Genomic DNA, 57,671 nt, shown 5'->3' on the forward strand with positions numbered 1-57,671 from the left:
CCGTACAGTGCGGTTGCGGTATCATCTGCGATTTCGCGATAATCTTCGCGCATGCCGTTTTTGATCCAGTCCAGCATGATCCCTACAAAGCTGTATTTATACAGATCTGCGATAAAAATTTTCTGTTCATCCGTGATGGGGATATCTTTTGATTTTTCTGTTACCACGCCCATAAGAAGATCGCAGGTAAGCTGGAACAGATAATTCTCGATCTGTTCCCGCCCCACGCAGCGGTATACATTTAAGATAAACGGCTTGTTTTCCATCACGGCATCAAAGATCTGCAGAAGCCCTTCATGCCATGTGGAAGAGGTTTTTTTGCCCTGAAGGGCAATTCTGGCATCTTCCAGACAGCACCACTCCACAAGATCATAGATATCTTTGAAATGATAGTAAAAAGTCATGCGGCTGATCCCGCAGTCCGTAGTCAGGTCGTTGATGGTGATCTTATCTAAAGGCTTCTTAAGAAGCAGATGTTTCAGGGATTCTTCCAGGGCAAGCTTGGTTGCATTTGTCATGTTTTGCGGCCTCCTTTGGTAATGTTGTGGTTACTAATATAACATGAAAGTGCACAGAAAATCCATGCCAAACAGTGACTTTTCTGTGAAATTATGATAAACTGAAACCCGGAATGTTTTGTGAAACAGAATGGAGTGTATTATGAAAAAGAAATCAGCTTGCATCCTGCTGGTTTTTGCTGCCGTGATAGTACTTACTTATATGACAGGAGAATCCTATTATAGAGGAATCAGTGAAAAAGCAGGGTTGGATGAACAGGAAGAGAAAATATATAAATACCAGTACGACATGATCGTGGACAGCCCCGATTCCCAGTTCTGGCAGGCAGTATATGACAGTGCGAAGAAAAAAGCAGCTCAGAATAATGTACTGCTTGAGATCATGGGGCCGGACAGAGAAACATCCTATGATAAACTTGATTATATGAATATGAGCATTGCGGCCAAGGCGGATGGTATTATCCTGCAGTATAATGGAGAAGCCGGTCTGGAAGAAGCAATCAATACTGCAGTAAGAAACGGAATACCGGTGGTTACAGTCATGAGTGATGCGGTGCACAGCCGCCGCCAGAGCTTTGTGGGAGTCAGCGATTATCAGCTTGGCATGGCTTACGGGGAAATTGTTGCCAAATACGTGGATGAGAACACGAAGAAGATCCTGATTCTGCAGAAACGGGACATTGATGATATGAACGAAAGTCAGATATACACTCAGATCAGCAATGCGGTGAAGATGGCAGCTGGTTCTGAGGATATTGAGATCAAGGGAAGGAATCTTCTGTCAACAGGAACCTTTGAAACAGAGGAGGCAGTTACTGATATTTTTCAGCAGAAGCGGAATGTTCCGGATATCCTTGTGTGTATGGATGAGGAGACAACGGAGTGTGCAAGACAGGCAATTCTGGATTTCAACCTTGCAGGAAAAGTGAAGATCATTGGTTATTATACATCTGAGGATATTCTGGCGGCAGTTGAAAAAGGTGTTATTTCAGTTACCTGTGATGTGGACACGACCCAGCTGGGACAGTACAGTGTGGAGGCAGTTACCAGCTATATAGAAGATGGAAGAACCAATTCTTTCTACAACGTAGACATTAATTTTCTTGACAGAACAGCAGTGAAGAAGATGAGGAGGGAGGCAGTCACAGATGAAAAAGATCCGTTGGAGTGACTTTTCTCTTGTAAGCAAGATCATGATCGAGGTTGGCGTGCTGGCAGTTTTACTGTTCAGCATCAACATGCTGTTTTATGCGCGGATCAACAACTCCATGCAGGAGATGGATGATGTGTATGCCAGCAATGCCCAGATCACAGAGCTTGGGCAGGTTTTTGACGATGTGCAGGACAGTATGTACCAGTATCTGAAGGTAAAAAACTCTCAGGCACTGATGGATTATTATCAGAATGAGGCGAAATACAGGCAGGAGCTGGAGAAGTTAAATGAACGGAATATTGATGATTCCGTAAAACTTCTGGAGAAGAAGATACGTAAGATGTCAGAATCATATCTTTCCTGTACCGCAGGAACTGTAGCTGCCAAGAGAGGCAGGAATGTGGAGAAATATAAGCAGGAATATGATGAAAGTCTGGAGCTTTATAGTTATATCCAGAGTTCTATGGATGAGCTGAACAAGCAGCTTTTTAAAGAAAATTCCCAGACTTATGCAGCTCTCCGGGCGGTTATGAGATATCTGGAGATCAGTAATATGATGATCATGCTTCTGGTGGTGATCTGTGGGATGTTCCTTCTGATCATGGCAACAAGGGAGATGTTCCTGCCGCTGACTAATATGGCAGAAACTGCACAGCTGGTAGGTCAGGGGAATTTTAATGTAAAGATGCCCCCAGCAGATTCCAGGGATGAGCTTGGAACGGTAACAAGAGCCTTTAATACCATGGTGGATAATCTTGGTCTTTACATTGCCAGGACAAAGGCCAGCATGGAAAAAGAACAGCAGATGATAGAGAGGGAGCTTTTGATGGAAACACATCTCAAGGAGGCACAGCTTAAGTATCTCCAGTCTCAGATCAATCCGCATTTCCTTTTTAATTCCCTGAATGCAGGAGTACAGCTTGCAATGATGGAGGATGCAGAAAAAACCAGTATCTTTGTGGAAAAGATGGCAGATTTTTTTCGCTACAATGTAAAGAAGGGTGAGGAAGATGCCACACTGGAGGAAGAACTGGAGGCTGTGGACAATTACATTTATATTCTGAATGTACGGTTTGCCGGGGACATCCATTTTTCAAAAAAAGTGGAATGTGATGTGGAAAATGTACGTGTTCCCAGTATGATCCTGCAGCCGGTTGTGGAAAACGCAGTCAATCATGGAATCCGGAATATAGATTGGGAAGGACATATTGATCTCAGTGTGGAGAAATGGAACGACCATATTGAGATCAGTGTTCGGGATAACGGACTGGGCATGACCGGAGAACAGATACAAAGAGTACTGTCAAAAAAAGTCCACAGCAGTTCAGGCGAGGGTGATTCCACGGGAATTGGAATGAATAATGTGATCAGCCGTCTGGAACTGTATTATGAGCGGGACGGATTAATGGAAATATACAGTGAAGGTGAAGGAATGGGAACAGAGGTAGTGATCAATATTCCTCTGGAGAGGAGCGAAAAAAATGTACAGAATCCTGATTGCTGATGATGAGGGGATCATGCTGGAATCCCTGAAAAATATTATAAGTTCCAACTATGGAAATGAATGTGAGATCCATACAGCCAAGACAGGCCGTGTGGTTGTGGAGGAGGCGGAGAAATATCCGCCGGATATCTGCTTTATGGACATTCAGATGCCGGGCTTAAGTGGGATCCAGGCAATCCGGGAAATTCAGAAATTTAACAGATCTGTGGTCTTTGTGATCATTACAGCCTATGATAAATTTAATTATGCCAGGGAAGCGGTAAATCTTGGAGTTATGGAATTTCTTACCAAGCCGGTAAACAAAAAGGTGATTCTGGAAATATGCTCCAAAGCTATGGAAAAGGTAGATTCCACAAGACAGAAGCGAAGCGATGATCTCCGTATCCGTGAAAAGCTGGAGACAGTTGTACCCATGATCGAGAGCGGATATATCAATAATATTCTTCTGCAGGATGATTTTCAGACATATCAGGATAATTACAGGGAGCTTCTGGATATCCGGGAAGAATATGGATATATGATCGTGGCTGAATTCGGGGATTCTACGGAAAATGGTGTTCTTACCAATGCGGTGGGGGCCAGTGTGAAGGCAAACAAATTTTATTCCACATTCCGGGAAATCGCTCAGGGATTTTTTGAATGTCTGGTAGGACCCATTATGGGAAACCGTATTGTACTGCTTGTTCCGTACCGTAATTCCAGGGAGTCCTATGAGGAACGTGTGGAGGTTGTAACAAGAACCAGAAACATGGTACATAAGCTGGAAAGCAGGATCGACAGTAAATTTCGCTGTGGTATCGGCCGGGTGAAGGAGATGGGAAGCACCATGAAAGAATCCTTCAAGGAGGCCATGATCGCACTTCGGGAAAGCACCAGCCATGTGATACATATTGAGGATGTTCCAGCTGCACAGAAATATGACGGCGAATATCCAAGAGATCTGGAACGTCGCTATGAAAAGCGGGTGATGGATAAGGATGTGGCAGGAGCTTTAAGCTGTGCCGAGGAATTTATCAGGTGGATGGAGAAGCAGCCGGGAGTAGATCTGGAGGACATGCGCATTAAGATCCTGGAGCTTGTGATGGGAGTGGAAAAAAAGGCCTTTTTTGCAGGTACCGTGAAATATGCGATCAGCTGCCGCAGAAATTATATTCATGAGATCCAGGAATATACAGATATAGAAGGAATGAAAAAATGGTTCCTGGGCAAAACATCAGAAATCTGCAGTAACATGGAAAGTGCAAGGGAAAAAGAAGCGGTTTCTATTATCGAAAAAGCAAAGTCCTATATTCGGGACAATTACAAAAAAGATATTTCACTGGATGAGGTGTCACGGGAGGTGGATATCAGCCCTTATTATTTCAGCAAGCTTTTTAAGCAGGAGACCGGAGGAAATTTTATCGAGTATCTTACAGAAGTGCGGCTTCGGAATGCAAGAGAACTTCTCAAGGATTCAGGGCTTTCCATCAAGGAGATCTGTGCGGAATCCGGATACAGCGACCCCAATTATTTCAGCAGGATATTCAAGAAATACGAAGGCGTGACACCAAGTGAATTCAGAGAGAGGTTGAGGTAGACAATATGAGCGGGGGGAAAATGATCAGGAAGCTGTTGATCTTGCTGTGTCTGTTGACATTGATGCTGAATGGCTGCGCTTCCGAAAAAACAAAGCAGACAGCTGCACAGGAAAACGATACAGAAGAAGACAGTGGTGAAAAGAAAATTCAGATCGGTCTTACAGTGGATTCCTTTGTTATTGAGAGGTGGATTCGTGACAGGGATGCATTCGTGGCAACCGCAAGGGAATTGGGAGCGGAAGTGAATGTTCAGGATGCGGGAGCAGATACAAAAGAGCAGATCAGCCAAATCGACTATTTTATCAAGAAGCATATGGATGTGATCGTGATCATTGCCAGAGACTGCAAGGCATTATCTGAGGCTGTGGAGCGTGCCCATAATGTAGGAATCAGGGTGATCTCCTATGACCGTATGGTAAATGATGCGGATACAGACATGTATATTTCCTTTGATAACCGGAAAGTCGGAGAGGTTATGGCACAGTCCATGATGGAAGCGATCCCTGATGGCGGAAAGATTTTTATGATCCAGGGATCTGCTTCAGATAACAATGTGGACATGGTAAAAGAGGGATTTGAAGACACTCTGAAAAACAGTGATCTGAAGGTGGTTTACAAAGCCAACTGTGAAGGCTGGATCGCGGAGCTGGCAGCAGATTATGTGGAGGAAGCACTGGAAGAGTATCCTGATGTAAAGGGAATCATGTGCGGAAATGATGATATTGCCAGCCAGGTGATACAGATTCTTGCGGAAAACCAGCTTGCCGGACAGGTGATCGTGGTAGGCCAGGATGGTGATCTGGCTGCATGTCAGCGTATTGTGGAAGGAACCCAGTACATGACAGCATTTAAATCTATCGAAGATCTGGCACGCCAGGCAGCTGAATATGCGGTGAAGATGGCAGAAGAGGGAAAGATTTCGTCAGATGTGACAGATACCATGAACGATGGAAGCTACGATATCCCGGCGAAGGTGCTGGAACCGGTTGCCGTTACAAGGGATAATATTGATGAGGTGATCATTGACGGCGGTTTCCACAGACGAGATGAAGTATATCTCAATATAGATTACGATACAGAGTAATGCAGAACAGATTGCATACCGGCATATATGTGGCAGTGAAATTCTGCAAGTAATGTGGCAGTGTATCCATATGCGCAATAATACACAATTATGACAAAAATCAATAGCAGATTTTTGGTGCAAAAATGTCTTGCCTGATGCAGGGCATTTTTCTTTTGCAAAAAAATGTCTCTGTCCTTGCCAACTATGTCCAGACAGTCCTGTGCTATAGTAACATCATCAAAGGAAACGTGATTCCAAAAACAAATAATGAAACGGAGGATTTTACAATGAAAAGAAAAATGGTATCTGCACTTCTTTGCGCAACAATGGTAGCTGGTATGGTGGTAGTTCCGGCAGCAACAGCACAGGCAGCAGACAAGAAACTGATCGGTGTTACCATGCCGACCAAGGATCTCCAGAGATGGAACCAGGATGGCGATAACATGAAGAAAGAGCTGGAGGCAGCAGGATATGAGGTAGACCTTCAGTATGCATCCAATGATGTAAGCACACAGGTTTCCCAGCTTGAGAACCAGGTAGCAAACGGATGTGACCTTCTGGTTGTGGCATCCATCGATGGAAGCAGCCTTGGCGAGCCTCTGAAACAGGCCAAAGAAAAAGGAATTCCGGTTATCTCTTATGACCGTCTTCTTATGAATTCCGATGCAGTAACCTATTATGCAACATTTGATAACTACAAAGTAGGTCAGAAACAGGGCGAGTACCTGGTAGATGCACTGGATCTTGACAATCAGGACGGACCATTCAATATTGAGCTGTTCACAGGAGATCCTGGCGATAACAACTGTAACTTCTTCTTCGGTGGTGCAATGGATGTTCTCCAGAAATACATCGATGACGGTAAGCTGGTAGTAAAATCCGGTCAGACAGAGTTCGAGCAGGTTGCTACAGCTAACTGGGACAGTGCAAAAGCACAGGACAGAATGGATACTATCATCGCAGGTAACTACTCTGACGGAACAAACCTTGACGCAGTTCTCTGCTCCAACGATTCCACAGCCCTTGGTGTTGAGAATGCACTGGCAGCTTCCTACACAGGAGAATATCCGATCATTACTGGTCAGGACTGTGACACACCAAACGTTAAGAACCTTGTAGCAGGAAAACAGGCAATGTCTGTATTCAAAGATACAAGAGCTCTTGCATCTGCAGTAGTAAAAATGGTTGACTCCATCATGAAAGGTGAGGAGCCGGAAGTGAACGATACAAAATCCTATGATAACGGAACCGGTGTCATCCCGACATACCTTTGCGATCCGGTTGTTGTTACAACAGATAACTACAAAGAGATCCTGATCGACTCCGGATACTACACAGAGGATCAGATCAAATAATCAGAATTTTTAAGAAAGAAATTTATCACATGCAGGCGGGGAATATAACCGCCTGCATGAACAGTGGAAAGGGAGGGAAATTGAGTTGGCTAAGATACTTCTGGAAATGAAAAATATCACCAAAACTTTCCCAGGTGTAAAGGCACTGGATAATGTTAATCTCCAGGTCGAGGAAGGCGAGATCCACGCACTGGTAGGTGAAAACGGTGCCGGTAAATCTACATTGATGAATGTATTAAGTGGTATTTATCCGTACGGTTCGTATGAAGGAAATATTATTTATGATGGTGAGATCTGTAAGTTTAACACTATCAAAGACAGTGAACATAAAGGAATTGTAATCATCCACCAGGAACTTGCTCTGATCCCGTACATGACCATCGGGGAGAACATGTATCTGGGTAATGAAAGAGGCAAAAGCTTTTCCATCAACTGGAATGAAACTTATGGAGAAGCAGATAAATATTTGAAAATAGTAGGACTGGAGGAATCCTCCAGAACTTTGATCAAGGATATTGGTGTAGGTAAGCAGCAGCTGGTTGAGATCGCAAAGGCACTTGCAAAGAATGCAAAGCTGCTCATTCTGGATGAGCCTACCGCATCACTGAATGAAGATGACTCCAAAGCTCTTCTGGATCTTCTTCTGAAATTCAAGAAGCAGGGAATGACCTCTATCATCATTTCCCATAAATTAAATGAAATCTCCTATGTAGCAGATAAGATCACAGTTATCCGAGATGGATCTACCATTGAAACACTGGATAAAAATAAAGACGATTTTTCTGAGCAGAGGATCATTCAGGGAATGGTTGGACGTGAGATGACAGACAGGTTCCCGAAACGTCCAAATGTAAAGATCGGCGATGTTTCCATGGAGATTAAAAACTGGAATGTTTATCATCCGCTGTATACAGAACGTAAGGTGGTAAATAACGTATCCTTTAAAGTACATAAAGGAGAGGTTGTCGGTATTTCAGGACTGATGGGAGCAGGACGTACAGAACTGGCTATGAGTATTTTTGGCAAGAGCTATGGAACTAAAATTTCTGGACAGGTGTTCATGAACGGAAAAGAAGTGAAGCTGAATACAGTTCAGGAAGCCATCGACAACAAGCTTGCTTATGTTACAGAGGATCGAAAAGGAAACGGGCTGATCCTTTCCAAGTCCATAAAGATGAACACTACGCTTGCAAACATGTCCGGTATCAGTAATGGAAAAGTGATCGATACGGATAAAGAATACGCAGTTGCTGAGGAATACAGGAAGAAACTGAAAACCAAGTGTCCGACAGTTGAGCAGAATGTCGGAAACCTGAGCGGTGGTAATCAGCAGAAGGTCCTTCTTGCAAAATGGATGTTTGCAGAGCCGGATATTCTGATCTTGGATGAACCTACAAGAGGTATTGACGTAGGTGCCAAATATGAAATCTACTGTATCATCAATGACCTGGTCGCAGCAGGAAAATCTGTGATCATGATCTCTTCTGAGCTTCCGGAAGTGCTTGGAATGTCAGACAGAATCTATATCATGAACGAGGGCAGATTCGTAGGTGAGGTAAGTGGTGAGGAAGCTACATCTGAGCTGATCATGTCCAGGATCGTGAAGTCAGGTAAAGGAGAGTAAGAAGATGGAGAAAAAGATTAGTTTTTCAGAAATATTAAAAAAATATACCATGGTCATTGTTCTGGTATTTGTTGTGATCATGTTTTCTGTGAACACAAAGGGCGTTATGCTTCTTCCGCAGAATGTAAATAACCTGGTAGCCCAGAATGCATATGTATTTATTCTTGCAACCGGTATGCTGTTCTGTATTTTAACAGGTGGTAACATCGATCTGTCAGTTGGTTCTGTTGTATGCTTTGTTGCTGCTGTCGGTGGTAAGATGATGGTTCTCAACAGTATGAACCCGTATCTCACTATGATCGTGATGCTTCTTGTGGGTATTGCCATTGGTGCATGGCAGGGATTCTGGATCGCTTATGTACGAATTCCTCCATTTATTGTTACTCTGGCAGGTATGCTTGCTTTTCGTGGCCTTTCCAACGTAGTTCTGGAAGGACAGACCCTGGCTCCGATGCCGGATGCTTATCTGGCTTTGTTCAATAACTATATTCCGGACTTCCTTGGTGGAGGTGAAGGATTTAACAGAACATGTTTCGTAGTTGGCATTATTGTCTGCATCGTCTATGTTGCACTTGTTATGAAAAACCGTGCAGACCGTGCAAAGAAAGGCTACAGTGTTGAGTCTTTCGGTGGTGTTGCAGTGAAGATGGTTCTGATCTGTGTAGTTGTTCTTGCATTCATGTTCAGACTTGCTCAGTACAAAGGTATCCCGAATTCCCTTCTCTGGGTTGTAGTGATCATCGCAATCTATACATACATTGCTTCCAAGACTACAACAGGTCGTTATTTTTATGCAGTTGGCGGTAATGAGAAGGCAACAAAGCTTTCCGGTATTGACACAAACAAGGTTTATTTCCTTGCTTACTTGAACATGGGCCTTCTGGCAGCTATTGCAGGTATGGTGACAATGGCCAGACTGAACTCATCCAACCCACAGGCAGGTACAAACTTCGAGATGGATGCGATCGGTGCATGTTTCATCGGTGGTGCTTCTGCTTATGGTGGTACCGGTACAGTTCCCGGTGTTATCATTGGTGCCCTCCTTATGGGTGTTCTGAACCTTGGTATGAGTATCATGGGTATTGACCAGAATATCCAGAAGGTTGTCAAAGGTATGGTTCTTCTGGCAGCGGTTATCTTCGATGTTGTCAGCAAGAGAAAATCTTTTATCGTAAAATAATAATAGTCAGCGAATCAGGACAGCAGGTTTTCGGAGTGATCCGGAACCTGCTGTTTTTGGGTGTATATACTGTTGTTTTATGTAAGGTTATTTTGTTACTGTTCACTGGTCAATGTCATTTAGTTAATTTTCAAGGTTAGATCTTATACATGAGGTCTAACCTCTTTTTTAGTTTTTCCCTAAATAGGGGTTGACACTTCAACTCAAATGTGCGGCCGCTCTCACTACTGATTGGTTTTTAGAAGTAGTGAGAGCGGCCCTTGTAGTTAAAGAAGCATCTGCACGATGCAAATACAACTACAAGGAGATTTTTTTATGCTACAAAACCAAATCAAAACCATATTTAAAAGGGCACTGAAAAAGTCTGATTCTAAAAAAGAATTGGGCTTTTTTGTGAAAATTTCGGTCGCCCGGCAAAGGAACCAGAAATGATGTTTAAACTGCTTTTCCTGAAAAAACTGTACGATCTTTCTGACGAAGCCCTGATTAGCAGCGCCCAGACGGACATGGCATATAAATTTTTCCTTGACCTGGAACCAGAAGCAAAAATGATAGATCCCAGTCTTCTCACAAAATTCAGAAAAACTCGTATTACAGAAGATATTCTGGAAGAAATGTTAAAAGAAACCATTCAACAGGCTTTGGATAAAAATCTGATCAAATCGGGAACCATTATCGTTGATTCCACCCATACAATTGCTTCTGTCTGGGCAAAATCTCCAACGCAGATTCTGCGGGATATGAGCAAACAACTTCGGAAAGAGGTTTATAAAACAGCTTTTGAATTATCAGAGCGATTTCCTGAGAAACCCTCTTTGGAAGCAGGACTGGATGAAGAAATTGCCTATACTAGGGAACTACTCCAGGTTCTGGAGGAAGGAATAAAATCCTGTGGAAATAAAAAGATACAGAAACTTTCTCATGAAATGAAAGAACTACTAGAAGATGAGCGGCTCAAAGAGATCCGATCCAAAGATGATAAAGATGCACGGTTTGGACATAAAACGGCAACCAGTACGTTCTATGGATATAAGAATCATCTTGCGATGACTGAAGAACGTCTCATTGCGGGGATCACTGTAACAGATGGAGGAGCACCAGATGGGCAGGAATTACCAAAACTGATAGAAAACGCGAAGGAAAATGGAATAAAAGTTACAGAAGTTATAGGCGATATGGCATATGTCAGTGATGACAATCTGGAAGTCTGCGGAAAAGAGATTACATTGATTGCCAGAACCAATACAGCAGTAGCTGCTGCAGCAAACGGGAACCTTGAGGAAGGTTTCTGCTTTAATAAAGATGCTGGGATGCTGCAGTGTCCTGCCGGAGAGCTTTCCACGCGTGTAGAAAAAAGAACGGCAAAAAATGGGAATACTTATTTAAGATATATATTTAGCAAAGTAACGTGTCGGAAATGTCCCCAAAGAGAAAAATGCCGTGTAGGAAGATCAAACGCTAAAACAAGAAGCTACAGTATCACGCAAGCAAGCGAGAAAAATCTTGAAAGGCTTAAATTTGAAGAAAGCGAATATTTTCAGGAGCGAATGAAGATTCGGCACAGGATAGAAGAAAAGAATGGAGAACTAAAGGAAGCTCACGGTTTGCGTAAAGCAGATTCGAGAGGTTTATTTGCTATGCATCTGCAAATGTATTTTACGGCATTTACAGCAAATGTAAAACGAATAGTAAGATTAGATGAGCTGGCTATGGAGTAAACCATAGCTTTTTATGATTTTCCTAAGTAAAGATTTGAAAATAATATAAAAGAAAAACTTCCACTTAAGAAGAAATGGAAGTTTTTCAGTGCCCTTCAAATACAAGGGGTGTGGCACTTTTATCTGCATACACGAAACATAGTAATGTTTTATCTCCGCTTACTTTTTTTCTGAATTCCTTTCATTTTCCGTTTTGTTATGAATTGATAGTCTGTTCTGAATCCACAGGTTTCGTGGAGATCGTCAGTGATTTTCTGACGTTCATATACCGGCATGAAACCCTGTTTTTCTACATCTGCAAATTTTATGTCTTTTAAAATATGGAGCAATTGTTCTGTAGTATAAGTTCCTTTCAAAGCGCGGTTTAATAACCGGATTTGTATAGGACTGAGTGATATAAAAGGACTCGGAATTTTTTGATTTTGATGTTGTTATACGCACAATAATTACCGCTTCCACTGTTATAGTACATATCACTAAATATTACTATATAATAAAAATAAAAATTTGACAAAAAAATAAGCCTGTTTCAAGGCTTTGCGGTACTTTTTTGAATTTCAATGTGTCAAACTCCCGTGTAACAAGAAAATAAAAAAATATAAAGTTTTAGTTGTTGCCCGTTATCTTTTCTGATATAATAAGTCCAAATCTTAATACTCTGCCGTGATAAAATGTGAAACTGTCACGAAGGAGGCTAAAAGGAGAAACTACAAATGAAAGAAAAGAAAGAACGGGCCAAACGTCTGCCCACTTTTGCGGAATCGATCACACCGATCGTCGCAATGCTCCTGATCCTTACCATCGGAAAAGGCGTATTCGGCTACAGCACAGAGCCGCTTCTGATCATGGTAGCTGCAATCGCAGCATTTATCGCGTTCCGTGTAGGCATTACCTGGGATGAGATGATGGATGAGATCTGCACCAAGATTGCAAAGGGCATGCCTGCCATCCTGATTCTTGTATGTGTTGGCGCTATGGTTGGTACCTGGATGGCATCCGGTACCATTCCGATGATGATTTATTACGGCGTCCAGATCGTAAACCCGAAATTCATGCTGGTTACCGCGTTCCTGATCGAGGCAGTGGTTTCGGTTGTTACCGGTACCTCCTGGGGTTCCGTTGCAACCATGGGTGTTGCCCTGATGGGAATCGCAAGCGCCCTTGGCGTATCCCTTCCGGCTACTGCAGGCGCCTGCATCGCAGGTTCCTACTTTGGTGACAAGATGTCTCCGCTGTCCGATACCACAAACCTGGCTCCGATCGCGGCAGGCAGCACACTGTATGAGCATATCGGACATATGTTCTACACCACTGTCCCAGCAACCATCGTTTCCCTGGTGGTATATGCCATTGTTGGTATGAACGCAGATGTAAGCGCAGATATTACTTCTGACACCGTTACTACTTTATTAAGCCAGCTTTCTTCCATGTACAGCTGGAACCTGCTGATCATCATTCCGGTAGTGATCGTGCTGGGCGGCTCCCTGCTTCAGAAGCCAACCATTCCGGTTATGCTTCTTTCTACTTTTGTAGCAGGCTTGGAGAGTGTCTTCATTCAGCACGTAGCGTTAGGAGATGTGTTAAAGGCAACCGTAAACGGTTTTGATGTATCCATGATCCACCGTGCAGGATTTGACACCGAGACCTGTTCCGAGGCCGTAACCAAGCTGTTAAACCGCGGCGGTATGAACGGCATTATGAGCACCACACTTCTGGTATTCTGCGCATTCTGCTTCGCAGGTATCATGAGCCGGGCTGGCTGTCTGGATGTGGTACTCCAGAAGATCTTAAGCGTGGCAAAGAGTACCGGTGCGCTGATCACCGCAACCGTTGCAGCCTGCATTACCATGGCACTGACCACCGGTAACTCTTACCTTGCCATTCTGATTCCGGGCGAGATGTTCCGTGACGCTTACAAAGAGCGCGGGCTTGCGGCAAAGAACCTGTCCAGAACCCTTGAGGATGCCGGTACCGTAGTTGTACCGCTGATCCCGTGGTCCGCAGCAGGTGCTTACATGGCTTCCACCCTTGGCGTAGAGACTTTGGATTACCTTCCATGGGCAATCCTGTGCTACACCGGCTGGATTTTTGCAATCATCTGGGGCTTTACCGGATTTGGTATTGCCAAGCTCGATGATGAGAAGAAAAAGGAGAACTAAATACGATGTCCAGAGTGCTTTTGATTAAAAACGCGAATCTGTATGATCCGGATCCAAAAGGAATCCGTGATATCCTGATCGTAGATGAAAAAGTATTTTCTGTGGCAGAACACATCGATCCACCGGAACTTTCTGCTCCGGTGGAAGTTGTTTCTGCAGATGGAAAAATGGTAATTCCTGGTTATGTGGACCAGCATGTTCATGTGATTGGCGGGGGCGGCGCAAAGCTTCTGGTTACACGGCTTTCTTCCCTGCATGAGGAAGTGCGTGATGCTGTAAAGGCAGGGGTTCCGGTGGAAAAAGCCATCCGCATCTGCGGGGAGAACCCGGCCAGAGCCAACGGATTATTCCCGAAAAAGGGCTGCATCCGTCCGGGCAGCGACGCGGATCTTGTGATCCTGGATGAGGAATTTCTGGTAGATACGGTATTTGTCCGTGGACAGAAAATGGTGGAGTATGGAAAAGCACTGGTAAAAGGCACCTTTGAGACAGACTGACAGAAGCTTTGAAATAGAAAAGCGGAAAAGAAAGAGACAGGAGAATTGACATTATGATCAAGTTACTGAAAAACGCGAATGTGTACGCACCGGAGAAACTGGGAAAGAAAGATATCCTTATTGAGGGGGAAAAAATCCTTCTGATGCAGGATACTATTGAGGGATATGAGGGACTTCCGGGAGTGGAAACCTATGATCTGGAGGGAAAGACCGTTGTTCCGGCTTACATTGACATGCACGTGCATATCACAGGCGGCGGCGGAGAGCAGGGGCCGGCATCCCGTGTACCGGAATCCCAGCTCAGTGAATTCTTCAAAAATGGTATTACCACGGTAGTCGGACTTCTGGGAACCGATGGCGTAACCCGCAGTGTGGAAAATCTGGTCGCAAAAGCTCGCGCCCTGACCGAAGAGGGCATGACCGTGTACACTCTGACCAGTTCCTATGGTTACCCGCCGACCACCCTGACCGGAAGTGTAGAGCGCGATATCATCCTGGTTCCACCGATGATCGGTGTGAAGGTAGCGGTATCGGATCACAGAAGCTCCAACCCAGGCGGAGAAGAGCTGATCGCGCTGGCTACTGCAGCGCGCAGAGCCGGCTTACTCAGCAATACCCCTGGCCTGGTAACCATGCACATGGGTGACGGAGAGGGAAGACTGGATCCGATTTTCTATGTGCTGGATCATTCCGACGTTCCAGCCAAGAACCTGCTGCCGACCCACATCTTACGCAATCCTGGACTGATTGATGCCGGCGCGGATCTGGTGCGCCGTGGCGGCTACATTGACTGCACCGCCGGCGCCGATGATGTGGAGGTCGAATCCGATGCTCTGAAGCTCTATGAGCTGTTGCACCGCGAAGATGTGAGCCTGGATCATGTAACCATGTCCAGTGACGCGTTCGGAAGCCAGCCGCGCTTCAACGAAGAGGGCGAGTGCATTGGCCTGACCTACGCGTCCCCGAAGTATCTGCACCGTACCATCCAGATCCTGGTAAGAGAGGGCATGCCGCTGGAGGATGCCTTACAGCTTCTGACCAGCACTCCGGCCGTACTCCTTGGCAAAGAAGGAATCAAGGGCTGTGTAGCGGAAGGCGCAGACGCAGACCTTCTGGTACTGGATGAGAATCTCAACATCAACAGCCTGTTTGCCCGCGGCAAGGTCGCTGTGTGGGAGCAGGAAGTGAAGATGAAGGGCAGATTCGAGCAGTAAGGAAAAACATACAGGAGAAGGACTGTGATTGACTTATTGGTGGTGCTTCTGCTTATGGTGGTACCGGTACAGTTCCTGGTGTTATCATTGGTGCACTTCTGATGGGTGTTCTGAATCTTGGCATGAGTATCATGGGTATTGACCAGAATATCCAGAAGGTTGTTAAAGGTATGGTTCTTCTGGCAGCGGTTATCTTCGATGTTGTCAGCAAGAGAAAATCTTTTATCGTAAAATAATAATAGTCAGCGAATCAGGACAGCAGGTTTTCGGAGTGATCCGGAACCTGCTGTTTTTGGGTGTATATACTGTTGTTTTATGTGAGGTTATTTTGTCGGTTTTCGTGGTTTTATGGGGGATGTGCTTGTTTTTAGGAGAACGTTATATTATAATAAGGGCAAGTGACAGAAAATACGAAATTATGTTGTCGGGAGGCTGTAATGGGAAATACAGTAACGATCTGTTTTGCAAATAATAAGGGCGGCAGCGGAAAGTCCACCAGCTGTTCCAATGTGGGAGCGGCACTGGCCGGCATGGGTAAGAAGGTACTGATGGTAGACGGTGATATGCAGCTGAATCTTTCCCTTTCTTTTTTTTCGGAGGAAGAAGTGCTTGAGATGGCAGCAGGGGAAAAGAATCTCTACTATGCTATCGGTCATCAGTCGGATCTCAGCGATTTTATCGTGCATACGAAGTATGAGAATCTGGATCTGGTTCCGTCGTCTACGCTGATGAGCTCCGTGGAATATGAGCTTTTTACAAAATGGCAGAGAGAGTTTATCCTGCGGAAATGTCTGCAGAAGGTTAAAGATTCCGGAGTGTACGATTACATTCTCATTGATGCACCGCCTACTCTTGGCGGCTGGGTGATGAATATTTTATGTGCATCCGATTATGTTCTTGTTCCGGTAGAGGCAAGTCCGTGGGGTATGTTTGGTCTTGCAAATATGTTTGATTTCCTCAATGAAGTCAGGGAGATCGCTCCGGATTTAAAGGTTTTGGGAATCGTAGTAACCAAGGCAGATGCCAGAAAGAATTATTTCAAACAGACTATGGAAACACTGAAAGAAATGGAAGGAATCTATCTTTTCGAATCTTTTATCCGTGTAGACAGCTCCATCGAATGGTCCCAGGACAGCAGTGAACCAGTTGTGGAGTTCAAAAAAAGCAGCCGCAGCGCAAAAGAGTACATAGCATTGGCAGAGGAGGTAATGAATCGTGTCAGTAGGTAAAGCAAGCATCGCAAGAGCAGTAAATGCAGAAAAAGCATCCAAAACAGAAACAAAAACAGAGGTAAAAGAGGCTGAGGTTAAAGCAGCAGAGAAGCCGTCAGAGGTAAAAGCTGAAACAGCTGAAAAAGCGGCAGAAAAAACTACAGCAAAGAAAACAGCAGCCAAAGCTCCTGCAAAGAAGACCACAGCAAAGAAAGCAGCCGCAACAAAAACAACAGCAAAGAAAACCACTACCAGAAAAACAACAGCACGTAAAACCGCAGCAAAGAAAACAGCTGCAGCAGAAACAACAGGAACTGTAGCCCAGAACGTGATCAGCGGAGGAAACGCCGACGAACTCCAGGCCAAATTCCTCACCCCAAAGAAAGATGAGCCGGACAACAACCAGCCAGTAGGAATTAAAGACGAGCTTCCGGTTTATCTGCTGTAATCTTTGATTGAATTTTTTGAAAAGATAGTAATTGACAAATAAAAAGACTGCTATATATCTATATCACTATTGATAAGGTATACAGCAGCCTTTTATTTTGCCCTATAAAAATCTCAGTGGGACAGCGAAGCGCCTCCCTCGTATCTTTCTACATATTGTAATATGCAGCATACAATCCATTCTTCTCAAGCAGTTCAGCATGAGTGCCTCTTTCGGCGATACCCTCCTCCGTGATCACAATGATCTCATCCGCATCACGGATCGTAGAAAGCCGGTGCGCGATCGTAATGGTAGTACGATTTTTTGAAAGTTCCTCCAGACTCTTCTGAATCCAACGTTCGCTTTCGTTATCCAGAGCGCTGGTGGCCTCATCCAGGATCAGGATCGGAGGATTCTTAAGGAATACACGTGCAATGGAAATCCGCTGCTTCTGTCCGCCGGAAAGGCGTGTGCCACGTTCTCCGACATAAGTGTCGTATTTATCCGGAAGCTCCATGATAAAGTCATGGATACTCGCACATTTGGCGGCTTTGATGATCTCTTCATCGGAAGCTCCGGGCTTTCCGTAGGCAATATTATCCTTGATGGTTCCATCAAAAAGATAGACATCCTGCTGTACCATACCGATCTGGCTTCGAAGGCTCTTAAGAGTCAGCCCGCGGATATCCTTTCCGTCTACAGTAATGGAACCGCCGGTCACATCATAAAATCTGGGCAGGAGAGAGCAGATCGTGGTTTTTCCGCTTCCGGAAGGTCCCACCAGGGCAATGGATTTTCCTGCCGGGATATCAATAGAGATATCGGAAAGCACAGGAGTTTCATCATCGTTGTAATGAAAAGAAACATGGTCGTAACGCACATGTCCTTTCACGTCCGTAAGCTCCGCAGCGTTGTCTGCATCCCTGATCTCGGATTCTGTTTCCATCACATCCAGGAAACGGCGGAAACCGGAAAGACCCTTCTGCATCATTTCCACAAGTTCCACCAGGATCTGGATGGGGCTGATAAAGATTCCGATATACAGGGCATACATGGCAAGATCTGCAGTCTGCATTTCACCCTGAGCAATCAGATAGCCGCCGTAAACAAGAGTTACCAGGTACATCATGCCCTGGAAGAAAAGATTGGAACTCATGAAGCTTCCCATGCAGTGATAATTATCTCTTTTGGAAACAAGGAACGCTTCATTGCTTTTCTTAAATTTGACACGTTCGATGTCCTCGTTTGCGAAGGACTGCACCACGCGGATTCCGGAAAGCGTATCCTGAAGGCTGGCATTTACATCTCCGATCTTACGACGGTTTTCCATGAAGGTTTCCTGCATTTTTGCATTCTGGCGGAAGGAAAACACAAACATTACGATCACCAGGAGGATCAGCGGCAGTGCAAGTTTTTTGTTGATAAAGAACAGGAAGATAAAAGCACCGACGATCTTTACCAGAGAGATAAAAAGATTCTCAGGACCATGATGTGCAAACTCGGAAATGTCAAAAAGGTCACTGACCAGCTTGCTCATCATCTGACCGGAATTATTCCTGCTGTAATAGGAAAAAGACAGCTCCTGGTAATGGTCAAAAAGCTCCCGGCGCATATCACGTTCCATCTTTGCACCCATCATATGTCCCTGATAGGTTACATAATATTTGCAGAGACTCTGCACAATGTACATAACAAAAAGAGAAGCTGCAATCACAGGGAGGGCATGAAGAATAATATCCTTATCCTGTGTAAAGAGAGTTTTTGTCATAGTACGAAGAATCTGGGGATAAGCAAGATCTACCAGACTGATAACGGCTGCACAGATCAGGTCAATAAAAAAGACCGCTTTGTACGGGCCGTAGTAGTGGATGAATTTCTTGATGGTATTCATCGGAAAAGTACCTCCGTTTTTATGAAATGTATAGTGTTGTCTGAGCAAAAAATATTGCTGCCGGACATTCTATGTTCATCTTATCATAAGTGAGAATAAAGTCAAGATAAGTGAATTTCTGGCCTGTTTCGTTTCTGTATACTTTCTGAGAACAGGAACTATATGGCTGCTGTTCACAGGAAATATTCCGCAAGAGATTATTGGCAACGGAGCGGATAGTGATATGAGGAGATATTTTTTGGAAAAAATCAAATTACTCCTTGACACAGAAGAACAAAACCCGTATAGTGTATTTCAGATTTGGTGTGTAACTGATAAGCAGGCATTAACCAGTCATAAATGTTATTATTTTTATTTGACGTTTATGGGGGTTGGTGTCTTTTTTTGTTGCCCACTTAAAAGATTCCCGCTCCAAAACGTCGAAAGAAAAGGAGAGAGAACATGAAAGACAAAATTTTCGGAGTTTTGCAGCGTGTGGGACGTTCCTTTATGCTCCCCATCGCAATCCTTCCTGTGGCAGGCCTGCTTCTTGGATTCGGCAGTTCCTTCACAAATGAAACGACCATTGCAACCTATGGACTTCAGAAGATTCTGGGAGACGGAACCATCTTAAATGCACTCCTAGTCATCATGAACAAAGTCGGAAGTGCGGTATTTGATAACCTGCCTTTGATCTTTGCAGTAGGTGTGGCCATCGGTATGGCAAAAAAAGAGAAAGAGGTAGCAGCTCTTTCCGCACTGATCGCTTACTTCGTTATGAACGTAGCCATCAACGGTATGCTGGTAGTAAATGACAAGATCACAGCAGACGGACAGATCGCAAAAAGCGTTCTGGAAGGTACTGTAACTTCTGTCTGCGGCATTCAGTCTTTGCAGATGGGTGTGTTTGGCGGTATTATCGTCGGCCTTGGTGTTGCGGCTCTGCACAACCGTTTTCATAAGATCGTGCTTCCAAACGCACTTTCCTTCTTCGGTGGTTCCAGATTTGTGCCCATCATTTCCACCATTGTATATATGTTTGTGGGAATCCTGATGTATTTCGTATGGCCGGCAGTCCAGAACGGTATTTATGCTCTGGGCGGTCTTGTAACAGGCAGCGGCTATGTCGGAACCCTGATCTTCGGTATTATCAAACGCGCGCTGATCCCATTCGGACTTCATCACGTATTTTATATGCCATTCTGGCAGACAGCCGTTGGCGGGACTATGGAGGTTGCAGGCCAGATGGTACAGGGCGGACAGAACATCTTTTTCGCCCAGCTTGCAGATTCCGCAAATGTAGCGCATTTCAGTGCTGATGCAACAAGATATTTTTCCGGAGAGTTCATTTTCATGATCTTCGGTCTTCCGGGAGCTGCTCTTGCCATGTACCGCTGTGCAAAGCCTGAGAAGAAAAAAGCAGCAGGCGGACTTCTTCTTTCAGCAGCCCTTGCATGTATGCTTACAGGAATCACAGAGCCACTGGAGTTCTCCTTCCTGTTTGTAGCTCCTGCATTGTTTGCAGTACAGGTTGTTCTTGCAGGCGCGGCTTATATGATCGCACATATGCTGAACATTGCAGTAGGACTTACCTTCTCCGGCGGTTTCCTGGATCTGTTCCTGTTCGGAATCCTTCAGGGAAATGCAAAGACAAGCTGGTTCAGGATTATCCCGGTAGGTATCATTTACTTTATTCTCTATTATGTGATTTTCACCTTCCTGATCAAAAAGTTCAACTTTAAGACTCCGGGACGTGAGGATGACGACACAGAAACAAAGCTTTATACAAAAGCAGATGTAAACGCAAGAAAAGAAGCCGGAAAAGCCGGTGAAGCAGCAGGAAGTACATCTGCAGACCCGGTAAGCGAAGCCATCACAGCCGGCCTTGGAGGAAAGAAAAACATCAGTGATGTGGACTGCTGTGCAACAAGACTCCGTATCACCGTCCATGACGCAGCAAGAGTCAACGACGATATTTTGAAAACAACAGGTTCCAGAGGAATCGTGAAAAAAGGCCAGGGTGTCCAGATCATCTACGGTCCGCAGGTAACTGTGATCAAATCCAAGCTGGAGGATTATCTGGAGACAGCGCCGAATGAATATTTTGAAGGTGCAAATGAGAAAGAAACAGACAATGCGGAAAATCAGGCTCAGTCTGATACAGAGCGTACAGCAGAAAGTACAGGTGAGGCTACTCAGAACACAGCTCCGACATCCGAAGCCAGCACGCAGCCAGAGAAAAAGGTTCTCAGAACAGCGATTGTCTACAGCCCGGTAACCGGTATCGCCGCAGACCTTTCCACAGCGCCGGATGAAGGCTTTGCGGAAGGAATGATGGGAGAGGGTGCTGTAGTCACACCGAAGGACCCGGTGATCTGTGCTCCGGAAGACGGCGAGGTAGAGTTTATTTTTGACACAAAGCATGCCATCGGATTCCAGACAGATACAGATCTTCCTATGCTCCTCCATATCGGCATTGATACTGTAAAGCTGGAAGGAAAAGGCTTCGAGATCCTGGTAGAGCAGGGACAGCATGTAAAAAAAGGCGAGCCGTTGATGAAGATTGACATCCCGTATCTTATAGAAAACGCTCCGTCCTTATGTTCTCCGATCCTTTGCACAGAGATCGAGGATAATCAGAGAGTACGCCTTCTTGCCAATGGAGAGATCAAGGCAGGAGAGCCGCTGTTCGCAGTAGAGACTGTGGAAGAATAGGAAATTTTTCAGCAATAATATAGAAGATTGGTTTTGTGAAAAGCGCGCCTAATGCCCGGGCGCGCTTTTCCTGTGGCAAAGAAAATAACTGTCTGTCAGAAGGGCTTTACACAAAAGAAAGATTCTGTTACGATAAAGAAAATCAACAGCTGCAGACAAAAATGTCGACTGAAAATCCGGGGCAGACAGTGGTGGAATGTGGAAAAGCAGCAGGATATATAAAAATGGTGGGGAAAAAGATGTACAGAGTGAGCAAGGTATTGAACAATAACGGCATCATTGCCATAAATATGGAAGAAAACCAGGAATATGTACTTCTGGGAAAAGGTGTGGGATTTGGAAAGAAGGTCAGCCAGCGTTTTGAGGCTCCGGCAGACTGTACTATTTACAGGCTGGCTCAGGAGACAGAACGTGGCTCAGCAAAAGAACTGGCAAAGAGCATAGCACCGGAATTTCTGGAGATCGCAGATGAGATATTGAGAGAAGCTGAGAAGACCTTTGGGGATACCATAGACAGAAGGATCCTGTTTCCCCTTGCTGATCATATTTCCTTTGCAGTGGGACGTATCCGGAATCATGAGCAGATCAGCAATCCTCTGACGGATGATATCAAGGTGCTTTTTTACAGCGAATTCAAGGTGGCGGAGGTATTGAAGAAGATCCTGAAGGAGCGGATGGATATTGAAATCGACGAGCATGAGGTGGGATATGTGGCACTTCATATTCACTCAGCACTTGGAGATGAAAAGGTGTCTGTTGCCATGCAGACAGCAAGAACGGTACGGGAATGCATCGCCATGATCGAGATGGCCACAGGAAGAAAGATCGATGTGATCTCCCTGTCCTACAACCGTATGATGAACCATATCAAATATATGGTAGCCCGTGTCTCCACAGGGGAGACACTGAAGCTGGATATGAATGAATATATAGAAGAAAAATATCCGGAATCCTACAGGATCGCGGAGGATGTCTGTGAGAGCCTGGGCAAAAGCCTGGGTAAAGAGCTGGATCCTATTGAAATTGGTTATCTTGCCATGCATATTGAGCGGACAGTGGAACAATAAATGTAAATGGCTGATCCGCCTCAGGGATTTACACAATAAATTCAATAGCTTTTTTGACAGCAGTACTCATGGCAGTACTGCTGTTTGTGACTAAGCAGACCTCTCTCTGAGGGAGCGGCTCCTTAAGCTGAAGGGCAAAAATCTTCCCGTCATTGATCACTTCCCGGGCAAGGGGCTCGGGGTAAAAGCCGATTCCCAGATTGTGGACGATCATGGGAAGGACCTGGTCTGTAGTTGCTGCCTCGATGTCAGGATGAAAAGAAACACGGTTTTCCATAAAGTAATTCATATACATTTCTCTAGTGCTGGTCCCTTCCGCAAGACCTACAAAGGGCAGATCCTGAAGCTCATGGATGCTGATAGGGGCAGTGGTCAGATCCTTATATTTGCTTCCGCATACAAGAATTTCCCGGTAACGCAGGAGACTTTTTTTCTGTAAAGGCTTGCGGATGGAGATCGGAGTGGTGACAATAGCGAAATCCACCGCATAATTTTTCAGTGCCTGTACTGCCTGAGGAGTAGAATGGTTAAAGAGGCGCAGGCGAACATGGGGATATTGCTCGCGGAACAGCTCCAGCTTTTCCAGAAGGATCAGACGCAGGGCATTTTCGCTGGCGCCGATGGAAACCAGACCATGCTCCAGCTCTCCGTTCTGGCGGATTTCCTCCTCGCCGATGGACAGCTGCTCAAAAGCCAGGGCAACGTGTTCATAAAGCTGGCGGCCTTCCGGTGTAAGTGCGATTCCTTTGTTGGAGCGGAGAAAGAGCGTACATTTCAGCTCCTGCTCCAGGTTGTTCATACAGCGGGTGATATTTGGCTGGTTGTTGTGAAGAGCTCTTGCTGCCTTGGTAAAGCTCTTATACTGGGCTACATAATAAAAGATCCGGTAGTAGTCGTAAGTGATCATGTATTGTCTCCATCCTGTGATATGATTTTAATATGTTTACGATATTAATAATACTTTTTACATTTGCTTCTGAGCAAACTATAATACACCCGAGGAAAAAAATCAATGACAGGAGTGATTTAGAGTGGTTTCAGGAGGCGGAAAGCTGCAAAATGCGGACCGGCAGATGTCAGAAGCTTTTATCACAAGTGTATTTCTGGCAATGTCCGGCGGATTTCAGGATGCCTACACATACTTTACAAGAGATGAGGTGTTTTCCAACGCCCAGACAGGCAACGTGGTTCTGATGAGCCATAATTTTATGACAGGACAGTGGGGAGACGGTTTAAGGTACCTGTTCCCTGTTTTAGCCTTTGCCATTGGTGTTGTAGCGGCGGAGCGAATCCAGAATACCTTTAAATATGCAAAAAAACTTCACTGGAGGCAGATGATCCTGCTGATCGAGATCCTGATCCTTTTTGCGGTGGGATTTATGCCGGGAGAATTGGATATGCTGGCAACCGTACTGGTATCCTTTTCCTGCGCCATGCAGGTACAGACCTTCCGGAAGGTGGGCGGTTATTCCTATGCAAGCACTATGTGCATCGGAAATTTACGAAGCGGCACGGCGGCGTTGTCCGTGTATTGTCGTGAAAAACGTCCGGAACAGCTGAAGCAGGCTCTTTATTATTTCGGAATAATTTTCTTTTTTGCCATTGGAGCCGGTGGCGGAGGAAATCTGTCCATGAGGCTGGGGATCCCGGCAATCTGGGTATCGGATGTTTTGCTTCTGATCAGCTTTATTCTGATGTTTTCCAGTAAACATAGAGATTAGAAAGGGTGAGGAATTGTGGAAAACAGCACATTATTCCCAAGAGAGGAAAAGGCGGAGCTTTTATTTGAAAAGATCCTGAAGGATCCGGAGGCGTGCAGACGGCTGACGGAGACCTTCTATGAATCCATGGATGCGGATACAGACATAGAATGCGGATATCTTCCTCCGGAAAAATTCGCCTATGCATTGCTGGACGCATATAAAAACCGTGATCTGACAGCTCTCCTTATGGCGATCTGCCAGAACAGTATGTTTGATCTTCTGCGAAATTCTTTTCTGGCACCGTTCAGGTTCAATGCAGATGGACAGGAGAATCCGGTATTTCTCACAGATGAAAAAGGAAATTTTCTGCGGGAAAAGGGAATCCATGTAAGTGACAGGGATTACGACCGATTTCGCAGGATATACAGGGAGAAACCTGGTGTAAAGATGTATCTGGCGTATGGCTACCGGAAGCGCCATGCCTATGATGAAGATACCATGGAAGTAGAAGAGTACAAAATGGGCGAACATATCGGTGTGCTGCTGGTGTATGAGCTTCCGGACAGCGTAAAGGAAAAAGAAACGGAGGCACAGGCCTATGCGGCTGTATGGGATATCATGATGGCAATTCAGAAGAAGCTTCCAAGAGCTTTTGTGTATTATGGGCAGGATTCTGTGGAGGATGGTGGAAAACGTTATGACGGACTGGGCGTTTTTCTCCCCATCCATAAATTTGCGGACCGCCTGGAAAAAATGATCGGGATCGCTGATGAGATCGTAATGAAATAGAATGTACAAAAAAGGACTGCTTTTGTATTGCTCCGGTTATCAGAAGGATAGCTGATGACCGGAAGCTACAGAAAGCAGTCCTTTTTGTATGCCCATCAGGTGCAGTAGCGGAACATTTTGTCCGTAAGGATCCTGGCGAAAATAAGGCCCAGGGGAAGAGCAACGATGATCAGGATCGCAGCTGCAAACCAGGAGGCGGAAACATTCAGGGACATGATCCCCAGATTGTAGATCGCCCGGTAGAGATAAAGCCCCGGGACCATGATCACAATGGATGGTACGGTAATGGAAATTCTGGGATATCCCACTTTTGTTTTGATGAGGGAGGCCAGAAGTCCGGCGGTCAGTGCTCCGAGAAAAGCTGCGGCAGCAGGTGGAAAACCGGCAAGATCAACAAGTTCCAGCCGGAGTGTGTTGGACAGTGCACCGATGAAAGCGGCAGCTGCGGCTAGACGGACAGGGCTGTTGAACATGACCGAAAAGCCGAATACCCCGCAGAAGCTTGCCAGAAGCCGGAACAGGATCCTCTGAGCTGCCGAAAGCTCCAGAGGCAGGAAATCCACAGGTTTCAGATGAAGAAGCAGTGCCATTAGCCAGGCAGAGACAGCAGCCACCATTACAACAATAATGGCGTAGGCCAGTCGTTCCAGACCGGAACGCATATCCAGCTTGGCAAGGTCGATCCCGCTTGTGATAAACGGAAAGCCTGGAATGATAAACAGCATGGAACAGATGTATCCGGCCTCATGCTGGACGGAAATGTGGAACAGAAGCTCTGCCAGCTTCAGGAAGCCTGCATATACAAGACAGGCAGAGGAAACAGAAACTGCAATGCACATAAACAGAGTAAAATGATGCTTGCCAAGCTTGCAGCGGATGGCGTTTCCGATGCCTGCGCCTGCAAAAGCCAGGATCATTTCCAGCGGGCCACCGCCCAGAAGAAAAGTAAATGCACCACAGGCCAGTGCAGAAGCCAGTCCCAGGGATGCAGGGGAATAAAGCCCGTGGATCCGCTCGATCTCATCTAACTGACTGTGCAGTGCTTCACCGCTCATATGGATACCCTCCGCAGGAAAATCACTGACAAAATGTTCCAGCCTGTTCAGTCTGGAAGTATTTACGCCGGTGGTAGTCAGACTAAGTGCATGGGAAAAACTGCTCTCACCGTCAAAGCAGGTGTAGCTTATAGACATCAGTCCGATATCTGCGGAACAGGTGATACCAAGTGCTTCTGACAATGTATTCATGGAACTCCGTACCCGCCAGGCACCGGTCCCACAGGAGAGAAGCATCATGCCTGTACGGCCGATCAGGGAAGCTTTTTCGGAAAGAGAAGCTTCGGTGATGGGCTGGTTGTTCCTGGCGCTTACGTAGTTGTGCCAGGGGATTTCCATATGATTACGTTTGATTAGAATATCTGACATAGAAATCACTTCTTTCTATATATTAAAATCATATAGTTGCTATTATAAATATATATAATAACTATAATCAGATATATTGTAGCCATTATTCTGAAAAAGTCAAGTGTAGATGAAATAAAATCTGACAGTACTAAAACGTCACTGTTAAAGATTTATCATTTTTTTGCGGAAAATGAATTTTTTTGGTTGCTTTTACGTACAATTTATGTATAATTGTGGATAGGGATGTTGGAATGACCAATTCCTATGGCAGGATGACAAAAACCTGCAGCAGTAGGTGGCTATCATAATTACTATTAAAGAAGAGAGGTAAATGTTAAGATGGCAAAAATCGATTTAACAAAGTATGGTATTACCGGAACAACTGAGATCGTGTACAATCCTTCCTACGAGACATTATTTGAGGAAGAGACCAAACCGGAGCTTGAAGGATTTGAGAAGGGTCAGGTCAGTGAGCTTGGTGCTGTCAATGTAATGACAGGTATCTACACAGGACGTTCCCCTAAAGACAAATACATCGTTATGGATGAGAACTCCAAGGACACAGTTTGGTGGACATCCGATGAGTACAAGAACGATAACCATCCGGCAACTCAGGAAGCATGGAATGCAGTTAAAGATCTTGCCAAGAAGGAGCTTTCCAACAAGAAACTTTTCGTAGTAGATGCATTCTGCGGAGCTAACAAAGACACACGTATGGCTATCCGTTTCATCGTTGAGGTTGCATGGCAGGCACACTTCGTAACAAACATGTTCATTCAGCCGACAGCTGAGGAGCTTGAGAACTTTGAGCCGGATTTCGTTGTTTACAACGCATCCAAGGCTAAAGTTGAGAACTACAAAGAATTAGGACTTAACTCTGAGACAGCTGTAATGTTCAACATTACAAGCCGTGAGCAGGTTATCGTTAATACATGGTACGGCGGAGAGATGAAGAAAGGTATGTTCTCCATGATGAACTACTATCTGCCGCTTAAGGGCATCGCTTCCATGCACTGCTCTGCAAACACAGACCTTAACGGAGAGAACACAGCTATCTTCTTCGGTCTTTCCGGAACAGGTAAGACAACACTTTCCACAGATCCTAAGCGTCTTCTGATCGGTGATGACGAGCATGGCTGGGATGACAACGGAGTATTCAACTTCGAGGGTGGATGCTACGCTAAGGTTATCAACCTTGACAAAGAGTCTGAGCCGGACATCTACAATGCGATCAAGAGAAACGCTCTTCTTGAGAACGTAACACTTGATGCTGAGGGCAAGATCGACTTCGCTGACAAGAGCGTAACAGAGAACACACGTGTTTCTTACCCGATCAACCACATCGAGAACATTGTTCGCCCTGTATCTTCTGCACCGGCAGCGAAAGAGGTTATCTTCCTGTCCGCAGATGCATTCGGCGTACTTCCTCCAGTATCTATCCTGACACCGGAGCAGACACAGTACTACTTCCTTTCCGGATTCACAGCTAAACTTGCTGGTACAGAGCGTGGAATCACAGAGCCTACTCCTACATTCTCCGCATGCTTCGGACAGGCATTCCTTGAGCTTCATCCGACAAAATATGCTGAGGAGCTCGTTAAGAGAATGGAGAAGAGCGGTGCGAAAGCATACCTCGTTAACACAGGATGGAATGGAACTGGAAAACGTATCTCCATCAAAGATACTCGTGGTATCATCGATGCTATCCTTGACGGATCTATCCTTAAAGCTCCGACAAAGAAGATCCCATTCTTCAACTTCGAGGTTCCGACAGAGCTTCCGGGCGTAGATCCTGCAATCCTTGACCCACGTGACACATATGCAGATGCTGCAGAGTGGGAGACAAAGGCTAAAGATCTTGCTGCAAGATTCGTTAAGAACTTTGCTAAATATGAAGGAAATGCAGCTGGTAAAGCACTCGTTGCAGCCGGCCCGCAGGCATAATCAGTCATTCCAACTGAATACAGATCGTAGACTTAACCGGGAGCGGATTTATCCGCTCCCGGTTTTTTGACAAACAACTGAGGATCTATTGTTTGATATAGAACTGTGCAGTGCGAAGCATGTTTCCAGACATGGAATAAACAGAAAGTTGAAGATATCTACCTGTAAAATAAAAAACTTTGGCTTGACTAACATAAGGTTCATGGTGTATCCTTTCTGAGAAGTTGAGCGGGAGACCCGTAAGACTGTAAAAATTCTCTTTGCACTGCATTACATTCGAACAGGATGCGAGATCAACAGTACAAACTGAGCAGGCGATGCTTTTCGGAATCGAAAATATTTATCGAAGGCATGGGGCCGGGCCGCAGGAAGCGGCAGCGGATATGGATTTAAACGTAATTGCAAAGAACCTGCATTCACGGAATATGAGGTGAAGCAGAATGTGACTTTGCTTTCAGACATATCTGCGGGACAGTGTATGTTTCGCAGGTATGTCTTTTTTACTGCAAAATATGGATGGAACAGAAGGTAGAAGCTGGGATATCCCTATACAGAAAAGAAAGAACACCGGCGGAAAATCGCACTGCAGCGAGTAGTGAAGGAACCGCCGGTTTTTTCACGGAAAATGTTGTGCCATAAGAAGAACCTGATCATATATTTAAAAGGAGATTCTGTTTATGGAACACACAGAAAACAAAACAATTATACATGATACAGAAAAAACAGCTTCATGGGAACAGCAGACAGCAATGAAGGTATCCGGGATCAGTATTCTGGTAAACCTTTTATTATCTGTATTTAAACTGATCGCAGGTATTGTGGCACATTCAGGAGCGATGATTTCGGATGCCATTCATTCTGCATCAGATGTGGGAAGCACCTTCATCGTAATCATCGGTGTCCGTCTTTCAGCAAAGAAATCGGACAAAGAGCACCAGTACGGACATGAAAGAATGGAGTGTGTCTCTTCCATTGTCCTTGCAGGAATGCTGCTTGTCACTGGTCTTGGAATCGGAATTACCGGTGCCCGTGATATCGTAAAAAGCACATCCGGTGGAACCATTGCCATTCCGGGAACACTTGCACTGATTGCAGCAGTGGTATCCATTGTGGTAAAAGAGTGGATGTTCTGGTATACAAGAGGTGCTGCAAAGAAGATCAATTCAGGAGCCCTGATGGCAGATGCATGGCACCATCGTTCAGATGCACTTTCCTCTATCGGAGCGTTTGTCGGCATCTTCGGTGCAAGACTGGGATACCCGATTCTGGACCCGATCGCCAGTATCGTGATCTGCGTTATGATCGCCAAGGCATCGATCGACATTTTCAGGGATGCCATTGACAAGATGGTAGATCATTCCTGTGATGCAAAAACTGAGGAATTCATGAAGAGAGAGATCCTCAAGGTACCGGGCGTCAGAAGAGTAGACCTTCTTAAAACCCGTCTTTTCGGATCCAAGATGTATGTGGATATCGAGATCGCAGCAGATGGAAATATTTCCCTTTTTGATGCACATGATATTGCGGAAAATGTACATCATACGATCGAGAATAAATTCAAAGATGTAAAGCACTGTATGGTGCATGTAAATCCGATCAACGGATAAAAAAACAAGCTGCCGGAGCAACTGTGATCGTCATCCGGCGGCTTGTTTTTGTATAGAGAAACACCCGGTAGGGGAGCTACCGGGTGTTTCGAGGGGAGTATAAATAATTAAATAAGGGGTTATGTAAAAAAAATTTTTGAAGGGTAAATTCTTTTTACAAGAATGATTATAATATAAACTGGAAAAAAAAGCAATATGATTTTGGCGAATAATCTCCAAACTTTTTGGGATACTATTTCCTGTAATAAAAAGCGGCAGAAAGCTTCGGAAAGCCGTAAAATCAACTTCATCAGGAGGTAATTCAAATGGCGAAAAATTACGAAACAGACAGAAATGAGTCTAATTATGCAGGAAAAAATCACGGGGAAAGTGCTTCCAGAAATTGCGGAAAAAACAGCTCTAAGAACAATTCTGGAAATTCTTCCAGGAACAGTTCCAAAAGCAGCTACGGAAACAAAATTTCCGATGAATATGATTCTGAGAAGGACAGAGGCTCTGACAGATATTAAAGGATAAGAAAAGCGGGAAAAGTCAGAGATGGCTTTTCCCGCTTAAATACATATAAGGGAACATTCACCCGGAAGCTTCCATATAATATACCAAAAAGAGGAGATTTTTTCCATGTTTCAGATCGAAACTATCTCTGCAAAAATGCTGGATTATTATGTGGAGCGCAGCGACGCTGTTATCATAGATCTCCGGGATTCTGCCGCCTACAGAAGGGGACATGTCCGGAACGCGGTAAATATTCCATACAGAGAGCTGGAGGAATATCTTGAGAAAAAACAGGATCAGAAATATCGTTTTCCCAAAGATAAGCTGCTGATATTTTACTGCGACCGCGGCGGCGCCAGCATGCAGGCTGCCCGGAGCCTGGCAAGACAGGGCTGTCGTACCAGGTCCGTGATTGGTGGATTTGCAGCCTACAGAGGGAGAAATCTTGTGCGCGGATAAAAAAAGCGGACAATATCAAATCAGATTGCGAATGCATATCTGTAACAAATCTTGTATTTTAAAGGAAATCATGATAATGTAAAGAACAGAGATAAAAACCAACACAAATTACAAGGAGAAAAGATTATGAAATATATGTTTGCGTCCGATGTACATGGTTCGGCATATTACTGCCGGAAAATGCTGGAAGCATATGACAAGGAGAAGGCGGAGAGACTGGTGCTTCTGGGAGATCTGCTTTATCACGGACCAAGAAATGACCTTCCGAAGGAATACGCACCAAAGGAAGTCATCCGCCTTTTAAATGGGAGAAAAAACCAGATCTATGCAGTACGCGGAAACTGTGAGGCAGAAGTGGATCAGATGGTCCTGGACTTCCCGGTTATGGCAGATTACTGTATCCTTGCCATCGAAGGAAAAACGATGTACGCCACACATGGTCATATCTATAATAAGGATAATCTTCCGCCGATGATGGACGGAGACATTCTGATCCACGGTCATACACATGTGCTGAAGGCAGAAAATATGGGGAATTATATCCTTCTGAACCCAGGTTCCGTATCCATTCCAAAGGAAGGTAACCCGCCGACCTATGCAATCCTTGAGAACGGAATTTTTACCATTAAAGATTTTGAAGGAAATACAGTACGGGAGATCACTTTATGAATCTGTGGGAATTAACGGCGCCCTGTCATTTTGGAACAGAGGCGGTGCTGAAGCGTGAAATACTGGATCTTGGCTATGAAGTGACCAGGGTGGAAGACGGAAGAGTAACCTTTGAGGCTGATGCCCAGGGTGTGGCAGACGCCAATCTGTTCCTTCGTACCACAGAACGTGTGCTTCTGAAAGTAGGCGAAGTAAAGGCCGAGACTTTTGATGAGCTTTTTGAAAAGACCAAGGCCCTCCCATGGGAGAATTACATACCGAAAAACGGTAAATTCTGGGTAGCCAAGGCAAACTCCATCAAAAGTAAGCTTTTCAGTCCATCTGATATCCAGTCCATTATGAAAAAAGCCATTGTAGAGCGTCTCAAAGGCATCTACGGGATTTCCTGGTTTCCGGAAGATGGTCCGGAATTTCCTATCCGTGTGGCCTTTATGAAAGACGTAGCTCTGATCGGAATCGACACTTCAGGAGTATCCCTCCATAAGAGAGGGTATCGCCAGATGACTGTCAAGGCACCTATCACCGAGACGCTTGCCAGCGCTCTTTTGATGCTCACCCCCTGGAAAAAGGACCGTATTCTTGTCGATCCGTTCTGCGGAAGCGGCACCTTTCCTATTGAGGCGGCAATGATGGCAGCGGATATGGCGCCGGGACTGAACCGTCATTTTCTGGCCGAGAGCTGGGAGCATCTGATCCCGAAGGAATGCTGGGAGGATGCAAGAGAAGAAGCCAGAGAACGTGTAAATCTTGATATTGAAACCGATATCCAGGGCTTTGATATCGATGCAGCTGCCATCAAGGCAGCACGCGCCAACGCAAAAATGGCAGGAGTGGACAGACTGATCCATTTCCAGCAGCGCCCGGTCAGTGAACTCCGCCATTCCAAACCCTTTGGTTTTATCGTGACAAATCCGCCATATGGTGAGCGGATCGAAGAAAAATCCAATCTCCCTGCATTGTACCGTGAGATCGGTGAAAGCTATAAGGGGCTGGATCGCTGGTCCATGTATCTGATCACTGCCTATGACAAGGCAGAGAATGACATCGGCCGAAAGGCAGATAAAAACCGTAAGATCTATAACGGAATGATGAAAACCTATTATTACCAGTTTCTTGGACCACGTCCGCCGAAGAAAGGAAGTATTAAAGAATGAAAAAGATCATTTTTGCTACCGGAAATGAGGATAAAATGAAGGAGATCCGAAGGATACTTGCGGATCCTTCTCTGGAGATCCTTTCCCTGAAGGATGCCGGGATCCATGCGGATATTGATGAAAATGGAAAAAGCTTTGAAGAAAATGCCATGATCAAGGCAGAAGCAATCAGTAAAATGACTGGCGAGATCGTTCTGGCAGATGATTCCGGTCTGGAGATCGACTATCTGAACAAAGAGCCGGGAATCTATTCCGCACGCTATATGGGTGAGGATACTTCTTATCATATTAAAAACGCAAACCTGATCCAGCGTCTGGAAGGTGTACCTGATGAGAAACGTACTGCACGTTTTGTATGTGCTATTGCGGCAGTTTTCCCGGATGGCAGAAGAAAGACAGTCCGTGCTGCCATGGAAGGCCGCATCGGCTACGAGGAAAAAGGGGAGAATGGCTTTGGCTATGACCCGATCTTTTATCTTCCGGAATATGGCTGTACTTCCGCAGAGCTTTCCATGGAAGAAAAGAACAGGATCAGCCATCGTGGAAAAGCTCTTTGCCTTATAAAGGAAGAGCTTGTATGAAGGTGCTGATCGTAAGCGATACTCACGGAAGAGATGAAAACCTGGAGATCGCGATAAATCGGGAGGCTCCTTTTGACATGCTGGTACATTGCGGAGATGTGGAAGGCAGAGAATTTTATATCGAAGCCCTTGCAGAATGTCCCTGCAGTATTGTGTCCGGAAATAATGATTTTTTCTCGGATCTTCCGAGAGAAGATGTGATCGAGGTCGAGGAAAATAAGATTCTGGTAACTCACGGTCATTACTACGGTGTATCCATGGCCTTTGATCAGCTGGCAGAAGCTGCCCGCTCAAGGGGATGCAATGCGGCTTTTTTCGGACATATCCACGTACCGGTTGTTGAAAAGGAAGCAGGTGTGCTTCTGGTAAATCCCGGAAGTCTGGCTTATCCCAGACAACGGGGACGCCGTCCAAGCTATGCAGTAATGGAGACAGATGGAAAGGGCGAAATGCACGTAGAGATCCGTTACCTCTGATTCCGGCAGAAAAAACAAATAAACTGTCATAATTGATAAAATTTGTGCCAATATTCAGCATATATTAGTCAAAAACGATTGCGAAAGTCAGCTATGTGCTATATAATGAACAAGTAGTTGTTTTCTAGTAATATAGAGCATTCTTTAGGGTACTGACCATGAAGGGGTCTCGTTCCTGAGAATGCAGCAGAGCGGAATGAGAAGGTCCGCTTTACATAAATGAAGGGGGAAAATACGCATGACTGCGGTTATTATAGGGAGTATTGGGTTTTTATGCTGCTTCCTGTATGATCATAACAGTATCCGACTGAAAAAAAGCTTTCTCCACCCGTTTTTTAGCATAGGATGTTTCCTGATCGCAGTGTCAACAGGTCTGGTGATCCGGAACTGCTGGCCGCGGCGGGGAAGTTCTTTTTTTATTTCTGCTGTTTTTCTGGCAGCAGCGCTCCTGTTTCTGGGACTGTTGATCTATACATTGTTTTTTGCGCTGCCCTTTGATGAGACATATGTCAAAGAAAATCATGAAAGGCTGGCTTATACAGAGGGTGTTTATGCACTCTGCCGACATCCTGGCGTTCTGTGGTTCGCCGGATTTTATTTTTGCCTGGCCGGATTTCTGGGATCCGGGAAGGCGCTGGGGGATTTTGTGGTCCTTATCGTGTGGAACATATTGTACATTTTTTACCAGGACAGGATCGTGTTTCCGGAAACATTCAGTAATTACGGAGCGTATCAGCAGACAACTCCCTTTCTGATCCCAGACCGAAACAGTACAGCTGCCTGCATAAAAACATGGCGAAAAGGGGGGAAAAGGCGGTGAGTCTTGGCGAAAAGCTTCGAAAACAGCAGTATGATGCTATCTGGAAAGAATATTGCGGATTTCTTGATCTGACAATGCAGGATTACATGAAGATCCAGAATCGCCTGATGGAAGAGCAGATCCAGCTCTGGTCAGACTGTGAACTGGGCAAAAGCATTCTGAAGGGCAGGAGGCCATCCGGGATCGACGAGTTCCGTCGGCTGGTACCTCTTACCACTTATGAGGATTATGCCGACATGCTTTTGAAGAAGAGAAGCGAAACACTTCCGGGTAATCCGATCATCTGGATACAGACGACCTGGGAAGGCGGGCGCCATCCGATAAAAGTAGCACCATACACGAGAAGTATGCTGGATACCTACAGGAACAATGTAGTTGCCTGCCTCATATTGGCTACAAGCCACGAAAAGGGCAAATTTGATGTGGAGGAAACGGACAAGATCCTTTACGGACTGGCACCGCTGCCTTTTGCTACCGGTCTTTTTCCACTGGCGCTGAAAGAGGATATCGACATCCGTTTTCTTCCGGAAGTGGAAGATGCGGTAAATATGAGCTTTGGTGAGCGGAACAAAGAGGGATTCAAGATGGCCATGAAACAGGACGTGGAATTTTTCTTCGGACTTGGAAGTGTGGCCTATGCAGTAAGCCAGAGCCTCACTGGAAGCGTATCATCAGGAAAGAGCAAAACATCCTTTTCGGAACTTCTGCAGTATAAACCAAAGATGCTGAAAAGGATCCTGAATGCCAAAAAGATCTGTAAGAAGGAGAAACGGGAGCTTCTTCCGAAAGATCTTTTTCACCTGAAGGGATTTATGGTGGCAGGAACCGACAACCAGTGCTATAAGGATGATCTGGAGGAAATGTGGGGAGTTCGGCCCATGGAGCTTTTTGCAGGAACGGAACCTTCCATTATAGGAACCGAGACCTGGACCAGGAACGGAATGTACTTTTTCCCGGATACCTGCTTTTATGAATTTATCACCGAAAAGGATATGCTCCATAATTATGAGGATCCCACGTTCACTCCTCCGACCTATCTTATGGATGAGGTTGTTCCCGGGGAGAAATATGAGCTTGTGATCACTGTGCTGAAGGGCGGAGCCTTTGCCAGGTACCGTGTGGGAGATATGTATCGGTGCGTGGGTCTTACCAACCAGGAGGATCGGACACAGATCCCAAGATTTGAGTACATAGACCGGGTTCCATGGATCATTGATATCGCAGGCTTTACCAGGATTTCGGAAAATGGTATCAAAAGTGTGATCCAGCTGTCCGGGCAGCCGGTTACGGATTGGATCGCAGTGAAAGAATATAATGAGAAAAAACGTCCATATCTGCATCTTTATATAGAAGTAAAAAAAGAAGCGCTGATGTATCAGGCTATGAGCACGGATATTCTGAAAGAACTTCTGACCACGTATTTCAAATATATCGATCAGGATTACCGGGATCTGAAGAAAATCCTGGGAATGGATCCCCTTGTGGTGACCATCCTGCGCTGTGGTACCTTTCATCTGTATGAGTCCAGAAACGGACGGAAACCACGGCATATGAGCACTCCTTATTATGAGGTGGCGGAACTTTTGAGACTGCAGGATGAGATCGGATTCGGGAATATGAGGAAGTAACTATGGAAAGCTATATATCATTTTCAATCATTTCAGTTTTTTTCTATACATTTATGATACTGACTCTTCTGGCTGGTAAGCGCAGCCGGATCATCAACAGTTTCATGTGTGTGCTGGGAGGAATGCTCTGCTGGACGCTGGGCTCTTTTCTGATGCGTATGGAAGCAGGCCCCTCTTACATCCTGTGGTATTATGTGTCTCTGGCAGGAATCCTGTTTCTGCCATATTTTTACTATGTGTTCATCAGCGAATTCATGGGAGTGCGTATGGGCAGAAAAAGCAAGATCCCATTGCTTTTGATGCTGCTGCTTTTTGTGATCAACATCCCGGGCGGGATCATCCTGCGCTGGCCAGATCTGATCCGTAAAAACGGTGGTGCGCATTTTGTTTATAAGATCACACCCTGGTTCCTTCTATTCTTTGTGGTGGCAGGGATCACCATTATCCAGATCTTTATCACCATGTACCGCGGATGCCGGAGACATCCCGGATACCGCAAACAGATCGAACCGATCCTTGTGGGGATACTGATCATTTTTGTGGGAAACCTTGCGCTGGCAGTGCCGGCATTTTCCGGATTCCCCATCGATATTGTCAGCGGCCTGATCAATGCTGTCCTGATGCTTTATGCACTGACCAGAAGACGGCTGTTCCAGATGCGCCGTCTTGCGTCAGATGGGGTTTGCTTTGGTGTGGGCGTGGTCCTGACTGTAGTACTGTTTATCAATCTTTCACCGTACCTGATGAGCTATATCCGAATGCTGCTTCCTTCAGCCAGTGAGTATCATGTGCTGATCTTTTCTTTTGTTTTTCTCATATCTGCATGGCTGGTCACCGTGCTGTGGAAATGTCTGATGAACAATGTTTTTATCAAAAAAGAGATCCAGCAGTCTCAGGAGCTGAAAGATTTCAGCCAGTCGGTTTCCAGGACACTCCGGGTAGGAGAGATCCTGCGCAATACGGTAAATGTGCTGAAGGAAACTACCAATGCAGGACGGATCTATATTTGTCTGAAGGACAAAAAATCAGGGGAATATCAGGCAGTTTACAGTGACCGTCCATTAAATGATCTGACCTTTTCACTGAAAGCAGATAATCCGGTGGTCACCTGGCTTACCAGAAATGAGGACTGTGTGGTGATCCGGGATTTTCGTTCCTCCACAGCCTACAAATCCATGTGGGAGTCGGAAAAACATATGTTTTCGGAGCTGGGTATTGAATACTGTGCTGGTCTTCGCCAGAATGATGATCTGGCCGGGATCATTGCGATTTCCGGTGACGGACACAGAAATCTGAACCATAATGATCTGGCCATGCTGTCTTCGGTCAGTTCGGTAGCTTCCATTGCCATCAAAAATGCCAGACTTTATGAGGCGGCATGGACAGAGGCAAGGACCGATGAACTGACAGGCCTTCTGAACCGGAAATATTTTTATGAGATCCTGGATGAGGAATACGAAAAAAATAAAGATGGTTCGCTTGCACTGATCCTGTTCAATATCGATGATTTCAAGTTGTACAATCAGCTGTACGGAAATCAGCAGGGAGATGTTGCACTCCGAAAGGTGGCAGATATCATCCAGGCAAGTGTGGGAGAACGGGGATATGTGGCACGGCATAGTGCCAAGGAATTTGCGGTCCTGATGCCAAATTACGATATTTTTTCCGCCAGAAATCTGGCAGAATCCATACAGAAGCAGATCCTGCATATGCGCAACGATTCTGCAGACTACAAGCTGAAGATCCTTACGGTAAGCGTGGGGATCAGTGCGGCGCCTTATGCGGCCCGCTCAGCAAAGGAGCTTCTGGATAATGCGGACCTGGCAGTATATCATGTAAAGCGCAGCGGTAAAAACGGCATCGAGATTTTTGACACCATGCTGAAGGAAAGCCTGGATGAAGAAAATGCGGGTAAGAAATCCGATCATGAACATATTTATCAGTCCTATGAATCCACGATCTATGCGCTGACTGCAGCCATTGATACCAAAGATCATTATACCTTCGGACATTCCAACAATGTGGCTTATTACGCAACAAGTCTTGCGAAGGCGCTGAACTATACAACGGAAATGGTGGAGATCATCCGTCAGGCGGCGCTTCTTCATGATGTTGGAAAGATCGGGATCCCGGAGCATATCCTGAATAAAGAAGGCAAGCTTACGGATGAAGAGTATGAGATCATGAAAGGTCATGTGGAAGCGTCCATCGGGATCATCCGTCACCTTCCGTCGCTGGATTATGTTATCCCTGCGGTTATCGGTCATCACGAACGTTATGACGGAAACGGCTATCCAAGGAGGATCGCGGGAGAAGATATCCCGGCATCTGCAAGGATCCTCTGCATCGCAGATTCCTTTGATGCCATGACATCCAAACGTTGTTATAAAGAACTGATGCCAGTGGAAAAAGCTCTTCGGATTATAAGAGAAGAGGAAGGAAAACAGTTCGATCCGGATATGGCGGAGGTATTTATCCACATATTTCGGGAAGGAAAGATCCATCTGGCAGAACCGGCGGAGCTGAAACGGGAAGAAAAAGCATAAAGAATATTAAGATTACGGGTCTGACAAGCTATGTCAGACCCGTTTTTGTGAAGAATAGGAAGAAAGTTTTATTTATCATCTCCGGTAAGGCGAAGTACATCCCGGATCTCATCCACATTCATATCCAGGATCACGGCAAGCTCATCAATGGTGAATTTGGTGGCGTCATCATCGTCTGTGAGTTCTTTAACCGCAGCCTCCAGGTTTTCTACCTTGGATACCAGATAGTCGTCACGGAATTTCTGTTGTGTCTGTTCCTCAATGGCATGAAGGATCCCACTGCGGATACGACCACGCATCCAGGTATCGTTTTTCTCCTGTGGGTCTGTCTCTTTGAGAGACGCCAGAAGGGCCAGATTTGCCTCCTGAATGAGATCGGCCAGGTGGATTTCCTCACAGTTCAGTTCAGCGGCCATCTGGGCTGCCTGAGCCATGTAGAACTGTGTCAGTGCACCTTCGGCAGCAGTGTCTCCCTTTGCAAAGGCCTGAAAGAGGGACGCAAGATCATCCGGATCAAGTCCTTCCGGGGAAAAGCTTTCCATATAGTCATTGAGATAAGCCTGTTCCTCGGCAGTAAGAGCAGCACGGGTACCCGGAAGCTCTTCCTTGTCGCTGGATTCGGATGAAACAGCATCTGCTCTGGCAGCGCTGGCAGCTTCATCGGCGCCTTCGATGGTGATCCCTTTTAATTTGAGATACTGCAGGATCTTTACAAGCTGTGAAGTGCTCAGATCCGATTCATCGAAATGGTCACGGATCTGTTGCTGGGAGAGCTGCTTATTGTTTTCCTCAGCGATGGCACAGATGTCATTAAGCTTCTGCTGAAATAATTTTATATCCATGTAAAAACATCTCCTTATTATTTGTTTTTTTTCTTGACTTTAATTATGGTTTCATGATACCATAAGCCAGTCGCAAATGACAAGAAAACCTTTAAATAGGCGGAAAAAACGTGAAAAAAAGTTTTTTTTAAAAAATTCAAAAAAGGTGTTGACATTTGTAGATTGCTATAATATAATATCACTTGTCGTCAGGCAGGAAACGAAAACGAAACACAAACGAAGACGACAACAACTTAATAAAAACCATAAGTAAATGGTACATCGGGGTGTGGCTCAGTTTGGCTAGAGCGCCTGGTTTGGGACCAGGAGGCCGCAGGTTCGAATCCTGTCACCCCGACTGCTGTAAACTTATTACCGCAAGCATGCGGGTGTAGTTCAATGGTAGAACACCAGCCTTCCAAGCTGGATACGTGGGTTCGATTCCCATCACCCGCTTCTCTGAGAAGAGAGCATGTGTCTGTAGCTCAGCTGGATAGAGCAACGGCCTTCTAAGCCGTGGGTCGGGGGTTCGAATCCCTTCAGGCACGTTGTGGTGGGTATAGCGCAGTTGGTTAGCGCGCCAGATTGTGGCTCTGGAGGCCCAGGGTTCGAATCCCTGTATCCACCCTTCGCCCATTGGGCTATCGCCAAGCGGTAAGGCACAGCACTTTGACTGCTGCATTCGCTGGTTCGAATCCAGCTAGCCCAGTCCTTTTTATGGGGTATTAGCTCAGTCGGTAGAGCACTTGACTTTTAATCAAGTTGTCCGGGGTTCGAATCCCCGATGCCTCATTAGCGGAAAGCATTTGCTTTCCGTTATTTTTTTATCATCAGACAGGATGAAAATATAATTGAATATGCGGATATGGCGGAATTGGCAGACGCGCTGGTTTTAGGTACCAGTGGGCAACCGTGCAGGTTCAAGTCCTGTTATCCGCAGTGCTTAAGAGGCTTTCTATAAATCTGATTTATGGAAAGTCTTTTAATTTTTAGAATTATATTCACAGAAAAATGCCACATATGCATAATGATATGTGGCATTTTGACTCTATCGAATTTCTTAAATGACGTTACAGTTTCTCCCCTTCATTCACTTCCTCAATAAACACCTTCCCTTCCGCCTGCTGTTCCGCAAAATGAAATCGCAGTACAGCCTGAGGCCAGTTGAGTGTGATGATGGCTTTTTTGTCCCGTGTCTTTCCTGCGGCCTGGATCTGATCTACAAGGTCTGCGAGGACTTCACGGGTGAGATATCCGCCTCGCCAGTGGAAGGTGAATTCGCGGCCTTTTTTTGCGGCCTGGAGGGCACGTTTGTATACGTCTTCCAATTTGGTGAAGGATAGCTTTTTCTCACGGTAATAAAAGTGGTTTCCATCCGGGCAGGGAGGTGCCGGAGCGATCAGTGGTTCATGGTCACGAAAGATGTTTTTGTCATCCAGATTAAAATAATCGTAACGGATACTGGTTGAGCCGTCTTCGTTTTTGCCCAGAGTATTATCGAAGGTGGCATCCAGATGATAGTACTGTCCGTTGATCCGGACGATGTTCCAGGTATGACGGTATTTGATCCCTTTTTCCGGATTGTTCCCACAGATGGCGATAATACACCATACACCAAGGGCATCACAGAGGACCTTTACGGATTTGGCGATTCCCTCGCAGACACCGACACCATGGCCCAGAGGCCCGATGATCTCGTGGGAATATGGCTTTTTCAGCTTGTCGTAGCGGATATTTTCACAGATGAAGTCATGGACATATTTTTCCTTATCCCACTCGGAAAACTTCATGGCGGTGCGCACAAGCTTGTCTACGCGGGCTCCCAGGGCTTTCTGATGCTCCCGGATTTTATTTTTGTCGAAGATATATTCAGGGATCAGTATCAGATTTGGCGAGTCCTTGTAATAACGGTATTTAAACCCCACAGCCCAGAAAATCTCCGGGTGATCCAGACGAAGCTGGAAAAATACATCATAGAGCCAGTTTCCATCGGTGGTTGGTACCTGCGGGATCAGGAACTCGTCGGAAAGCTCCATAAGCCCGTGAAGCATTGCACGGTACACGTTTTGTTTATCTTTCGACATTTTGGCGTAGTAATATTCTTCAGTTTGTTTCATATATAAAAATACGGAGACTCCTTTCCGGAAAAATAGATTTCAATCAAAGATTATAGCATAAAAAAACATGCAGGACTATCAGAAAAGATACACCCTGCATGTTTTTGGTATTGAATATTTTAGATCGAAAATAACTGTGAGCCTGGATCAGCCGTTATACAGCTGATAATACCGGCCCTTCTGTGCAAGCAACTCCTCGTGGGAACCACGCTCGATGATGTGTCCCTGCTCCAGGACCATGATGCAGTCACTGTTGCGTACTGTGGAAAGTCTGTGGGCGATCACAAAGGTCGTCCTGCCTTCCATCAGCTTATCCATACCATCCTGTACAAGTTTTTCGGTACGGGTATCAATGGAGCTGGTGGCCTCGTCCAGGATCAGGACGGGCGGGTCTGCAACGGCTGCACGGGCAATGGAGAGAAGCTGTCGCTGGCCCTGACTTAAGTTTGCACCGTTTCCGCGGAGAAGGGTATTATAACCCTGCGGAAGCCTGCGGATGAAACCGTCGGCGTTGGCAAGCTTTGCTGCTGCGATAACCTCCTCATCTGTGGCATCCAGCTTTCCGTAGCGGATATTTTCCATAACGGTTGCTGTGAACAGGTTGGTATCCTGAAGAACGATGCCCATGGAGCGTCTGAGATCATCTTTTTTGATCTTGGTGATGTTGATGCCGTCATAACGGATCTTACCCTTCTGAATGTCGTAAAAACGGTTCAGAAGATTGGTGATGGTGGTTTTTCCGGCGCCGGTAGAGCCTACAAAAGCAATCTTCTGGCCTGGCTGTGCATACATGTTGATGTCATGGAGAACGATCTTGTTGGAATTATAACCAAAGTCTACATCCTCCAGGACCATATCACCCTTCAGCTCGATATAATCAGTGGTACCCTCAGCTTTGTGGAAATGCTTCCATGCCCAGCGGCCGGTACGTTTGTCGGATTCGGTAAGAACACCGTTTTCCTCTTTTGCATTGACGAGAGTAACGTAGCCTTCATCCACTTCCGGTTTTTCATCCAAAAGATCAAAGATACGTTTTGCACCTGCAAGAGCCATAACAATACTGTTGAACTGCTGGCTGACCTGGTTGATAGGCATGTTGAAGCTCTTATTGAAGGTCAGGAAGCTGGCAAGCCCGCCAAGTGTGAAGCTGCCGATGCCGTTGATAGCAAGGATACCGCCCACCATGGCGCAGATCACATAGCTGACATTTCCAAGCTGTGCGACCACAGGCATCAGGATGTTGGCAAAACGGTTTGCATTGTCTGCGCTGGTGAAAAGCTGGTCGTTCAGTTCATCGAATTTCCGGATGCTTTCGTCCTCATGGCAGAAGACCTTGACAACCTTCTGACCCTCCATCATCTCTTCGATATAACCATTGACAATACCAAGGTTGGTCTGCTGCTCCAGGAAATATTTTCCGCTTAAGCCTGCAAGCTTCCGGCTGGCAGTCATCATAATGGCAACCATAAGCAGGGTAACTACAGTAAGCGGAACATTCAGGATCAGCATACTTACAAGAACACTGACGATGGTGATCACACTGGAAAGCAGCTGCGGAAAACTCTGGCTGATCATCTGGCGCAGGGTATCAATGTCGTTGGTGTAGATGGACATGATATCGCCGTGTGCGTGAGTGTCAAAATATTTGATGGGAAGCGTTTCCATCGTTGCAAACATATCGTTTCTGAGGTTACGTAAGGTTCCCTGGGAAACATTGATCATGATACGGTTATAAGTATAGGTGGCAATAACACCAATGGCGTAAAAGCATGCCACACGTGCGATGGCTGCAGCCAGAGGCCCGAAATCCGGTGTATCTGCTGAGAGAAGCGGTGTGATATACTGGTCGATCAGGGTTTTCATGAACATGGTTCCCTGTACATTGGCAAGAACACTGACAAAAATGCAGATCACCACGATCACGATATGGATACTGTAGTTTTTAAAGATATAACGGGCAAGGCGTCCCAGAAGCTTTCCCGGCTGCTCCGGTGTTCCCATACCCCTTGGGCCAGGACCGCCCGGGCCTTTCATGTTCTGTTTTTTCAAGCCGGCTCACCTCCCTCGTCAAAATCACCGGCGCCGCCGGTCTGTGAATGAAATACTTCCTGATAAATGGCGTTGGTCTTAAGAAGCTCCTCGTGGGTACCAAAACCGTTGATCTCACCGTTATCCATAACGATGATCCGGTCCGCGTTCTGGATGCTGGAAACACGCTGTGCGATGATCAGCTTGGTGGTATCCGGGATCTCCTCAGCAAAGGCGCGGCGGATCCTTGCATCTGTGGCAGTATCTACTGCACTGGTGGAGTCATCCAGGATCAGTATCTTCGGCTTCTTCAGAAGAGCACGGGCAATACAGAGACGCTGCTTCTGGCCTCCGGAAACATTGGAGCCGCCCTGTTCAATGAAGGTATTGTATTTGTCCGGCATTTTTTCGATGAAATCATCGGCACAGGCAAGCTGGCATGCGCGGCGGCATTCCTCCTCAGTGGCATTTTTGTCACCCCATCGGAGGTTTTCCAGAATGGTTCCTGAGAAGAGTACATTCTTCTGAAGAACAACGGAAACCTGATTTCTGAGAGATTCCAGATGGTATTTACGGACATCGATGCCTCCTACGGAAACAGAACCATCCGTTACGTCATAAAGACGGCTGATCAGGTTGACAAGGCTGGATTTTGCACTTCCGGTACCGCCGATGATCCCTATGGTCTCGCCGGAGCGGATCGAGAGATTGATATCCTTCAGAACGGGTTCCTGACTGTCTTTCTTATAGCTGAAATTTACATGATCGAAGACGATACTTCCGTCCGGGACATCTGTTACTGGATCTTCCGGATCTGTGATGTCAGCAGTATCATTGATGACTTCCGTAACACGCTCTGCGCTGGCAATACTCATTGTTACCATAACAAAAACCATGGAAAGCATCATAAGGCTCATGAGAATGTTCATGCAGTAGGTGAGAAGGCTCATAAGCTCACCGGTAGTAAGGGAGCTGCCTACGATCATTTTGGCGCCGAGCCAGCTGATCCCCAGGATACAGGCATAAACGGTAAACTGCATCAGGGGCATGTTCATGACAACGATCTTCTCAGCACTTAAGAACATTTCGTATACTTTGTTGCAGGCTTTCTGGAATTTACTGATCTCGTAGTCTTCGCGGACATAGGCCTTGACCACACGCACAGCGCCGATGTTTTCCTGGACACTTGCGTTCAGGTCGTCATATTTACGGAATACGGCCTGAAAATATACCGTTGCTTTTCTCATGATAAAGATCAGACAGCCTCCCAGGAAGATAACAGCGACAAGGTAGATGCTTGCAAGCTTTGCATTGATAAGAAATGCCATGACCATGGCACAGATCAGACTGGCCGGTGCACGGGTACACATACGAAGGATCATCTGATAGGCGTTCTGCAGGTTGGTCACATCAGTGGTAAGACGGGTGATCAGGCCGGCAGTGCTGTATTTGTCGATGTTGGAAAAAGAAAAGGTCTGGATGTTGGTGTACATGGCTTTTCGGAGGTTTCTGGCAAAGCCTGTGGAGGCCAGTGCTCCGTATTTTCCTCCCATGACGCCGGACCAGAGTCCGCACAGGGCAAGAGCTACCATAACTGCACCCATCCGATAGATATGGCCGATATTTCCGGCTTCCACACCCTTATCAATGATGGAAGCCATGGCCAGGGGGATCAGAGTCTCAAAGAGAACTTCCAGGATCATGAAAAAAGGCGTGAGAAACGATGCCTTTTTAAACTCCCTGACCTGGGCCAGAAGGGTTTTGAGCATAAAAAATCTCCTTTCTTTACTGTTCAAAAGACAGCACTACTGGAAAGGATTCCGGGCTGCTATAGAACAGATATATTGTTCAGCTACTATTATCGGGGAAATTATTTTTAATGTCAAGATAAACATGTGCGAAATGCTTGACACAACATCCTTTAAGCGGTATATTAAAAGTTAATATTCGCCTGTAGAACAGGGAAAGAATGGGCTTCAGGTCCCTTTAGAGGGTCTATATAGAGTTAAATTTTTGCAGGGAGGATTTTATATGGAGATCAGACAGTCAGCGGAGGATTATCTTGAATCAATTCTGGTTTTATCCAAAAAAGGAGGAGGAGTTCGTTCCATTGATATTGCGACCAGACTTGGTGTTTCCAAGCCAAGCGTCAGTCACGCAATGAAGCTTCTTCGTGAGGATGGTTATATTGCTATGGACCGTTACGGTACCGTGACACTTCTGGAGAAGGGGGCAGAGATCGCCAATCAGATTTATGAGCGTCACATTGTTCTTGCCAGGATGCTGGAGGGACTTGGGGTTCCGGCAGAGATCGCAATGGAGGATGCCTGCAAGATGGAGCACGACATCAGCCAGGAGAGCTTTGAGAAGATCAAGGCACATTATAATAACTTTATTAAGAAGGAAGAAAAAGCAGACTAAGAAACATGCAGACAGGCAGCCGGAAGGTAAAATACCAAACCGGCTGCCTGTTTTTTATTTATTTTCTTTTTCCGGCAGCTGTGCCAGGATGATGGCTGCAAACATGATGACACATCCAAGGAGCTCTTTTATGGAAAGCTTCTGATCTAGGAGCACCCAGCCTGCAAGCACGGAGATGCAGGATTCAAGAGAAAGGATCAGAGAAGCAACGGTGGGATTCACATTTTTCTGGCCTACGACCTGCAGGGTGTAGGCAACACCGCAGGACATCACACCGGCATACAGGATCGGCAGCCAGGCAGTGAGAATGGAAGAAATCTGCGGATGTTCCAGAATAAGTGCCGGGATCATGGACAGGATCCCGCAGACAAGAAACTGGATACAGGAAAGCTTTACACCGTCTGCCTTCGGGGAAAAATAGTCAATCACCAGAATGTGCAGGGAAAAGAGAAAAGCACATACCAGCACCAGAATATCTCCGAGGCCAATGGAAAATCCGTCTGTGATGCAGAGAAGATAAAGTCCGACCAGTGCCATGACAACGGCTGCCCATATAAAGGGACTGCATTTCTTTTTCAGGAAAATTCCAATGATCGGGACGATGACAATGTAGCAGGCGGTGATGAAGCCAGCTTTTCCTACTGTTGTGTACTGGATGCCAAACTGCTGGAAGCTGCTGGCAGCAAAAAGAGCAAATCCGCAGGCAATGCCGCCCAGCCACAGGTCACGGCTGTTATATGGCGTGGGGGATACAGCTTTTTCTGAAGGTGTTGATGAGGATTCCGGTATTGCGGAGTCTGTGGCAGCAGAGGATTTATTTCCGGAACGGTTTAGGATAAAGAGCACCGGAACCAGGACAGCGGCGCCGATCAGGGAACGGACGCCGTTGAAGGTGAAGGGGCCAACATATTCCATGCCCACACTCTGGGCAACAAAGGCGATTCCCCAGATCGTTGCGGCCAGAAGCAGGCAGAGAGAATTTTTCAGAGGCATTTTCTGTGAGTTCATGATAAAAAATCCTTTCGTTTATTAGGTATTATGTGATCAAAGCAGTATATAACAAAAGACCCCGGGGAACTTATATAGCTTCCCGGGGCATTCTTATGATCTGTCGGAACAATGTCCAACAAAATTAGTTCTGATTCTGGTTATTCTTAACTTCTGCAAGCTTCATGGCACGAACCTTCAGCGGCAGACCGAACAGAGTGATGAATCCGTCTGCATCATGATGATCATACATATCACCGGTTGTGAAGGAAGCAAGAGACTCATTGTAAAGGCTGTACGGAGAGGTTGTACCATTCTTGATGATGTTTCCTTTGTAAAGCTTGAATTTAACCTCACCGGTAACATATTTCTGAGTGGACTCAACAAATGCCTGGATAGCCTCACGGAGAGGTGTGTACCATTTTCCTTCGTAAACAACCTGTGCAAACTGGCTGCCAAGCTTTTTCTTGGCTTCCATTGTCTCACGGTCAAGGATCAGCTCCTCAAGCTGGTCATGTGCTGCCATCAGGATCGTTCCGCCAGGAGTTTCATAAACGCCACGGGATTTCATACCAACAACACGGTTCTCAACAATATCAACGATACCGATGCCGTTCTCACCGCCAAGCTTGTTCAGCTCTGTGATGATCTCGGAAACCTTCATTGCTTTTCCGTTGAGTGTTTTCGGAACACCCTGCTCGAATGTCATGGTGATCTCAGTTTCTTTATCCGGAGCCTTCTCAGGTGTTACGCTTAATACAAGCATGTCATCATAGTTCGGAGCCTGGGATGGATCCTCAAGCTCAAGTCCCTCATGGCTGATGTGCCAGAGGTTTCTGTCACGGCTGTAGCTGTGGCTTGCATCAAATGGAAGAGTGATGCCATGAGCCTTACAGAACTCGATCTCATCTTCACGGGACTGCATGGTCCACAGATCTGTCATACGCCATGGAGCAATGATCTTGATGTCCGGAGCGAGAGCCTTGATGCCAAGCTCGAAACGGATCTGGTCGTTTCCTTTACCGGTAGCACCATGGCAGATAGCAACGGCACCCTCTTTACGTGCGATCTCAACCAGCTTCTTGGCAATGACCGGACGAGCCATGGAAGTTCCGAGAAGATAGGAATGCTCGTATACAGCACCAGCCTCTACACACGGCATGATGAAGTCATCGCAGAACTCATCGACGATATCCTCGATATATAATTTGGAAGCACCGGACATTTTTGCTCTCTCTTCAAGACCGTCCAGCTCGTTTCCCTGTCCGCAGTTTACACAGCAGCAGACAACGTCATAATCAAAGGTTTCTTTCAGCCACGGGATAAGGGCTGTGGTATCAAGACCACCGGAATACGCTAAAACAACTTTTTCTTTCATAATATATGTCCTCCTGGGATTTTTTTGATTTTGTATCGCTCCGGACATTTCCGGGACGGTGAATTTTTTTACGTTATCTGGAAAAAATTATGCTGTTTTATAACTTTACCAGAGTGAATAAATATTCATGTACAACAAAACAAAATTTTCGGCTGTCCTGTCGACATGGCTTAATATACACCAGATTTTATAAATATGCAAGAGATAATTTGAAAAATATGAAAAAAAATTTGCATAAAAATACATCTAAAAGTAGGCGGTATTATAAGAAAATACAGGAAAAACAGAAAAGACCGTGAAAAATCAAAGAAAATGACTATTGCATAATATGCAGAGAAGATGTATAATCTATCCATTGATAAGATGGACATATGAGCTGGCAGTACAGACAGGTTTAAGATGTCCGTCTGACCTGGGCAGAAGGTTCAGATATCAGAAGACATAAAAAAGAGGCATAAATAAGAATAGCAAGCGCTTCTGCAGGGTGTATTAAGCCGTAGAAAAAACGGCAGAGGAGGAATGTGAAAGATGATTAAAGCAGGAATTATCGGTGCGACAGGATACGCAGGAAATGAGATCGTAAGACTTCTTCTTGGACACAAGGACGTTGAGATCAAATGGTTCGGCTCCCGAAGCTACATAGATCAGCAGTATGCAGATATTTATCAGAATTTTTTCAGGCTGGTGGATGCCAAATGTATGGATGACAACATGGCTGCACTTGCAGATGAGGTGGATGTGATCTTTACTGCAACACCACAGGGCCTTTGTGCATCCCTTATTAATGAAGAAATCCTTTCCAAATGTAAGGTGATCGACTTAAGCGCAGATTTCCGTATTAAAGATGTGAAAAAATATGAGAAGTGGTACGGGATCGAGCATAAGGCTCCGCAGTTTATCGAGGAAGCTGTTTATGGCCTCTGCGAGATCAACCGTGAGGATATTAAGAATGCAAGGCTGATCGCCAACCCGGGATGCTATCCGACATGCTCCACACTGTCTATTTATCCGCTGTTAAAGGAAGGCCTCATTGATCCGAATACCATTATCATTGATGCCAAGTCCGGAACCTCCGGAGCAGGAAGAGGAGCCAAGGTTCCGAATCTCTACTGTGAGGTAAACGAGAGCATCAAAGCTTACGGTGTTGCCACACACAGACATACACCGGAGATCGAGGATCAGCTTGGATATGCATGCGGACAGGAAGTGATGATCAACTTTACCCCGCATCTTGTTCCGATGAACCGTGGGATCCTGGTAACAGCATATGCCTCCCTGACCAAGGATGTTACCTACGAGGAAGTAAAAGCAGCCTATGACAAATATTATAAAGACGAGTTCTTTGTACGTGTCCTGAACAAGGATGTATGCCCGCAGACAAGAAATGTAGAAGGCAGCAATTTTGTGGACGTGAACTTCAAGATCGATCCGAGAACAAAGAGAGTCATCATGATGGGCGCTATCGACAACCTGGTAAAGGGTGCAGCAGGACAGGCTGTTCAGAACATGAACCTGATGTTTGGATTTGACGAGAACGAAGGACTGAAACAGATTCCGATGTGCCCGTAAAACAGGCAGATCACAAATAAAATATGGAGGATGCCGAAGGACTTTAAACGAATGAACTGCGATATTCGATCTGGCATCACCATTGAGAGGAGATATATAATATGAAGATCATCGACGGCGGCGTTACAGCCGCAAAAGGTTTTAAGGCAGCGTCAACTGCAGCAGAGATCAAATATAAAGGCCGTACCGATATGGCCATGGTATTCAGTGAGGTTCCCTGTGTGGCTGCAGGAACCTTCACGACCAATGTGGTAAAAGCAGCTCCTGTAAGATGGGATCAGGACATTGTATATAATCACCCGGGTGCAAGAGCTGTGATCTGCAACAGCGGAATCGCCAACGCATGTACCGGCGAGGAAGGATTCGGCTATTGCAGGGAAACAGCCAAGGCAGCATCCGAAAGCCTTGGGATCCCGGAAGACAGCGTACTGGTAGCATCCACAGGTGTCATCGGAATGCAGCTTCCCATCGACCGTATCGCAAACGGAGTAAAAGCCATGGCACCGAAGCTTGAGGGAAGCCGCGAGGCAGGCCTTGAGGCAGCAAAAGCCATCATGACAACAGATACCGAGAAGAAAGAGGCAGCGGTAGAGATCGAGATCGGTGGAAAAACTGTAACGGTAGGCGGTATGTGCAAGGGCTCCGGAATGATCCACCCCAACATGTGCACAATGCTTGGATTTATCACCAGTGATGTGGATATCTCAAAGGAACTTCTTCAGGAAGCACTCAGCGAGGATATCAAGGACACCTACAACATGGTATCCGTTGACGGAGATACCTCCACAAACGACACCGTCCTCCTCCTTGCAAACGGCCAGGCCGGCAATCCGAAGATCACAGAGAAAAACACAGATTATGAAGAGTTCAAAAAGGCTCTTAACTACGTAAACACAACCCTTGCCAAAAAGATCGCAGGTGACGGAGAAGGCGCAACTGCACTCTTCGAGGTCAAGGTCATCGGCGCAGCCACCAAGGCAGAAGCCGTAACCTTAAGTAAATCCGTAGTAACCTCTTCCTTAACAAAGGCAGCCATCTACGGCCACGATGCAAACTGGGGAAGAATCCTCTGCGCCCTCGGCTACTCCGGCGTCCAGTTCGATCCGGAAAAGGTAGATCTCTACTTTGAGAGCAAAGCAGGAAAGATCAAGATCATTGAAAATGGAGTTTCTACAGGCTACAGCGAAGAGGAAGCAACTAAGATCCTCTCAGAAGAGGCAGTGACAGCCATCGCGGATATGAAGATGGGAGATGCATCCGCAACTGCGTGGGGATGCGACCTCACCTATGATTACATAAAGATCAATGCGGATTATCGTTCTTGATGTAAGAGCTTTGTAGAATGTTTTTTTTGGTGGATTTTGGTTGTAGTTTTGTTTCAGTTTGTAAGCTGAGAAAACCCTTAGGGGGAGCGAGCTCAAAGTTGCGAAGCCCGCACGCTCCCCCTAAGAACCCCCTCCGTTGGGCACGCTTGGCTGTGGCATGTAGAACTTCAGTCGCCGAAGGCAGACTGACGAGCTGTTCGCCTTCGGCGAAAGCGCGTCGGAAGCGGCTGTCTGCGACAGCCTGTCCGCAGCAGGCGCTTTGCCCGCAACGCGGGCAACAGCCCGTTTCCCGTGGCCGGAGGGGAGGAGCGCGAGGAGGGGAAACGGCCTTCGGAACTCCGAGTGCCTCCCCTCCTCGCAAATCCACAGCTGTCAGCTGAGACAAAATTATAATAAAAAAGAAATCCCTCCAACATACAACAACAAAACCTTTTTCAATCCATATCATTTTTCAAAAAAAGGAGACACCCACATGGTAAATCAGAAATATCTTGACAAAGCAGAGGTTCTCATAGAAGCCCTGCCATACATCCAGCGGTTCAATCGCAAGATCGTAGTCATCAAATACGGCGGAAGCGCCATGCTTGATGAAGAATTAAAGCGTAACGTCATCAAGGACGCAGTCCTTCTGAAATTAGTCGGTTTCAAACCGATCATTGTTCACGGCGGCGGCAAGGAAATCAGCCGCTGGGTCGGTAAAGTCGGCATGGAGCCGCATTTTGTAAACGGTCTCCGTGTAACGGACAAAGACACTATGGAGATCGCAGAGATGGTTCTTGCAAAAGTAAACAAGGAGCTTGTTACTCTGGTAGAATCTCTCGGCGTACAGGCTGTAGGTGTCAGCGGTAAGGACGGCGGTCTTCTCCAGTGCAAAAAGAAGCTTTCCAAAGGCGAAGACATCGGCTACGTAGGTGAGGTTACAAAGGTTAATCCGAAGATCCTTCATGACCTTCTGGAAAGAGATTTCCTTCCGATCGTATTCCCGATCGGCTTTGACGAAAATTTTGATTCCTACAATATCAATGCGGACGATGCAGCCTGCGCCATTGCAGAGGCAGTTGAGGCAGAGAAGCTTGCCTTCCTGTCCGATATTGAGGGCGTTTACAGGGATGCAGATGATCCCTCCACTCTGATCTCCGAGCTTCGTGTAGATGAGGCTGAGAATCTGATCTCAGATGGTACTGTGGGCGGCGGTATGATCCCGAAGCTGAAAAACTGTATCGACGCTATCGAGCATGGCGTAAACAGAGTCCATATCCTGGATGGAAGGATCCCGCACAGCTTACTGCTTGAGATCTTTACAAACAAAGGTATTGGTACTGCAATTTTAAAAGATGATGGGGAGAAATATTACAATGAGCATGAATGAACAGATGGAAGAATCTGAAGCCAGTATTCTTCATACATATAACCGTTTTCCGGTAGTTTTTGAAAAAGGCGATGGTTGTTACCTCTATGATTCCGAAGGAAAGGAATATCTGGATTTTGCGGCAGGTATCGCAGTAAATGCCCTGGGCTATCATTATCCGGGCTATGACGAAGCACTGAAATCCCAGATCGACAAGCTGATGCATATTTCCAACCTGTACTACAATGAGCCGATCATTGAGGCGGGTGCCAAACTTGTACAGGCAAGCCATATGGAAAAGGCCTTCTTCACAAACAGTGGTACAGAGGCCATTGAGGGTGCTCTGAAGGCTGCCAAGAAATATGCCTACGAAAGAGATGGCCATGCAGACCATGAGATCATTGCCATGAACCATTCCTTCCACGGCCGCAGCATCGGCGCTCTTTCCGTGACAGGCAATGCACATTACAGAGAACCCTTTGAGCCTCTGATGGGTGGGGTGAAATTTGCAGATTTCAATGATCTTGAGAGTGTAAAGGCTCAGATCACAGATAAGACCTGTGCCATCATCACCGAGACCGTACAGGGAGAAGGAGGTATTTATCCGGCTACAAAAGAGTTCCTGGAAGGCTTACGTAAGCTTTGTGATGAGAAGGATATCATCCTGATCCTGGACGAGATCCAGTGCGGTATGGGACGTACCGGACATTATTTTGCATGGCAGGCATATGGAGTACAGCCGGATATCATGACCTGTGCCAAAGCACTTGGCTGTGGAGTTCCGGTAGGTGCTTTTGTGCTGAACAAAAAAGCAGCTGCAGCTTCCCTGAAGCCAGGCGACCACGGAACCACTTACGGTGGAAATCCCTTCGTATGTGCAGCAGTCAGCAAGGTATTTGACATTTTTGAAAAAGATCAGATCCTTTCCCATGTGCAGGGACTTACTCCGTATTTTGAGGAGAAGCTGGACGAACTGGTTGCAAAGCATGACTGTGCAGAAACAAGAAGAGGCAAAGGCTTCATGCAGGGTATCGTGATCAAGGGGCGTCCGGTAGGAGACGTGGTGAAAAAAGCTCTTGCAAAGGGTCTTCTGGTGATCTCAGCAGGAAGTGATGTTCTCCGCCTTGTTCCACCTCTTGTGATCACAAAAGAGGATATCGACAAGATGGCAGAGATCCTTGACGAGTGTATGGAATAATAAAAAAATAACAGATACAAAAGCAGCAGTATTTTCCGGAAAGGGTAGTGTGCCGATGGAGAATACGGCTGCTTTTTTGTCAGAGAGACAATGTATATAAATTATATAACAGATATAGAAAACAGTATTCGAAAATCTGGTCGTGTGTTTGAAAACAAACAAAAACTGCTATGATACACCGACAAAATGCACAAAAAAGAGAGAGGGTTCGAGTATAAATTGCACATCTACACAGTTGATTTTAGAACGCCATATGTTATAATTTCACTGGTAAAAAAATTTATGTGAGGGGTGAGAATTTTGAAAAAATTATTAACCGTCATGTGTACTTTTCTGACAGTATTTCTGGCATGTCCTGTGGGTGTATGGGCAGCCGGAAACGGTGGGACAGGATCTGGTGTGCCGGTGTGGCTTTGTATCCCTTTTGCGGGCCTTCTTCTGTGTGTTGCAGTGATGCCGCTGGTAAAGGGTGAGTGGTGGGAGTCACATCAGCCCGTTGTGGTTGCATTCTGGATCGTTCTTATGATCATTCCGTTTGCAGTTGTTTACGGTGCCGGAAAAACTGCGGAAACAGTACTGGAGTGCGTGATCAATGACTATCTTACATTTATCATCCTGTTATTCGGACTGTTCTGTGTATCCGGTAACATTACAGTTGAGGGTGATTTTGCGGGCTCACCAAGAGTAAATGTAGGACTTCTTGCACTGGGAACCCTGCTTTCCAGCTGCATCGGAACTACCGGAGCCAGCATGCTGATGGTCCGTCCGGTGATCAAAATGAATTCCTGGAGAAAAAGAAAAGGTCATATTATGATCTTTTTCATCTTTATGGTATCCAACATGGGTGGCTGCCTGACACCGATCGGTGATCCGCCGCTTCTGATGGGCTTCATGCGAGGAGTTCCGTTCTTCTGGAGTCTTCATCTTTTTCCGGTACTGATCCTTAATATGGTGATTCTTCTGTTTGTGTTCTATCATCTGGATATGCGCTCTTACAAGAAGGATATCGCAGAGGGACGTAAACCGGATATCAGCAAACCGGGTACCGAGTTTAAGATCGAGGGTCTTCATAATATCATCTTCCTTGTGATGATCGTTGTGGGTGTTATCTTAAGCGGAATGCTTCCAGGTATGCCTGTATTCCAGGATGCAGCCGGAAATGTAAAGGGGATTCATATTTTCGGTGAGGTTACTTTAAGTTTCCCGTCGATCATTGAGATCGTCCTGATCCTGGCAGCTGCATTTTTGTCCTTTAAGACAACGGATAAGAGGATCCGTGTGCGGAACCATTTTACCTGGGGTGCGATCAAGGAGGTTGCAGTACTTTTCATCGGTATTTTTATTACCATGCAGCCGGCCCTGATGCTTCTGAAAGCAGTAGGACCGAATCTCGGTATCACCGAGCCGTACCAGATGTTCTGGGCGACCGGAGCTTTGTCCAGCTTCCTGGATAATACACCGACCTATCTGGTATTTCTGACAACAGCGGGAACTCTCGGATTTACAAACGGAATCGCAACAACGCTGGGAACGGTTCCTGTAAAGCTTCTTTCTGCGATTTCCTGCGGTGCTGTATTTATGGGCGCCAATACATATATCGGCAATGCTCCGAACTTTATGGTCAAGACACTTTCTGACGAAAATGGTATCAACATGCCGTCCTTCTTCGGATATATGGCATGGTCCATTTGTTTCCTGGTACCGGTGTTCATCATCGATATGCTGGTATTCTTTTTATAAGGGAGGAGGATCAATATGCAGGATAATAACATTCGAGAGAAATGCAGAGAGCTTGCCACCAGACTTTATGAACTGGATGGCGAGGTTTATGAAAGCGTAGGATCTTCCCTTGGACGTACCTTCACCGGTGACAGAGAAGGCACTATCCGGAACTTAAGTGCTCTGATGTATACCAAACCGGACGGACATCTTCTTCGAAGCGAGATGGCACTGATCAGCAACATGGCCAGGACCATCAAGGATAAAGAAGAAAAAAGCCGTCTCATGAAGAAATATGATGAGATCTTTCAGGAGATCCTGACGCTGCCGGAGACTTTTGTTGCTACGGATATCATGGATAAGGAACGTGTGGCACTGAATCATATGATCAAGCGCAGGGAAAAAATCTCTGAGAATGACCATCTGGTCATCTGTATCAGCCGTACACAGGGAAGTGCCGGCAATGATATCGGTTTCGGACTGGCAGACAAGCTTCGGATCAACTATTATGATGTGGAGATCTTTGATCAGGTATTAAGGCGTCTTGAGGCGGAAAAGGGCGCGGTCAACGATGCGGAATATTTTGCGGATTTCAATAAATATGAGAAGAAGCATAAATTTGATCCCAAGGGCTGGTTCCGGGAATTCAACCGTTACCATGGTCTTCCGAAACAGGATGCGGTATTCTTTAACATGAGTGACCTGATCTGCGATCTGGCCTCAAAAGAGGACTGCATCATTATGGGAAGGTGTGCGGATGCGATCCTCAAGAACAATCACATTCCGCATATCAGTCTGTTTATCACAGCTCCTTTTGCTATCCGTGTGCAGCATGTTATGGATGTAAGGAAGATGAATATGAAGCAGGCAGTCCGTTTCCTGAAGAAGATGGACAGCCAGCACAGACGGTATTACAATTTTTACGGCGGAGCTCAGTGGGGCAAGCCGGATAACTACGATCTTTGTATCAACAGTGCAAGCTACGGAATCAATGAAACGGAGAATCTGATCCTGAAGCTTTTGAATGATCAGATCCACTAAGAGATAAAAATATGAGCAGCACGGAAGAAAGAAAAAGTTCCGGAAGGGGTTTTTAGCTTAACAGGCTGCAAACAGAAAAAGAATCAGAACAGAGTTCCTGCATTCTGAGGTAACCTTCTGCCAGACAGAAATACCTCAGAATGCAGGAACTTTTTTTATATTTTGTTTATAAAAACTTAATCTTGATTAACTTTTTTCATTTAGGGGATTGACATTCGAAAAAACTTAGTATAAACTAACCTATGAGTTAGGGCTGACTAATTAGACTGAGTTAATTAATAGAAAGAAACGGAGGGATTCCATGCAGCCGATTTTATTTTTACAGTCAGGTGATACTGGCACGATCAAGCGTATTTCCGGAGCGGAGGATACAAGAAGATTTCTTGCAGGCCTTGGTTTTGTTGAGAATGCGGAAGTGACAGTTATTTCTCAGTTTGACGGCAATCTGATCGTAAATGTCAAGGATTCCAGAGTAGCAGTCAATAAGGAAATGGCCAGACACATTATGGTGTGACCGGACTGCGAGGCAGTGACCGGTAGTGAATTTGCCCCAAACTGCGGAAGGCGCAGTTGAGGATAGATTAGGA

44 protein-coding genes, 7 tRNA genes, 3 pseudogenes and 1 riboswitch (1 of these 55 cut by a window edge) are annotated in these 57,671 nt (G+C 45.8%); of the genes and pseudogenes, 43 read left to right on the forward strand and 11 right to left on the reverse strand.

Features of this window, described 5'->3' with window-relative positions:
• On the reverse strand, nt 1–518 hold the 5' portion of the coding sequence (locus CCC17_RS01010) for a TetR/AcrR family transcriptional regulator (RefSeq protein WP_015526040.1). The gene continues 67 nt to the left of window position 1, outside the view; 518 of the gene's 585 nt are visible here — the first part of the coding sequence; the start codon lies at nt 516–518; its stop codon lies beyond the left edge, outside the window.
• A gap of 142 nt (nt 519–660) precedes the next feature.
• On the opposite strand from CCC17_RS01010, the gene CCC17_RS01015 reads away from it, so the two are divergent.
• The 8 genes and pseudogenes from CCC17_RS01015 to CCC17_RS01050 all read left to right on the forward strand — a co-directional run.
• Nucleotides 661–1,689 (forward strand): sugar ABC transporter substrate-binding protein, encoded by a 1,029-nt coding sequence (locus CCC17_RS01015; protein WP_092070236.1) that lies wholly within the window; start codon nt 661–663, stop codon nt 1,687–1,689.
• The gene (locus CCC17_RS01020) at nt 1,667–3,175 is read left to right on the forward strand and encodes a sensor histidine kinase (protein WP_022426665.1); all 1,509 of its coding nucleotides are present in this window, start codon (nt 1,667–1,669) and stop codon (nt 3,173–3,175) included. Before CCC17_RS01015 ends, CCC17_RS01020 begins: the two co-directional genes overlap by 23 nt.
• Nucleotides 3,153–4,751 (forward strand): response regulator transcription factor, encoded by a 1,599-nt coding sequence (locus CCC17_RS01025; protein WP_173740087.1) that lies wholly within the window; start codon nt 3,153–3,155, stop codon nt 4,749–4,751. The genes CCC17_RS01020 and CCC17_RS01025 overlap by 23 nt, the downstream gene beginning before the upstream one ends.
• A 5-nt stretch (nt 4,752–4,756) precedes the next feature.
• Complete coding sequence (locus CCC17_RS01030) at nt 4,757–5,836, forward strand: sugar ABC transporter substrate-binding protein (RefSeq protein ID WP_287082360.1); 1,080 nt, start codon at nt 4,757–4,759, stop codon at nt 5,834–5,836.
• A 308-nt stretch (nt 5,837–6,144) separates the two neighbouring features.
• Entirely contained in the window at nt 6,145–7,173 is a 1,029-nt protein-coding gene (chvE, locus tag CCC17_RS01035) for a multiple monosaccharide ABC transporter substrate-binding protein (protein ID WP_227588556.1), read from the forward strand.
• Between the two features lie 85 nt (nt 7,174–7,258).
• Nucleotides 7,259–8,797, forward strand: coding sequence for a multiple monosaccharide ABC transporter ATP-binding protein (gene mmsA, locus CCC17_RS01040; protein WP_092070227.1), 1,539 nt, complete (start codon nt 7,259–7,261; stop codon nt 8,795–8,797).
• 4 nt (nt 8,798–8,801) lie between these two features.
• Nucleotides 8,802–9,977, forward strand: a complete 1,176-nt coding sequence (mmsB, locus tag CCC17_RS01045; RefSeq protein WP_215638288.1) for a multiple monosaccharide ABC transporter permease — start codon at nt 8,802–8,804, stop codon at nt 9,975–9,977.
• A 389-nt stretch (nt 9,978–10,366) separates the two neighbouring features.
• Nucleotides 10,367–11,695, forward strand: a pseudogene (locus CCC17_RS01050) (IS1182 family transposase); the annotation flags it as partial.
• 149 nt (nt 11,696–11,844) lie between these two features.
• Here the strand turns inward: CCC17_RS01050 and CCC17_RS15155 are convergent.
• Nucleotides 11,845–12,072: pseudogene (locus CCC17_RS15155) on the reverse strand (IS1634 family transposase); the annotation flags it as partial.
• 336 nt (nt 12,073–12,408) lie between these two features.
• Here CCC17_RS15155 and nhaC point away from each other — a divergent pair.
• The 6 genes and pseudogenes from nhaC (at nt 12,409) to CCC17_RS01080 (ending at nt 17,224) form a co-directional block, all read left to right on the forward strand.
• A complete protein-coding gene (gene nhaC / locus CCC17_RS01055) occupies nt 12,409–13,854 on the forward strand; it encodes a Na+/H+ antiporter NhaC (protein ID WP_015526033.1) in 1,446 nt (481 codons plus the stop codon).
• Nucleotides 13,855–13,859: 5 nt separating this feature from the next.
• Complete coding sequence (locus CCC17_RS01060) at nt 13,860–14,351, forward strand: amidohydrolase family protein (RefSeq protein ID WP_015526032.1); 492 nt, start codon at nt 13,860–13,862, stop codon at nt 14,349–14,351.
• Nucleotides 14,352–14,404: 53 nt separating this feature from the next.
• Nucleotides 14,405–15,565, forward strand: coding sequence for a beta-aspartyl-peptidase (gene iadA, locus CCC17_RS01065; protein ID WP_015526031.1), 1,161 nt, complete (start codon nt 14,405–14,407; stop codon nt 15,563–15,565).
• Between the two features lie 35 nt (nt 15,566–15,600).
• Nucleotides 15,601–15,801 (forward strand): annotated as a pseudogene (locus tag CCC17_RS01070) (sugar ABC transporter permease); the annotation flags it as partial.
• A gap of 201 nt (nt 15,802–16,002) precedes the next feature.
• Nucleotides 16,003–16,794: a ParA family protein gene (locus CCC17_RS01075; RefSeq protein ID WP_015526030.1), complete on the forward strand. Its 792-nt coding sequence runs from the start codon at nt 16,003–16,005 to the stop codon at nt 16,792–16,794.
• Nucleotides 16,781–17,224, forward strand: coding sequence for a hypothetical protein (locus tag CCC17_RS01080; protein WP_021650455.1), 444 nt, complete (start codon nt 16,781–16,783; stop codon nt 17,222–17,224). Before CCC17_RS01075 ends, CCC17_RS01080 begins: the two co-directional genes overlap by 14 nt.
• 148 nt (nt 17,225–17,372) lie before the next feature.
• On the opposite strand, the gene CCC17_RS01085 is transcribed toward CCC17_RS01080, so the two are convergent.
• Nucleotides 17,373–19,094, reverse strand: a complete 1,722-nt coding sequence (locus CCC17_RS01085) for an ABC transporter ATP-binding protein (protein WP_287082361.1) — start codon at nt 19,092–19,094, stop codon at nt 17,373–17,375.
• A 441-nt stretch (nt 19,095–19,535) separates the two neighbouring features.
• Between CCC17_RS01085 and CCC17_RS01090 the strand changes: the two genes are divergently transcribed.
• Both CCC17_RS01090 and CCC17_RS01095 read left to right on the forward strand, forming a co-directional pair.
• Nucleotides 19,536–21,788, forward strand: coding sequence for a PTS transporter subunit IIABC (locus tag CCC17_RS01090; RefSeq protein WP_015526027.1), 2,253 nt, complete (start codon nt 19,536–19,538; stop codon nt 21,786–21,788).
• Nucleotides 21,789–22,027: 239 nt separating this feature from the next.
• On the forward strand, nt 22,028–22,855 hold the full coding sequence (locus CCC17_RS01095; RefSeq protein WP_147603315.1) for a PRD domain-containing protein: 828 nt from the start codon (nt 22,028–22,030) through the stop codon (nt 22,853–22,855).
• Nucleotides 22,856–22,883: 28 nt separating this feature from the next.
• Here the strand turns inward: CCC17_RS01095 and CCC17_RS01100 are convergent, their stop codons facing one another.
• Nucleotides 22,884–23,762 (reverse strand): LysR family transcriptional regulator, encoded by an 879-nt coding sequence (locus CCC17_RS01100; protein ID WP_015526026.1) that lies wholly within the window; start codon nt 23,760–23,762, stop codon nt 22,884–22,886.
• 166 nt (nt 23,763–23,928) lie between these two features.
• Here CCC17_RS01100 and CCC17_RS01105 point away from each other — a divergent pair, with 166 nt between their 5' ends.
• Together CCC17_RS01105 and CCC17_RS01110 are read left to right on the forward strand one after the other, a co-directional pair.
• Nucleotides 23,929–24,576: a YoaK family protein gene (locus CCC17_RS01105; protein ID WP_161209430.1), complete on the forward strand. Its 648-nt coding sequence runs from the start codon at nt 23,929–23,931 to the stop codon at nt 24,574–24,576.
• A gap of 15 nt (nt 24,577–24,591) precedes the next feature.
• The gene (locus CCC17_RS01110; RefSeq protein WP_173740795.1) at nt 24,592–25,347 is read left to right on the forward strand and encodes a DUF4866 domain-containing protein; all 756 of its coding nucleotides are present in this window, start codon (nt 24,592–24,594) and stop codon (nt 25,345–25,347) included.
• A gap of 95 nt (nt 25,348–25,442) precedes the next feature.
• On the opposite strand, the gene CCC17_RS01115 is transcribed toward CCC17_RS01110, so the two are convergent.
• Entirely contained in the window at nt 25,443–26,771 is a 1,329-nt protein-coding gene (locus CCC17_RS01115) for a threonine/serine ThrE exporter family protein (protein ID WP_015526025.1), read from the reverse strand.
• A gap of 321 nt (nt 26,772–27,092) precedes the next feature.
• Here CCC17_RS01115 and pckA point away from each other — a divergent pair, with 321 nt between their 5' ends.
• From pckA to CCC17_RS01165, 10 genes are all read left to right on the forward strand, one after another.
• Nucleotides 27,093–28,697 carry a phosphoenolpyruvate carboxykinase (ATP) gene (pckA, locus tag CCC17_RS01120; protein ID WP_015526024.1) on the forward strand — a complete coding sequence of 535 codons (1,605 nt, stop codon included), beginning with the start codon at nt 27,093–27,095 and terminating at the stop codon, nt 28,695–28,697.
• Nucleotides 28,698–28,993: 296 nt separating this feature from the next.
• Nucleotides 28,994–29,174: riboswitch (NiCo riboswitch) on the forward strand.
• A gap of 200 nt (nt 29,175–29,374) precedes the next feature.
• Nucleotides 29,375–30,304, forward strand: a complete 930-nt coding sequence (locus CCC17_RS01125) for a cation diffusion facilitator family transporter (RefSeq protein WP_015526022.1) — start codon at nt 29,375–29,377, stop codon at nt 30,302–30,304.
• Between the two features lie 305 nt (nt 30,305–30,609).
• Entirely contained in the window at nt 30,610–30,813 is a 204-nt protein-coding gene (locus tag CCC17_RS01130; RefSeq protein WP_015526021.1) for a hypothetical protein, read from the forward strand.
• Between the two features lie 112 nt (nt 30,814–30,925).
• Nucleotides 30,926–31,258, forward strand: coding sequence for a rhodanese-like domain-containing protein (locus tag CCC17_RS01135; protein ID WP_015526020.1), 333 nt, complete (start codon nt 30,926–30,928; stop codon nt 31,256–31,258).
• A gap of 126 nt (nt 31,259–31,384) precedes the next feature.
• Entirely contained in the window at nt 31,385–31,927 is a 543-nt protein-coding gene (gene yfcE / locus CCC17_RS01140; protein WP_287082362.1) for a phosphodiesterase, read from the forward strand.
• On the forward strand, nt 31,924–33,081 hold the full coding sequence (locus CCC17_RS01145) for a THUMP domain-containing class I SAM-dependent RNA methyltransferase (protein ID WP_021650290.1): 1,158 nt from the start codon (nt 31,924–31,926) through the stop codon (nt 33,079–33,081). The genes yfcE and CCC17_RS01145 overlap by 4 nt, the downstream gene beginning before the upstream one ends.
• Nucleotides 33,078–33,662, forward strand: a complete 585-nt coding sequence (locus CCC17_RS01150) for an XTP/dITP diphosphatase (RefSeq protein WP_015526017.1) — start codon at nt 33,078–33,080, stop codon at nt 33,660–33,662. Before CCC17_RS01145 ends, CCC17_RS01150 begins: the two co-directional genes overlap by 4 nt.
• Nucleotides 33,659–34,138, forward strand: coding sequence for a metallophosphoesterase family protein (locus CCC17_RS01155; RefSeq protein WP_015526016.1), 480 nt, complete (start codon nt 33,659–33,661; stop codon nt 34,136–34,138). The genes CCC17_RS01150 and CCC17_RS01155 overlap by 4 nt, the downstream gene beginning before the upstream one ends.
• Before the next feature lie 816 nt (nt 34,139–34,954).
• Nucleotides 34,955–36,586 (forward strand): GH3 family domain-containing protein, encoded by a 1,632-nt coding sequence (locus CCC17_RS01160; protein ID WP_287082363.1) that lies wholly within the window; start codon nt 34,955–34,957, stop codon nt 36,584–36,586.
• Nucleotides 36,587–36,588: 2 nt separating this feature from the next.
• On the forward strand, nt 36,589–39,132 hold the full coding sequence (locus CCC17_RS01165) for a histidine kinase N-terminal 7TM domain-containing diguanylate cyclase/phosphohydrolase (RefSeq protein ID WP_287082365.1): 2,544 nt from the start codon (nt 36,589–36,591) through the stop codon (nt 39,130–39,132).
• A gap of 68 nt (nt 39,133–39,200) precedes the next feature.
• On the opposite strand, the gene CCC17_RS01170 is transcribed toward CCC17_RS01165, so the two are convergent.
• The gene (locus CCC17_RS01170) at nt 39,201–39,974 is read right to left on the reverse strand and encodes a hypothetical protein (RefSeq protein ID WP_287082366.1); all 774 of its coding nucleotides are present in this window, start codon (nt 39,972–39,974) and stop codon (nt 39,201–39,203) included.
• A 262-nt stretch (nt 39,975–40,236) separates the two neighbouring features.
• On the opposite strand from CCC17_RS01170, the gene CCC17_RS01175 reads away from it, so the two are divergent.
• The 7 genes from CCC17_RS01175 to CCC17_RS01205 all read left to right on the forward strand — a co-directional run bounded on the left by CCC17_RS01175 (nt 40,237) and on the right by CCC17_RS01205 (nt 40,892).
• Nucleotides 40,237–40,311: transfer RNA gene (locus CCC17_RS01175), tRNA-Pro, on the forward strand.
• 27 nt (nt 40,312–40,338) lie between these two features.
• A tRNA-Gly gene (locus tag CCC17_RS01180) sits at nt 40,339–40,409 on the forward strand.
• A gap of 18 nt (nt 40,410–40,427) precedes the next feature.
• Nucleotides 40,428–40,501 (forward strand) — tRNA-Arg (locus tag CCC17_RS01185).
• A 5-nt stretch (nt 40,502–40,506) separates the two neighbouring features.
• Nucleotides 40,507–40,580, forward strand: a tRNA-His gene (locus tag CCC17_RS01190).
• Between the two features lie 10 nt (nt 40,581–40,590).
• Nucleotides 40,591–40,662 (forward strand) — tRNA-Gln (locus CCC17_RS01195).
• 10 nt (nt 40,663–40,672) lie between these two features.
• A tRNA-Lys gene (locus CCC17_RS01200) sits at nt 40,673–40,745 on the forward strand.
• A gap of 67 nt (nt 40,746–40,812) precedes the next feature.
• Nucleotides 40,813–40,892, forward strand: a tRNA-Leu gene (locus CCC17_RS01205).
• 131 nt (nt 40,893–41,023) lie between these two features.
• On the opposite strand, the gene CCC17_RS01210 is transcribed toward CCC17_RS01205, so the two are convergent.
• From CCC17_RS01210 to CCC17_RS01220, 3 genes are all read right to left on the reverse strand, one after another.
• On the reverse strand, nt 41,024–42,070 hold the full coding sequence (locus CCC17_RS01210; RefSeq protein WP_287082368.1) for a transglutaminase domain-containing protein: 1,047 nt from the start codon (nt 42,068–42,070) through the stop codon (nt 41,024–41,026).
• 147 nt (nt 42,071–42,217) lie between these two features.
• Complete coding sequence (locus tag CCC17_RS01215) at nt 42,218–44,104, reverse strand: ABC transporter ATP-binding protein (RefSeq protein WP_138277716.1); 1,887 nt, start codon at nt 44,102–44,104, stop codon at nt 42,218–42,220.
• An 11-nt stretch (nt 44,105–44,115) separates the two neighbouring features.
• Nucleotides 44,116–45,867 (reverse strand): ABC transporter ATP-binding protein, encoded by a 1,752-nt coding sequence (locus CCC17_RS01220; RefSeq protein ID WP_118368619.1) that lies wholly within the window; start codon nt 45,865–45,867, stop codon nt 44,116–44,118.
• 262 nt (nt 45,868–46,129) lie between these two features.
• Here CCC17_RS01220 and CCC17_RS01225 point away from each other — a divergent pair, with 262 nt between their 5' ends.
• The gene (locus CCC17_RS01225; protein ID WP_022426389.1) at nt 46,130–46,519 is read left to right on the forward strand and encodes a metal-dependent transcriptional regulator; all 390 of its coding nucleotides are present in this window, start codon (nt 46,130–46,132) and stop codon (nt 46,517–46,519) included.
• A gap of 54 nt (nt 46,520–46,573) precedes the next feature.
• Here CCC17_RS01225 and CCC17_RS01230 read toward each other — a convergent pair whose 3' ends face one another.
• Complete coding sequence (locus tag CCC17_RS01230) at nt 46,574–47,512, reverse strand: DMT family transporter (RefSeq protein ID WP_442859764.1); 939 nt, start codon at nt 47,510–47,512, stop codon at nt 46,574–46,576.
• A 139-nt stretch (nt 47,513–47,651) separates the two neighbouring features.
• Nucleotides 47,652–48,884, reverse strand: coding sequence for an argininosuccinate synthase (locus CCC17_RS01235; protein WP_015526007.1), 1,233 nt, complete (start codon nt 48,882–48,884; stop codon nt 47,652–47,654).
• 528 nt (nt 48,885–49,412) lie between these two features.
• On the opposite strand from CCC17_RS01235, the gene argC reads away from it, so the two are divergent.
• From argC to CCC17_RS01270, 7 genes are all read left to right on the forward strand, one after another.
• Entirely contained in the window at nt 49,413–50,453 is a 1,041-nt protein-coding gene (gene argC, locus CCC17_RS01240; RefSeq protein WP_015526006.1) for an N-acetyl-gamma-glutamyl-phosphate reductase, read from the forward strand.
• Between the two features lie 101 nt (nt 50,454–50,554).
• A complete protein-coding gene (argJ, locus tag CCC17_RS01245) occupies nt 50,555–51,778 on the forward strand; it encodes a bifunctional glutamate N-acetyltransferase/amino-acid acetyltransferase ArgJ (RefSeq protein ID WP_059086792.1) in 1,224 nt (407 codons plus the stop codon).
• 472 nt (nt 51,779–52,250) lie between these two features.
• A complete protein-coding gene (argB, locus tag CCC17_RS01250; protein WP_022426393.1) occupies nt 52,251–53,147 on the forward strand; it encodes an acetylglutamate kinase in 897 nt (298 codons plus the stop codon).
• Complete coding sequence (locus tag CCC17_RS01255) at nt 53,134–54,324, forward strand: aspartate aminotransferase family protein (RefSeq protein WP_114002194.1); 1,191 nt, start codon at nt 53,134–53,136, stop codon at nt 54,322–54,324. Before argB ends, CCC17_RS01255 begins: the two co-directional genes overlap by 14 nt.
• A gap of 300 nt (nt 54,325–54,624) precedes the next feature.
• A complete protein-coding gene (locus CCC17_RS01260) occupies nt 54,625–56,064 on the forward strand; it encodes a sodium:proton antiporter (RefSeq protein WP_114002193.1) in 1,440 nt (479 codons plus the stop codon).
• Between the two features lie 15 nt (nt 56,065–56,079).
• Entirely contained in the window at nt 56,080–57,084 is a 1,005-nt protein-coding gene (locus CCC17_RS01265; RefSeq protein ID WP_022426396.1) for a cytidylate kinase-like family protein, read from the forward strand.
• A gap of 301 nt (nt 57,085–57,385) precedes the next feature.
• Nucleotides 57,386–57,598 (forward strand): FeoA family protein, encoded by a 213-nt coding sequence (locus tag CCC17_RS01270; RefSeq protein WP_015525999.1) that lies wholly within the window; start codon nt 57,386–57,388, stop codon nt 57,596–57,598.
• The last annotated feature ends 73 nt before the right edge of the window (nt 57,599–57,671 follow it).

Source organism: Blautia sp. LMAG:36, from assembly GCF_008680535.1.
Taxonomy (GTDB): Bacteria; Bacillota; Clostridia; order Lachnospirales; family Lachnospiraceae; genus Blautia_A; species Blautia_A fusiformis.

Bases quoted from the DNA above. Each gene is read 5' to 3' on its own strand.
- CCC17_RS01015 (WP_092070236.1), top strand. From the start codon at position 661: ATGAAAAAGAAATCAGCTTGCATCCTGCTGGTTTTTGCTGCCGTGATA.
- CCC17_RS01020 (WP_022426665.1), top strand. From the start codon at position 1,667: ATGAAAAAGATCCGTTGGAGTGACTTTTCTCTTGTAAGCAAGATCATG.
- CCC17_RS01025 (WP_173740087.1), top strand. From the start codon at position 3,153: ATGTACAGAATCCTGATTGCTGATGATGAGGGGATCATGCTGGAATCC.
- CCC17_RS01030 (WP_287082360.1), top strand. From the start codon at position 4,757: ATGAGCGGGGGGAAAATGATCAGGAAGCTGTTGATCTTGCTGTGTCTG.
- chvE (WP_227588556.1), top strand. From the start codon at position 6,145: ATGGTAGCTGGTATGGTGGTAGTTCCGGCAGCAACAGCACAGGCAGCA.
- mmsB (WP_215638288.1), top strand. From the start codon at position 8,802: ATGGAGAAAAAGATTAGTTTTTCAGAAATATTAAAAAAATATACCATG.
- nhaC (WP_015526033.1), top strand. From the start codon at position 12,409: ATGAAAGAAAAGAAAGAACGGGCCAAACGTCTGCCCACTTTTGCGGAA.
- CCC17_RS01060 (WP_015526032.1), top strand. From the start codon at position 13,860: ATGTCCAGAGTGCTTTTGATTAAAAACGCGAATCTGTATGATCCGGAT.
- iadA (WP_015526031.1), top strand. From the start codon at position 14,405: ATGATCAAGTTACTGAAAAACGCGAATGTGTACGCACCGGAGAAACTG.
- CCC17_RS01075 (WP_015526030.1), top strand. From the start codon at position 16,003: ATGGGAAATACAGTAACGATCTGTTTTGCAAATAATAAGGGCGGCAGC.
- CCC17_RS01085 (WP_287082361.1), bottom strand. From the start codon at position 19,094: ATGAATACCATCAAGAAATTCATCCACTACTACGGCCCGTACAAAGCG.
- CCC17_RS01090 (WP_015526027.1), top strand. From the start codon at position 19,536: ATGAAAGACAAAATTTTCGGAGTTTTGCAGCGTGTGGGACGTTCCTTT.
- CCC17_RS01095 (WP_147603315.1), top strand. From the start codon at position 22,028: ATGTACAGAGTGAGCAAGGTATTGAACAATAACGGCATCATTGCCATA.
- CCC17_RS01100 (WP_015526026.1), bottom strand. From the start codon at position 23,762: ATGATCACTTACGACTACTACCGGATCTTTTATTATGTAGCCCAGTAT.
- CCC17_RS01105 (WP_161209430.1), top strand. From the start codon at position 23,929: ATGTCAGAAGCTTTTATCACAAGTGTATTTCTGGCAATGTCCGGCGGA.
- CCC17_RS01115 (WP_015526025.1), bottom strand. From the start codon at position 26,771: ATGTCAGATATTCTAATCAAACGTAATCATATGGAAATCCCCTGGCAC.
- pckA (WP_015526024.1), top strand. From the start codon at position 27,093: ATGGCAAAAATCGATTTAACAAAGTATGGTATTACCGGAACAACTGAG.
- CCC17_RS01125 (WP_015526022.1), top strand. From the start codon at position 29,375: ATGGAACACACAGAAAACAAAACAATTATACATGATACAGAAAAAACA.
- CCC17_RS01130 (WP_015526021.1), top strand. From the start codon at position 30,610: ATGGCGAAAAATTACGAAACAGACAGAAATGAGTCTAATTATGCAGGA.
- CCC17_RS01135 (WP_015526020.1), top strand. From the start codon at position 30,926: ATGTTTCAGATCGAAACTATCTCTGCAAAAATGCTGGATTATTATGTG.
- yfcE (WP_287082362.1), top strand. From the start codon at position 31,385: ATGAAATATATGTTTGCGTCCGATGTACATGGTTCGGCATATTACTGC.
- CCC17_RS01145 (WP_021650290.1), top strand. From the start codon at position 31,924: ATGAATCTGTGGGAATTAACGGCGCCCTGTCATTTTGGAACAGAGGCG.
- CCC17_RS01150 (WP_015526017.1), top strand. From the start codon at position 33,078: ATGAAAAAGATCATTTTTGCTACCGGAAATGAGGATAAAATGAAGGAG.
- CCC17_RS01155 (WP_015526016.1), top strand. From the start codon at position 33,659: ATGAAGGTGCTGATCGTAAGCGATACTCACGGAAGAGATGAAAACCTG.
- CCC17_RS01165 (WP_287082365.1), top strand. From the start codon at position 36,589: ATGGAAAGCTATATATCATTTTCAATCATTTCAGTTTTTTTCTATACA.
- CCC17_RS01170 (WP_287082366.1), bottom strand. From the start codon at position 39,974: ATGGATATAAAATTATTTCAGCAGAAGCTTAATGACATCTGTGCCATC.
- CCC17_RS01210 (WP_287082368.1), bottom strand. From the start codon at position 42,070: ATGAAACAAACTGAAGAATATTACTACGCCAAAATGTCGAAAGATAAA.
- CCC17_RS01215 (WP_138277716.1), bottom strand. From the start codon at position 44,104: ATGAAAGGCCCGGGCGGTCCTGGCCCAAGGGGTATGGGAACACCGGAG.
- CCC17_RS01220 (WP_118368619.1), bottom strand. From the start codon at position 45,867: ATGCTCAAAACCCTTCTGGCCCAGGTCAGGGAGTTTAAAAAGGCATCG.
- CCC17_RS01225 (WP_022426389.1), top strand. From the start codon at position 46,130: ATGGAGATCAGACAGTCAGCGGAGGATTATCTTGAATCAATTCTGGTT.
- CCC17_RS01230 (WP_442859764.1), bottom strand. From the start codon at position 47,512: ATGCCTCTGAAAAATTCTCTCTGCCTGCTTCTGGCCGCAACGATCTGG.
- CCC17_RS01235 (WP_015526007.1), bottom strand. From the start codon at position 48,884: ATGAAAGAAAAAGTTGTTTTAGCGTATTCCGGTGGTCTTGATACCACA.
- argC (WP_015526006.1), top strand. From the start codon at position 49,413: ATGATTAAAGCAGGAATTATCGGTGCGACAGGATACGCAGGAAATGAG.
- argJ (WP_059086792.1), top strand. From the start codon at position 50,555: ATGAAGATCATCGACGGCGGCGTTACAGCCGCAAAAGGTTTTAAGGCA.
- argB (WP_022426393.1), top strand. From the start codon at position 52,251: ATGGTAAATCAGAAATATCTTGACAAAGCAGAGGTTCTCATAGAAGCC.
- CCC17_RS01255 (WP_114002194.1), top strand. From the start codon at position 53,134: ATGAGCATGAATGAACAGATGGAAGAATCTGAAGCCAGTATTCTTCAT.
- CCC17_RS01265 (WP_022426396.1), top strand. From the start codon at position 56,080: ATGCAGGATAATAACATTCGAGAGAAATGCAGAGAGCTTGCCACCAGA.
- CCC17_RS01270 (WP_015525999.1), top strand. From the start codon at position 57,386: ATGCAGCCGATTTTATTTTTACAGTCAGGTGATACTGGCACGATCAAG.